Origin of the sequence: Pseudomonas sp. 13B_2.1_Bac1 (assembly GCF_025466155.1) — a bacterium.
Classification (GTDB): Bacteria; Pseudomonadota; Gammaproteobacteria; order Pseudomonadales; family Pseudomonadaceae; genus Aquipseudomonas; species Aquipseudomonas aylmerensis.
In genome coordinates this window covers 1-57,194 of the sequence record NZ_JANLOH010000058.1, presented here as the reverse complement: position 1 = coordinate 57,194, position 57,194 = coordinate 1, and the positions used below count along the sequence as shown (strand labels likewise).

The 57,194-nt window shown below is 61.6% G+C and carries 50 protein-coding genes and 1 pseudogene (1 of these 51 running past the window's edge); 25 read left to right on the top strand and 26 right to left on the bottom strand.

Annotation, left to right across the window (positions count from 1 at the left end; all coding sequences use genetic code 11):
- A protein-coding gene (locus tag NTD80_RS15715; protein WP_262134235.1) for a cation:proton antiporter crosses the window boundary here: on the top strand, positions 1-114 show its final stretch. 1,650 nt of this gene lie to the left of the window's left edge; the window shows 114 of its 1,764 coding nt (coding positions 1,651-1,764); its start codon lies beyond the left edge, outside the window; it ends in the stop codon at positions 112-114.
- A 78-nt stretch (positions 115-192) separates the two neighbouring features.
- Here the strand turns inward: NTD80_RS15715 and NTD80_RS15710 are convergent, their stop codons facing one another.
- The 3 genes from NTD80_RS15710 to uvrD all read right to left on the bottom strand — a co-directional run bounded on the left by NTD80_RS15710 (position 193) and on the right by uvrD (position 4,063).
- Positions 193-600, bottom strand: a complete 408-nt coding sequence (locus tag NTD80_RS15710) for an SMI1/KNR4 family protein (RefSeq protein WP_017739032.1) — start codon at positions 598-600, stop codon at positions 193-195.
- 136 nt (positions 601-736) lie between these two features.
- Positions 737-1,609 (bottom strand): Tim44 domain-containing protein, encoded by an 873-nt coding sequence (locus NTD80_RS15705; RefSeq protein ID WP_262134234.1) that lies wholly within the window; start codon positions 1,607-1,609, stop codon positions 737-739.
- Between the two features lie 270 nt (positions 1,610-1,879).
- Positions 1,880-4,063, bottom strand: a complete 2,184-nt coding sequence (gene uvrD / locus NTD80_RS15700; RefSeq protein ID WP_106802256.1) for a DNA helicase II — start codon at positions 4,061-4,063, stop codon at positions 1,880-1,882.
- A 279-nt stretch (positions 4,064-4,342) separates the two neighbouring features.
- On the opposite strand from uvrD, the gene NTD80_RS15695 reads away from it, so the two are divergent.
- The 3 genes from NTD80_RS15695 to NTD80_RS15685 all read left to right on the top strand — a co-directional run bounded on the left by NTD80_RS15695 (position 4,343) and on the right by NTD80_RS15685 (position 8,638).
- Positions 4,343-7,216: an EAL domain-containing protein gene (locus NTD80_RS15695; protein WP_065902596.1), complete on the top strand. Its 2,874-nt coding sequence runs from the start codon at positions 4,343-4,345 to the stop codon at positions 7,214-7,216.
- A gap of 162 nt (positions 7,217-7,378) precedes the next feature.
- Positions 7,379-8,245 carry a transcriptional regulator HexR gene (gene hexR, locus NTD80_RS15690; protein WP_010168370.1) on the top strand — a complete coding sequence of 289 codons (867 nt, stop codon included), beginning with the start codon at positions 7,379-7,381 and terminating at the stop codon, positions 8,243-8,245.
- Positions 8,246-8,440: 195 nt separating this feature from the next.
- Positions 8,441-8,638, top strand: coding sequence for a PA3496 family putative envelope integrity protein (locus NTD80_RS15685; protein WP_106802257.1), 198 nt, complete (start codon positions 8,441-8,443; stop codon positions 8,636-8,638).
- On the opposite strand, the gene NTD80_RS15680 is transcribed toward NTD80_RS15685, so the two are convergent.
- Entirely contained in the window at positions 8,568-9,542 is a 975-nt protein-coding gene (locus tag NTD80_RS15680; protein WP_262134233.1) for a LysR family transcriptional regulator, read from the bottom strand. The genes NTD80_RS15685 and NTD80_RS15680 overlap by 71 nt on opposite strands.
- A gap of 195 nt (positions 9,543-9,737) precedes the next feature.
- On the opposite strand from NTD80_RS15680, the gene NTD80_RS15675 reads away from it, so the two are divergent.
- Positions 9,738-11,153, top strand: coding sequence for an acetyl-CoA carboxylase biotin carboxylase subunit (locus NTD80_RS15675; protein ID WP_003195732.1), 1,416 nt, complete (start codon positions 9,738-9,740; stop codon positions 11,151-11,153).
- Positions 11,154-11,255: 102 nt separating this feature from the next.
- Positions 11,256-13,064: a sodium-extruding oxaloacetate decarboxylase subunit alpha gene (gene oadA / locus NTD80_RS15670; RefSeq protein WP_065902592.1), complete on the top strand. Its 1,809-nt coding sequence runs from the start codon at positions 11,256-11,258 to the stop codon at positions 13,062-13,064.
- Positions 13,065-13,147: 83 nt separating this feature from the next.
- On the opposite strand, the gene NTD80_RS15665 is transcribed toward oadA, so the two are convergent.
- The 4 genes from NTD80_RS15665 to NTD80_RS15650 all read right to left on the bottom strand — a co-directional run bounded on the left by NTD80_RS15665 (position 13,148) and on the right by NTD80_RS15650 (position 16,401).
- On the bottom strand, positions 13,148-14,449 hold the full coding sequence (locus NTD80_RS15665) for an autotransporter domain-containing protein (RefSeq protein WP_262134232.1): 1,302 nt from the start codon (positions 14,447-14,449) through the stop codon (positions 13,148-13,150).
- A 179-nt stretch (positions 14,450-14,628) separates the two neighbouring features.
- Positions 14,629-15,309 carry a GNAT family N-acetyltransferase gene (locus tag NTD80_RS15660; protein ID WP_262134231.1) on the bottom strand — a complete coding sequence of 227 codons (681 nt, stop codon included), beginning with the start codon at positions 15,307-15,309 and terminating at the stop codon, positions 14,629-14,631.
- Positions 15,310-15,319: 10 nt separating this feature from the next.
- The gene (locus NTD80_RS15655; protein WP_065902585.1) at positions 15,320-15,766 is read right to left on the bottom strand and encodes a GNAT family N-acetyltransferase; all 447 of its coding nucleotides are present in this window, start codon (positions 15,764-15,766) and stop codon (positions 15,320-15,322) included.
- Positions 15,763-16,401: an FMN-binding negative transcriptional regulator gene (locus tag NTD80_RS15650; RefSeq protein ID WP_262134230.1), complete on the bottom strand. Its 639-nt coding sequence runs from the start codon at positions 16,399-16,401 to the stop codon at positions 15,763-15,765. The genes NTD80_RS15655 and NTD80_RS15650 overlap by 4 nt, the downstream gene beginning before the upstream one ends.
- Positions 16,402-16,488: 87 nt before the next feature.
- Here NTD80_RS15650 and NTD80_RS15645 point away from each other — a divergent pair, with 87 nt between their 5' ends.
- Complete coding sequence (locus NTD80_RS15645; protein ID WP_262134229.1) at positions 16,489-18,030, top strand: PLP-dependent aminotransferase family protein; 1,542 nt, start codon at positions 16,489-16,491, stop codon at positions 18,028-18,030.
- Between the two features lie 2 nt (positions 18,031-18,032).
- On the opposite strand, the gene NTD80_RS15640 is transcribed toward NTD80_RS15645, so the two are convergent.
- The 7 genes from NTD80_RS15640 to aspA form a co-directional block, all read right to left on the bottom strand.
- Positions 18,033-22,652: a dermonecrotic toxin domain-containing protein gene (locus NTD80_RS15640; RefSeq protein WP_262134228.1), complete on the bottom strand. Its 4,620-nt coding sequence runs from the start codon at positions 22,650-22,652 to the stop codon at positions 18,033-18,035.
- 116 nt (positions 22,653-22,768) lie between these two features.
- Positions 22,769-23,860 (bottom strand): polyamine ABC transporter substrate-binding protein, encoded by a 1,092-nt coding sequence (locus NTD80_RS15635; RefSeq protein WP_106802264.1) that lies wholly within the window; start codon positions 23,858-23,860, stop codon positions 22,769-22,771.
- Positions 23,857-24,891 carry a histone deacetylase family protein gene (locus tag NTD80_RS15630; RefSeq protein ID WP_262134227.1) on the bottom strand — a complete coding sequence of 345 codons (1,035 nt, stop codon included), beginning with the start codon at positions 24,889-24,891 and terminating at the stop codon, positions 23,857-23,859. Before NTD80_RS15630 ends, NTD80_RS15635 begins: the two co-directional genes overlap by 4 nt.
- A 133-nt stretch (positions 24,892-25,024) precedes the next feature.
- Positions 25,025-26,017 carry an AraC family transcriptional regulator gene (locus NTD80_RS15625; protein ID WP_065902572.1) on the bottom strand — a complete coding sequence of 331 codons (993 nt, stop codon included), beginning with the start codon at positions 26,015-26,017 and terminating at the stop codon, positions 25,025-25,027.
- 50 nt (positions 26,018-26,067) lie between these two features.
- The gene (locus tag NTD80_RS15620) at positions 26,068-27,045 is read right to left on the bottom strand and encodes an asparaginase (protein WP_262134226.1); all 978 of its coding nucleotides are present in this window, start codon (positions 27,043-27,045) and stop codon (positions 26,068-26,070) included.
- 86 nt (positions 27,046-27,131) lie between these two features.
- Positions 27,132-28,583: an alanine/glycine:cation symporter family protein gene (locus NTD80_RS15615; protein WP_262134225.1), complete on the bottom strand. Its 1,452-nt coding sequence runs from the start codon at positions 28,581-28,583 to the stop codon at positions 27,132-27,134.
- A gap of 391 nt (positions 28,584-28,974) precedes the next feature.
- Positions 28,975-30,399, bottom strand: a complete 1,425-nt coding sequence (aspA, locus tag NTD80_RS15610) for an aspartate ammonia-lyase (RefSeq protein WP_017135792.1) — start codon at positions 30,397-30,399, stop codon at positions 28,975-28,977.
- Positions 30,400-30,581: 182 nt separating this feature from the next.
- Between aspA and NTD80_RS15605 the strand changes: the two genes are divergently transcribed.
- From NTD80_RS15605 to NTD80_RS15585, 5 genes are all read left to right on the top strand, one after another.
- Positions 30,582-31,490, top strand: a complete 909-nt coding sequence (locus NTD80_RS15605) for a LysR substrate-binding domain-containing protein (protein WP_010566930.1) — start codon at positions 30,582-30,584, stop codon at positions 31,488-31,490.
- Positions 31,491-31,821: 331 nt separating this feature from the next.
- Complete coding sequence (gene purE, locus NTD80_RS15600) at positions 31,822-32,313, top strand: 5-(carboxyamino)imidazole ribonucleotide mutase (protein WP_003195648.1); 492 nt, start codon at positions 31,822-31,824, stop codon at positions 32,311-32,313.
- Between the two features lie 11 nt (positions 32,314-32,324).
- Positions 32,325-33,410 carry a 5-(carboxyamino)imidazole ribonucleotide synthase gene (locus NTD80_RS15595; RefSeq protein ID WP_017476761.1) on the top strand — a complete coding sequence of 362 codons (1,086 nt, stop codon included), beginning with the start codon at positions 32,325-32,327 and terminating at the stop codon, positions 33,408-33,410.
- 106 nt (positions 33,411-33,516) lie between these two features.
- Positions 33,517-33,762, top strand: a complete 246-nt coding sequence (locus NTD80_RS15590; protein ID WP_010168336.1) for a GlsB/YeaQ/YmgE family stress response membrane protein — start codon at positions 33,517-33,519, stop codon at positions 33,760-33,762.
- 78 nt (positions 33,763-33,840) lie between these two features.
- Positions 33,841-34,377, top strand: a complete 537-nt coding sequence (locus NTD80_RS15585) for a DUF3299 domain-containing protein (protein ID WP_017135795.1) — start codon at positions 33,841-33,843, stop codon at positions 34,375-34,377.
- 53 nt (positions 34,378-34,430) lie between these two features.
- Here the strand turns inward: NTD80_RS15585 and NTD80_RS15580 are convergent, their stop codons facing one another.
- Both NTD80_RS15580 and NTD80_RS15575 read right to left on the bottom strand, forming a co-directional pair.
- Complete coding sequence (locus NTD80_RS15580; RefSeq protein WP_262134224.1) at positions 34,431-35,330, bottom strand: D-hexose-6-phosphate mutarotase; 900 nt, start codon at positions 35,328-35,330, stop codon at positions 34,431-34,433.
- 57 nt (positions 35,331-35,387) lie between these two features.
- Positions 35,388-35,792, bottom strand: a complete 405-nt coding sequence (locus NTD80_RS15575) for an acyl-CoA thioesterase (RefSeq protein WP_003176975.1) — start codon at positions 35,790-35,792, stop codon at positions 35,388-35,390.
- Between the two features lie 466 nt (positions 35,793-36,258).
- Here NTD80_RS15575 and NTD80_RS15570 point away from each other — a divergent pair, with 466 nt between their 5' ends.
- The 9 genes and pseudogenes from NTD80_RS15570 to NTD80_RS15530 all read left to right on the top strand — a co-directional run bounded on the left by NTD80_RS15570 (position 36,259) and on the right by NTD80_RS15530 (position 46,720).
- Positions 36,259-37,548, top strand: a complete 1,290-nt coding sequence (locus tag NTD80_RS15570; protein ID WP_262134223.1) for an MFS transporter — start codon at positions 36,259-36,261, stop codon at positions 37,546-37,548.
- 243 nt (positions 37,549-37,791) lie between these two features.
- Positions 37,792-38,778 (top strand): phosphate ABC transporter substrate-binding protein PstS, encoded by a 987-nt coding sequence (locus tag NTD80_RS15565; protein WP_065902556.1) that lies wholly within the window; start codon positions 37,792-37,794, stop codon positions 38,776-38,778.
- Between the two features lie 384 nt (positions 38,779-39,162).
- Positions 39,163-41,196, top strand: coding sequence for an ABC transporter permease subunit (locus tag NTD80_RS15560; RefSeq protein ID WP_177343931.1), 2,034 nt, complete (start codon positions 39,163-39,165; stop codon positions 41,194-41,196).
- 15 nt (positions 41,197-41,211) lie between these two features.
- The gene (gene pstA / locus NTD80_RS15555) at positions 41,212-42,882 is read left to right on the top strand and encodes a phosphate ABC transporter permease PstA (protein ID WP_065902554.1); all 1,671 of its coding nucleotides are present in this window, start codon (positions 41,212-41,214) and stop codon (positions 42,880-42,882) included.
- A 93-nt stretch (positions 42,883-42,975) separates the two neighbouring features.
- Positions 42,976-43,809 carry a phosphate ABC transporter ATP-binding protein PstB gene (gene pstB, locus NTD80_RS15550; protein WP_065902553.1) on the top strand — a complete coding sequence of 278 codons (834 nt, stop codon included), beginning with the start codon at positions 42,976-42,978 and terminating at the stop codon, positions 43,807-43,809.
- A gap of 115 nt (positions 43,810-43,924) precedes the next feature.
- Positions 43,925-44,686 carry a phosphate signaling complex protein PhoU gene (gene phoU / locus NTD80_RS15545; protein ID WP_025856390.1) on the top strand — a complete coding sequence of 254 codons (762 nt, stop codon included), beginning with the start codon at positions 43,925-43,927 and terminating at the stop codon, positions 44,684-44,686.
- Between the two features lie 168 nt (positions 44,687-44,854).
- Positions 44,855-45,763 (top strand): response regulator, encoded by a 909-nt coding sequence (locus NTD80_RS15540; protein WP_262134222.1) that lies wholly within the window; start codon positions 44,855-44,857, stop codon positions 45,761-45,763.
- Positions 45,764-45,847: 84 nt separating this feature from the next.
- Positions 45,848-46,015 (top strand): annotated as a pseudogene (locus NTD80_RS15535) (XRE family transcriptional regulator); the annotation flags it as partial.
- 33 nt (positions 46,016-46,048) lie between these two features.
- Positions 46,049-46,720 (top strand): M23 family metallopeptidase, encoded by a 672-nt coding sequence (locus tag NTD80_RS15530; protein ID WP_262134221.1) that lies wholly within the window; start codon positions 46,049-46,051, stop codon positions 46,718-46,720.
- 31 nt (positions 46,721-46,751) lie between these two features.
- On the opposite strand, the gene NTD80_RS15525 is transcribed toward NTD80_RS15530, so the two are convergent.
- The 3 genes from NTD80_RS15525 to phoB all read right to left on the bottom strand — a co-directional run bounded on the left by NTD80_RS15525 (position 46,752) and on the right by phoB (position 50,474).
- Complete coding sequence (locus NTD80_RS15525) at positions 46,752-48,092, bottom strand: hemolysin family protein (RefSeq protein WP_010207573.1); 1,341 nt, start codon at positions 48,090-48,092, stop codon at positions 46,752-46,754.
- A 269-nt stretch (positions 48,093-48,361) separates the two neighbouring features.
- Entirely contained in the window at positions 48,362-49,648 is a 1,287-nt protein-coding gene (gene phoR, locus NTD80_RS15520) for a phosphate regulon sensor histidine kinase PhoR (RefSeq protein ID WP_207200938.1), read from the bottom strand.
- Between the two features lie 136 nt (positions 49,649-49,784).
- Positions 49,785-50,474, bottom strand: coding sequence for a phosphate regulon transcriptional regulator PhoB (gene phoB, locus NTD80_RS15515; protein ID WP_003176964.1), 690 nt, complete (start codon positions 50,472-50,474; stop codon positions 49,785-49,787).
- Between the two features lie 154 nt (positions 50,475-50,628).
- Between phoB and NTD80_RS15510 the strand changes: the two genes are divergently transcribed.
- Positions 50,629-51,006, top strand: a complete 378-nt coding sequence (locus NTD80_RS15510; RefSeq protein ID WP_065902547.1) for a hypothetical protein — start codon at positions 50,629-50,631, stop codon at positions 51,004-51,006.
- A gap of 189 nt (positions 51,007-51,195) precedes the next feature.
- On the opposite strand, the gene ubiA is transcribed toward NTD80_RS15510, so the two are convergent.
- Together ubiA and NTD80_RS15500 are read right to left on the bottom strand one after the other, a co-directional pair.
- The gene (gene ubiA / locus NTD80_RS15505; protein ID WP_262134220.1) at positions 51,196-52,086 is read right to left on the bottom strand and encodes a 4-hydroxybenzoate octaprenyltransferase; all 891 of its coding nucleotides are present in this window, start codon (positions 52,084-52,086) and stop codon (positions 51,196-51,198) included.
- Entirely contained in the window at positions 52,086-52,649 is a 564-nt protein-coding gene (locus tag NTD80_RS15500; protein WP_106802274.1) for a chorismate--pyruvate lyase family protein, read from the bottom strand. The genes ubiA and NTD80_RS15500 overlap by 1 nt, the downstream gene beginning before the upstream one ends.
- A gap of 195 nt (positions 52,650-52,844) precedes the next feature.
- Between NTD80_RS15500 and NTD80_RS15495 the strand changes: the two genes are divergently transcribed.
- The 3 genes from NTD80_RS15495 (at position 52,845) to NTD80_RS15485 (ending at position 54,665) form a co-directional block, all read left to right on the top strand.
- The gene (locus NTD80_RS15495; RefSeq protein WP_015886569.1) at positions 52,845-53,012 is read left to right on the top strand and encodes a rubredoxin; all 168 of its coding nucleotides are present in this window, start codon (positions 52,845-52,847) and stop codon (positions 53,010-53,012) included.
- Positions 53,013-53,049: 37 nt separating this feature from the next.
- Positions 53,050-54,198 carry an NAD(P)/FAD-dependent oxidoreductase gene (locus NTD80_RS15490; RefSeq protein WP_262134219.1) on the top strand — a complete coding sequence of 383 codons (1,149 nt, stop codon included), beginning with the start codon at positions 53,050-53,052 and terminating at the stop codon, positions 54,196-54,198.
- Positions 54,199-54,389: 191 nt separating this feature from the next.
- Complete coding sequence (locus NTD80_RS15485) at positions 54,390-54,665, top strand: HU family DNA-binding protein (protein WP_003213368.1); 276 nt, start codon at positions 54,390-54,392, stop codon at positions 54,663-54,665.
- Between the two features lie 113 nt (positions 54,666-54,778).
- On the opposite strand, the gene NTD80_RS15480 is transcribed toward NTD80_RS15485, so the two are convergent.
- The 4 genes from NTD80_RS15480 to NTD80_RS15465 all read right to left on the bottom strand — a co-directional run.
- The gene (locus tag NTD80_RS15480) at positions 54,779-55,441 is read right to left on the bottom strand and encodes a hypothetical protein (protein ID WP_262134218.1); all 663 of its coding nucleotides are present in this window, start codon (positions 55,439-55,441) and stop codon (positions 54,779-54,781) included.
- Between the two features lie 323 nt (positions 55,442-55,764).
- Positions 55,765-56,076, bottom strand: a complete 312-nt coding sequence (locus tag NTD80_RS15475) for a hypothetical protein (protein ID WP_262134217.1) — start codon at positions 56,074-56,076, stop codon at positions 55,765-55,767.
- Positions 56,077-56,078: 2 nt separating this feature from the next.
- Positions 56,079-56,624 (bottom strand): hypothetical protein, encoded by a 546-nt coding sequence (locus NTD80_RS15470; protein ID WP_262134216.1) that lies wholly within the window; start codon positions 56,622-56,624, stop codon positions 56,079-56,081.
- Positions 56,618-57,194, bottom strand: a 577-nt coding sequence (locus NTD80_RS15465; RefSeq protein WP_262134215.1) for an RHS repeat-associated core domain-containing protein, incomplete at its 5' end; no start/stop codon positions are given. The genes NTD80_RS15470 and NTD80_RS15465, both read right to left, overlap by 7 nt.

Sequence of the window (57,194 nt, the reverse complement as noted above, 5' to 3'; positions counted from 1 at the left end):
GTCACGGCTGCGGTGGCGGCCGTGCTCTGGCGGTGGTTCATCCGCGTGCATACGCGCATGCAGGTCGCCTTGCTGGAGACCCTGGATAACCACAAGGACACGCCGGAGCATTAAGAGCAACGGTGGCGAGCGAGCTTGCGCTGGGCTGCGCAGCAGCCCTGAACAGTGACCTCGCCACAAAGCCTTGTGGGATCAGCTTTCCAGCCAGACGTCCCGCGCCCAGTGCCACACCGATTCCCAGGTTTCTTCGGTGACGAGTTCTTCTTCGCCGGACCACAGCACCACGGTGCCATCTTCTTCGACGCAGTAGTAGTCGTCACCGTCCTGGCAGATCGGGATCATGCTGCGATCAACGCCGGCATCCCAGGCGTTGGCGGCCACGTCGGGCAGGTAGGTGTGGGATTGCGGATCAGTGACGGTCACCGGCTCCAGGCTGCCGTAGACCACGTCGCTGACGGTCAGCAGGAATTCGCGGAACACAAACGGGATGTCGATGAACAGTTGTTCCTCGATTTCCACCAGTTGGTCTTCGTCAGGCAGTTCCAGAGGAACCGGGACCGGTTCGTTGGCTTCACGCAATTGTTCGATGATTTCTTCCACGGCCGGGATCCTCTTGCTAGATGGCGCGGTTTATAGGGGCGTTTTATACAGTAGCTCGCTATAAGTGCAACCGTGAAATAGAAAACCCCGGACAGGTCCGGGGTTTTTTGTTACGGCTTGCTCAAGCGCGCGGGTATCAGCCGTTCTGGCGGATACCGGCGACCAGCCAAGGCTGGTTGTCGCCTTGGGCGCGTTCCATGTTCCAGCTTTCGCTGAACACTTCGCCCTGGTCGAAACGCGAGGTCTTCGACACACCGCTGAAGGTCAGGGTGGCGATGGTCTTGTCGGCGCGATCATCCACACCTTCCAGCTGTACGCGCAGGTCGTCGATGTAGGTCGACTGGAAGGCGTCGCCCAGGTCGGCGCGTTCGCGCTTGAGGAACTCCAGCAGTTGTGGGGTCACGAACTCGGAGATCTTGTCCATTTCGTTGGCGTCCCAGTGCTGCTGCAGGGACTGGAAGTGGCTGCGGGCCGCTTCGACGAAACGCTCTTCGTTGAACCACGCCGGGGCGTTGATCACCGGACGGGCGGCGGCAGGCGCGGCCGAACCACCGAAGATCGAACCCATGGCTGGCTTCTGCTCGAACACTTCACGCTGCATCGGCGCGCCGGCTGGAGCCAGGTGCTCCTGCTGCTTGCGTCGACGGGCGGCGATGAAGCGGAAGATCACAAAGGCGATGACCGCCAGGATCAGGATGTCGAAGATCTGCATGCCCTGGAAGCCGCCGCCCATGAACATGGAAGCGAGCAGGCCACCGGCCGCGATACCGGCCAGAGGGCCCAACCAGCGCGAAGCACCGCCGGCCTTGGCCGCGGCGCCAGCAGCACCGGCTGCGCCTGCGGTGGCGGCTGCACCGCCCATGCCGCCGGCGGAAGGAGCCATTTGGCTGGTCTGGTGAGTCGGTGCCGAGCCCATGCTTTTGCCGCCACCGAAGCGCTTGGCGTTGGCGTCGATGCTCATCGTCAGGCCGATGCACAACGCCATGGCGATGCTAAGAAAACGTTTCATAAAGGGAATTCCCATTTGTGGATTGCACGCGCGCCATGTTGCACAGGTGTAGTGACAGTGGCTAGCGACATAATGTTTCGGGCTTTTGCGTAAGACCGAATCAGAATGGTCTGTAGGACTTAATACAGATATTGGCCCGTGCAGGTGAAATACAAGGGAGGGTCACAATTCTTCACATTGTAGGAGCCGGCTTGTCGAGTCGTCGCCCGCAGCGATGGCGGTCTTAGGACCGCCATCGCCAGCAAGCCGGCTCCTACAAAGGGGAGGGTGTCAGATGGCCTCGAGCTTCGCGTAGCCCATCATCAGCCATTTGCTGCCTTCAGCGAAGTTCACCTGTACCCGTGCCTGGGCGCCGGCGCCTTCGAAGTTGAGGATCACGCCTTCGCCGAAAATCGCATGCTTGACCTGTTGGCCCAGGCTGAACGGGGTTTCCGGGATTTCGGAACCGGCAAACAGACTGCTGGAGTTCTGCTGCTGGCCACCACCGAACGGGCGGCTGACGCTGTTGGACAGGCGCACTTCCTGGATCAGCCCCTTCGGCACCTCACGGACGAAACGCGACACCTTGTTGTAGGTCTCGCTGCCGTACAGGCGTCGGGTCTCGGCGTAGGTCATCACCAGGTTCTGCATCGCCCGGGTAATGCCCACGTAGGCCAGGCGGCGTTCCTCCTCAAGGCGGCCAGGCTCTTCCAGGCTCATCTTGTGCGGGAACAGGCCTTCTTCCATGCCCACCAGGAACACGTAGGGGAATTCCAGGCCCTTGGCGCTGTGCAGGGTCATCAGCTGGATGCTGTCTTCATGCTCATCGGCCTGGGTATCGCCGGCTTCCAGCGAGGCATGGCCGAGGAAGGCCGCGAGCGGGGTCAGCTCTTCGTCTTCCTCGGTGTTCTCGAACGCACGCGCGGCGCTGACCAGTTCCTCAAGGTTTTCTACCCGGGCCTGGCCTTTCTCGCCTTTTTCCGCTTCGTGGTAGGCGATCAACCCGGATTGCTCGATTACGGTCTGGGTCATCAAGTGCAGGGGCATTTCCGAGCACTTGGCGGCGAGGTTCTCAATCAGTTCGACAAACACGCCCAGTGCCCCGGCAGCGCGGCCGGTCAGGCCTTTATTGGCGATCAGTAAGCGCATGGCTTCCCACATCGAAACATCGGCGTGGCGGGCGTGGTCGCGGATCGCTTCCACGGTTTTTTCGCCGATGCCGCGGGCCGGGATGTTGATCACCCGCTCCAGCGCCGCGTCGTTGCCACGGCCTTCGAGCAGGCGCAGGTAGGCCATGGCGTTCTTGATTTCGGCTCGCTCGAAGAAGCGCTGGCCGCCATAGATGCGGTACGGGATGCGCTCGCGCAGCAAGGCTTCTTCCAGCACCCGCGACTGGGCGTTGGAGCGGTACAGAATCGCGATATCGCTGCGCGCCAGGCCGGTCTTCAACGCGCTTTCGATGGTTTCCACCACGTAGCGCGCTTCATCGTGCTCGTTGAACGCGGCGTACAGGTTGATCGCCTCGCCTTCGCCGCCGTCGGTCCACAGCTCTTTGCCCAGGCGCCCGGTGTTATTAGCGATCAGGGCGTTGGCGGCCTTGAGGATGCCGGCGGTGGAGCGGTAGTTCTGCTCCAGGCGGATGGTGACCGCGTCCGGGAAGTCTTCGGAATACTGGTAAATGTTCTCGATTTTCGCGCCACGCCAGCCATAGATCGACTGGTCGTCATCGCCCACCACCATCAAGCTGTCGCCGCCCTTGGCCAGCAGGCGCAACCAGGCGTACTGCACGGCGTTGGTGTCCTGGAACTCGTCCACCAGGATATGCCGGAAGCGTTTCTGGTAATGGGCCAGCAAGCCTGGGTTGTCGCGCCACAGGTCGAGGGCGCGCAGCAGCAGTTCGGAGAAGTCGATAACGCCGGCCCGCGCGCAGGCGGCCTCGTAGGCTTCATAGATGCTGCGCATGGTGGCCAGGAACAGGTCGCCGCTGGCCTGGATATGTTGCGGGCGCAGGCCTTCGTCTTTCTGGCCGTTGATGAACCATTGCGCTTGCCGCGCTGGCCAACGCTGTTCGTCGAGGCCCAGCTCGCGGATCACGCGCTTGACCAGGCGTTGCTGGTCATCGCTGTCGAGGATCTGGAAGGTCTGGACCAGGCCCGCTTCCTGCCAGTGCGCCCGCAACAGGCGGTGCGCCAGGCCGTGGAAGGTGCCCACCCACATGCCGGCCGGGCTGATGCCCATCAACTGCTCGATGCGATGGCGCATCTCGGCAGCGGCCTTGTTGGTGAACGTCACCGACAGGATGGAGTGCGGCGACGCGTTCTCGACCTGGATCAACCAGGCGATACGGTGCACCAGCACTCGGGTTTTACCGGAGCCAGCACCGGCCAGGACCAACTGACGGCCAACGGGGGCGGCTACGGCCTGGCGTTGGGCATCGTTGAGGGAGTTCAGCAAAAGGGAGAGATCATCGCGCATCGGCGCATTCTAGGGTGCCGGGGGGGCTCGGGCAAATCCCAATGCCGGGCGGGCGACGGAAAACATCCAGGCTGATCCGCGCCGGGCAAACATTCTGCATCGGGTGATGACTGGTCGGTCAATGGCCGCAGCCCCCGCCGTGTCTCGCTCAAGCCGTCTGGCACCTAGGTTTGCGCTGGATAAACGTGAGGTTTTTATGACGTGGAGCAGTTTGGCCCAAGCGCGTGCTTGTGTATGCTCCGTCGACGTTTCGGGCTCACCATTATAAGAACACTGCCTATGACCCTCAGCACCGACCTGTTCGGCCCCACGATGGCGCCCGCGCAGGTCATCCACAAACATTACGCCACCGAGATGGCGGTCGAGCGCACGCGCCTGCTCTACCAGGGCTCGTTGCTGCCTACCTTATTAATGCTGGTCAACGGCCTGGTCTGCGCCTGGCTGCTGTGGAACCCCAAGCAATACCTGCTGGACAGCATCTGGCTGGTCTGGCTGCTGGCGTTGGTGGCGATGCGCGTGATCCAGGTGGCGGCGTTTGACTCGGCCATGCCCAGCCGCCAGGCCCAGCCGATCTGGCGCCGCATGTTCATGCTGGGTTCAGCGGTCAGCGGACTGACCCTGGCCGTCGCCGCCATCGCGCTGGTACCGGTGGACAGCTTTATGCAGCAGGCCTGGGTCTTTGGCCTGATCGGCGCCGCGACGCTGTCGGCCAGCGTGGCCTATGCCGTGAGTCTGCCGGCGTTCCTGTCCTTTTCCCTGCCGTGCCTGGTGCCGGCCATCGCGTACCTGTTCTGGAACGGCGCCCCGCAGCAACAAGGCTGGGGTGTGCTCGGCCTGATCCTGCTGGCCTCCTTGAGTGTGGTGGCGTGGCAGGTCAATCGCTTGATCCAGCGCGGGCTGCTGCGACGCTTCCAGAACCAGGCGCTGATCGAGCATCTGCAACAGGCGCAGCAGCGCAGCGAACAGTTGAATCAGGAACTGGTGCGCGAAGTTGAGCAGCGTCGCCAGGTCGAACAGGAACTGCGTGAAGCGCAGATCGGCCTGCAGGACCGCGTGGCGCAGCGCAGCCAGGAGCTCGACGCCGCCAGCCTGGCCCTGAATAAAAGCGAGGCGCGCCTGGCCATGGCCCTGCAAGCCAGCGAACTGGGTCTGTGGGACTGGAACCTGCAGACCGACGAGGTCCATCACACCCAGCTCAAAGAGTTGTTCGGCCTGGAACCCGAGTACGTCACAGCGATGCTCAGCCACCTCAAGCCGCGCCTGCACCCCGAGGACCTGCCGTTGCTCAAGCGCGCGCTGGTGGAACACCTCAAGGGGCGCAGCGAGGACTACCAGGTCGAATACCGCGTGCGCCATGGCGATGGCCATTGGGTGTGGATCGAAGACCGTGGCCGCGCCGTCGAGCGCACGCCCAGCGGGCGCGTCACGCGCATGCTCGGTACGCGCCGCGACATCAGCGCCGGCAAGGCCCTGGAAGAACAGCAGCGCCTGGCTTCGACGGTATTCGAGGCTGCCAGCGAAGGCATCGTGATCCTTGACCCGGATTACGCGTTGATTGCGGTCAACCAGGCCTTCAGTCGCGTCACCGGCTTCGACATCGACGACATGCTCGGCCGCAATGTGGTGGAGCTGCCCAGCAGCCGCGATGCGCGGCGCCACTTCCCGGTGATCCGCCAGGCGCTGCTCAGCCACGGCACCTGGCAGGGCGAACTGGTGGAGACGCGCAAGAACGGCGAGTTGTACCCGCAGTGGCTGCAACTGAACGTGGTGCGCGATGTTCGCGGAAAAGTCAGCCATATCGTGGGGTTCTTCGCCGATTTGTCCGCGCGGCGCGAATCCGAGGAGCGCATGCGCTACCTCACGCATTACGATGAATTGACCGGCCTGGCCAATCGTTCGCTGTTTCGCGAACGGTTGCGCGAAGCCCACCAGCGCGTGCGCCTGGGCGGGCGGAGCCTGGCGCTGCTGCACATCAACCTCGACCGTTTCAAATTGCTCAATGACAGCCTCGGCCACGAAGTTGCCGACCAGCTGTTGCAGAAAATGGCGCGGCGCTTGATCAACGCCTTGCCGGAAGCCGACACCATTGCGCGGCTGTCCGGTGATGAATTCGCCGTGCTGTTCGATGCCTATGGCAACCTCTCGAGCCTGGCGCGGGTGGCGACGCGGCTGCTGGCCAAGTTGCGGGTGCCGGTGACGGTGGAAGGGCATGAGTTGGTGGTCAGTGCTTCGATGGGGGTCAGCCTGTTGCCGGATAACGCGCGGGAAATTTCCGCGCTGGTCAGCCAGTCGAACATGGCCATGCAACATGCCAAGCATTTGGGCGGCAACAATTTCCAGTTCTACACCGACAGTCTGCAAGCCAGCACCCTGGAGCGCCTGCAGCTGGAAAACCACCTGCGCAAGGCCATCGAGGAGCGCCAACTGACGGTGTTCTACCAGCCGAAACTGTGCCTGGCCACCGGCAAGCTGAATGCCGCCGAAGCGCTGATTCGCTGGGAGCATCCGCAATGGGGCATGGTGCCGCCGGGAGACTTTATCGGCCTCGCCGAAGAGACCGGCCTGATCGTACCGCTGGGCGAATTCGTGCTGCGCCAGGCCTGTTGGCAGGCGTGCGAGTGGCAGCGCCAGGGGCTGGCGCCGATCCGGGTGTCGGTGAACCTGTCGGTGCATCAGTTGCGCCAGGGCAAGCTGGTCAGCCTGGTGCGCCAGGTGTTGGAAGAGACCGGGCTGGACCCGCAATACCTCGAGCTGGAGCTGACCGAGAGCCAACTGCTCGACAGCGTCGAACACATCATCGCGACCTTCCAGCAGCTGCGCGACCTGGGTGTGAAGCTGGCCATCGACGACTTTGGCACCGGTTATTCATCCCTCAGTTACCTCAAGCGCATCCCCGTGGACTACGTGAAGATCGACCAGACCTTCATCCGTGGCCTCGGGCAGGGTCGGGAGGACGCAGCGATCACCCGGGCGATCATCGCCATGGCGCATGGGCTGGCGCTCAAGGTGGTGGCTGAAGGTGTGGAAGATCAGCAGCAGCTGGATTTCCTGCGCGGCGAGCGTTGCGACGAGGTGCAGGGCTACCTGATCAGTCGGCCGATGGCGGCCGAAGGGCTGGCCGATTTGTTACGGAAAAATGCAGTTTTTCCTTAGCCGCACGGCTTCAACCCCAGCGGCTACAACTTGGCCGCCCTTAGATTCAAAGGCGGACAGGGCGATTTAGTGATGCATCGGACGGGCAAAACGACAATTCTTGTAGTATAACTACAAGCTTGCTACATGCCTGGCACCTGCCAATAACAAGAGTCCTGCCCTTTGAACCTGTTGCAACATATCGCCCAGTCGCGCCACCTGTTACGCAAATCGGAACTCAAGGTTGCCGATCACGTGCTGCTTGACCCTGCGGCAGTGATGCACAGTTCCATGGCCGACCTGGCCCACAGCGTGGGCATCAGCGAGCCGACCATCGTGCGCTTCTGCCGCGCCATCGGTTGCTCCGGGTTCCAGGACTTGAAACTCAAGCTGGCGCAAAGCCTGGCCGCCGGTGCGAGCTTCGGCCAGTTTGCGATTCATGAAGACGATTCCGTCGCCGACTACAGCCTGAAAATCTTCGACACCACCCTGCACACGCTGATGGAAGTGCGCGAGAAGCTTGACCCGGTGGAGCTGCAAAAGGCCGTGACCGCCATGTCCCAGGCCCAGCGCGTCGAGTTCTACGGCTTCGGTGCGTCTGGTGCGGTGGCCGCCGATGCCCAGCACAAATTCTTCCGGCTGCTGCTCACCGCTGCGGCCTACAGTGATCCGCACATGCAGGCCATGTCGGCGGTGACCTTGAAGCCTACCGACGTGGCGATCTGCATTTCCCAGTCGGGCCGTTCCAAAGACCTGCTGATTACCGCCAACCTGGTGCGAGAAAGCGGCGCGACCCTGATTACGTTGTGCCCGAGCCAGACGCCGTTGGCAGAGCTGTCCACGGTCAACCTGGCGATCGATGTGCACGAAGACACCGAGATCTACACGCCGCTGACCTCGCGCATCGCCCACCTGGTGGTGATCGACGTGCTGGCGATGGGCGTGGCAATGGCGCGCGGCCCTAGCCTGGTCAACCACCTCAAGAGTGTGAAGCGCAGCTTGCGCAGCCTGCGTCTCTCGCCCAAATCAGTCAAAGCCCTCGACGATTAATCGGGTGTACACAGATCGATGTGGGAGCTGGCTTGCCTGCGATGGCGGTCTGTCAGCTCGCACATTCATTGACTGATCTCCCACACGGGACGTGCACAGCGCCTGAAGATTCATCGTCCTGTAACCCCCGCGCCGCCAAACCGTCATCCCCCAGGGCCATCCTGAACTCCCCGTACTCGCATTGGGAGACTGAAAATGGCCCGGCACTACGAAGACAGCAACAGCTCCGTCAAAACCCGTCGTCAGCAGGAAGACCAGCGCCGCATGGCGTTCCGTCGTGCAATCGAAGACCGCTGCGACGAGCGTCAACTGCAGCAGAGCATCACTGACTACCCGGAACTCCACTGGCAGGCGCCCTTGGCTGCCCAGCGAAACGCTCAGCCAACGCGCTGATCTGCACCCGTTCGCTGCGGATAAAGCCCAGGAACGCATGGGCCACCGGTGACAGGCGCTTGGCCTTGGCCTGCACCAGGCACCAGCTGCGGTACAGCGGCAGTTCTTCCACCGGCAGCTCCTTGAGCCCGCCGGTGGCCAGCTCCAGGTTGACCGCGTGGCGCGTCAGCAAGGCCACGCCCAACCCTGCGTTCACGCATTCACGCTGCGCCTCGGCCGAGGCCACTTCCACCGTCTGGGTGAAGTGCACGCGTTTCTCCTTGAAGTATTCCTCGCACGCCAGCCGCGTACCGGAACCCGGTTCGCGCAGCAGCAGTGTGTAGGGCTCCAGGTCCTGCAGGCGCAGCGGGCCTTGCAGGCTCAACGGATGTTCAGGTGGGGCCACGGCCACGATCGGGTTGTTGAGGAACGGCAGGAATTCCAGGCCCATGTCTTGGGGCACCATGGACATGATCACCAGGTCGTCGCGGTTGTCCGAAAGCCGGCGAATCACCTGGGCGCGGTTGACCACCGTCAGGTGCAGCTGCACCTCCGGGTGCTGGCGCTTGAACGCCGCAAACAGGTGCGGCACGAAGTATTTGGCGCTGGATTCCACCGCCAGTTTCAACTGGCCCTGCAGCGAGCCTTGCATGTCCGACAGCTGCATATCGAGGTTTTCCAGGCGCCCGAAAATGTCCCGGCTGGCACGTTGCAGGGCTTCGGCGGCTTCGGTCATGTAGAGCTTCTTGCCGACGTAATCGAACAGCGGCTGGCCAATCAGCTCTTCCAACTGACGAATCTGTAGGCTAACGGCCGGTTGCGTAAGCGACATTTCCTCGGCTGCACGGCTGTAGGAACGCAAATCGCACACTTCATTGAAGATCTGCAATTGACGCAATGTCATACGCATCAATGACTTACGCATTATTTAGTGATCCCGGCCTACCCCTGATGCATCGACTATAAGTCTTTACTTATACACAGCCCAATAATTATTGATTTTTGTTAATCCCTGTTGGGGCTTAGTGTGTGTCTCGCGACTGTCATGAAACATTTGGTCACGCGCCGACCCGGATCCAGGGGGTTGAAGACGCAGCAATCGGCTCAAGGGAATTTCCAAGTGATAAAAAAGATCCTGATCGCCAACCGTGGTGAAATTGCCGTACGAATCGTGCGTGCCTGCGCCGAGATGGGCATTCGCTCGGTCGCGGTCTATTCCGACGCCGACCGTCACGCGTTGCACGTCAAGCGTGCCGACGAAGCCCACAGCATCGGGGCCGAGCCCCTGGCCGGCTACCTGAACCCGCGCAAGCTGGTGAACCTGGCCGTGGAAACCGGCTGTGATGCGCTGCACCCCGGCTACGGTTTCCTCTCGGAAAACGCCGAACTGGCAGACATTTGCGCTGAACGCGGGATCAAGTTCATCGGCCCGTCGGCTGAAGTGATCCGTCGCATGGGCGACAAGACTGAAGCGCGCCGCAGCATGATCAAGGCGGGCGTGCCGGTCACGCCGGGGACTGAAGGCAACGTTGCCGACATCCATGAAGCCCTGACCGAAGGCGACCGCATCGGCTACCCGGTGATGCTCAAGGCCACGTCCGGTGGTGGTGGTCGTGGTATCCGCCGCTGCAACAGCCGTGAAGAACTCGAACAAGCCTTCCCCCGCGTGATTTCCGAGGCCACCAAGGCCTTCGGTTCGGCGGAAGTGTTCCTGGAAAAATGCATCGTCAATCCCAAGCACATCGAGGCGCAGATCCTCGGTGACAGTTTCGGCAACGTGGTGCACCTGTTCGAGCGTGACTGCTCGATCCAGCGCCGCAACCAGAAGCTGATCGAAATTGCCCCCAGCCCCCAACTGACCCCGGAACAGCGCGCCTACATCGGCGACCTGTCGGTGCGCGCGGCCAAGGCGGTGGGCTACGAGAATGCCGGTACCGTGGAGTTCCTGCTCGCCGAGGGCGAGGTGTACTTCATGGAGATGAACACCCGGGTGCAGGTGGAACACACCATCACCGAAGAAATCACCGGGATCGACATTGTCCGCGAGCAGATCCGCATCGCCTCGGGCCTGCCGCTGTCGGTCAAGCAGGAAGACATCCAGCACCGTGGCTTCGCGTTGCAGTTTCGTATCAACGCCGAAGACCCGAAGAACAACTTCCTCCCCAGCTTCGGCAAGATCACCCGTTACTACGCGCCCGGCGGTCCCGGCGTGCGCACCGACACGGCGATCTATACCGGCTACACCATTCCACCGTTCTACGACTCCATGTGCCTGAAACTGGTGGTCTGGGCGTTGACCTGGGAAGAAGCCATGGACCGCGGCCTGCGTGCCCTGGACGACATGCGCCTGCAAGGTGTGAAGACCACCGCCGCCTACTACCAGGAAATCCTGCGCAACCCGGAATTCCGCAGCGGCCAGTTCAACACCAGTTTTGTCGAAAGCCATCCTGAGCTGACCAACTACTCGATCAAGCGCAAACCCGAAGAGCTGGCCCTGGCCATCGCCGCCGCCATCGCCGCCCACGCAGGCTTATAAATAAGCAGCTGCAAGTTGCAAGCGGCAAGCTACAAGTTAAAGCGGATCAGCGTTTACTTGCAGCTTGTAGCTTGAAACTTGCCGCTATGAGGAGATCCGAATATGACTAAGAAAATCTTCGTAACCGACACCATCCTGCGCGACGCCCACCAATCGTTGCTGGCGACCCGCATGCGCACCGACGACATGCTGCCGATCTGCGACAAGCTCGACAAAGTCGGCTACTGGTCGCTGGAAGTCTGGGGCGGCGCGACCTTCGACGCCTGCGTACGCTTTTTGAAAGAAGACCCATGGGAGCGCCTGCGCAAGCTGCGCGCCGCGTTGCCTAACACGCGCCTGCAAATGCTCCTGCGCGGCCAGAACCTGCTGGGCTACCGCCACTACAGCGACGACGTGGTCAAAGCCTTCGTCGCCAAGGCCGCCGTGAACGGCATCGACGTGTTCCGCATCTTCGACGCCATGAACGATGTGCGTAACCTGCGCGTGGCCATCGAAGCGGTGAAAGCTGCCGGCAAACATGCCCAGGGCACCATCGCCTACACCACCAGCCCGGTGCACACCATCGAAGCGTTTGTGGCCCAGGCTAAGCAAATGGAATCCATGGGCTGCGACTCGGTGGCAATCAAGGACATGGCCGGCCTGCTGACCCCGTACGCCACCGGCGAACTGGTCAAGGCGCTGAAGGCCGAGCAGAGCCTGCCCGTGTTCATCCACTCGCATGACACCGCCGGCCTGGCCGCGATGTGCCAACTCAAGGCCATCGAGAACGGTGCCGACCATATCGACACCGCGATTTCCAGCTTCGCCTGGGGCACCAGCCACCCGGGGACCGAGTCGATGGTTGCCGCGCTCAAAGGCAGCGAATTCGACACCGGCCTGAGCCTGGAGCTGCTGCAGGAAATCGGCCTGTACTTCTACGCAGTGCGCAAGAAGTACCACCAGTTCGAAAGCGAATTCACCGCCGTCGACACCCGCGTGCAAGTCAACCAGGTGCCGGGCGGGATGATTTCCAACCTCGCCAACCAGCTGAAAGAGCAGGGCGCACTCAACCGCATGGGCGAAGTGCTAGCCGAAATCCCGCGGGTGCGTGAAGACCTTGGCTTCCCGCCGCTGGTCACGCCGACCTCGCAGATCGTCGGCACCCAGGCGTTCTTCAACGTGCTGGCCGGTGAGCGCTACAAGACCATCACCAACGAAGTGAAGCTGTACCTGCAAGGCGGCTACGGCAAGGCGCCGGGTACCGTGAACGAGAAACTGCGCCGCCAGGCCATCGGCAGCGAAGAGGTGATCGACGTGCGTCCGGCCGATTTGCTCAAGCCGGAAATGACCAAGCTGCGCGGCGAGATCGGTGCGTTGGCCAAGTCGGAAGAAGACGTGCTGACCTACGCGATGTTCCCGGACATCGGGCGCAAGTTCCTTGAAGAGCGTGACGCCGGCACCCTGGCCCCTGAAGTGCTGCTGCCGATCCCTGAAGCCGGCGGTGTGGCGCGTGCTGGCGGCGAAGGCGTGCCGACCGAGTTCGTCATCGACGTGCACGGCGAAAGCTACCGCGTGGACATCACCGGCGTCGGCGTGAAGGCCGAAGGCAAACGCCATTTCTACCTGTCCATCGACGGCATGCCGGAAGAAGTGGTGTTCGAACCGCTCAACGAATTTGTCAGCAGCGGCGGCAGCAAGCGCAAGCACGCCACTGAGCCGGGCCACGTCAGCACGGCAATGCCGGGCAACATCGTCGACGTGCTGGTCAAGGAAGGGGATGTGGTCAAGGCTGGCCAGGCCGTGCTGATCACCGAGGCCATGAAGATGGAAACCGAAGTGCAGGCGTCGATCGCCGGCAAGGTCACCGCTGTGCATGTGGCCAAGGGCGACCGGGTCAACCCGGGCGAGATCCTGATTGAGATCGAAGGCTGATACAGCCTTCGACATAACCGTTTAATCCTCGGGGGAGCAGGTGCTCCCCTTTTTTTTGCCTGTCGATCGGGCTTCCCGGTGCCTTAGAACGCCACCGCCCATTGGCCCATCAACCCCTGGTTGCGACTGTGGCTGCCAAACTCTGCGCTATAGGCCAGGCCTACGCTGTGCTCGTCCGACAGCGCCAGCTCCACGCCGGTGCGCAGCGCCAGGCTGTCACGGTCCAGGGACGTGCCGCCGACGGTGAACGCGCTGTTGAAGTCCTCACGTTTTTCCCAGGCGAAGGACTGACGTACGCGGCTGCTGGTGTCGCCATAGAGATGCTTCCAGCTTGTGCTCAGGTGCGGCTTGAGGATCATCTGGTTGCCCAGCGTCACGTCATGGGTCACGCGCAGGCCGAAGGTGCTGCTGAGGTTCTGCTGGGTCTGCGTACCCACGTTCAAGGCGCTGTCGCCGCCTTTTTCCTGGAAGCGTTCGCGGTGATAACGCTGGAAACCCACGCCGGCAAAGGGCTCGGCGCGCCAGTCAGCGGTCTGCAGCTGATAGCCCAGCTCGGCAAACGCGTTTTGGCTGCGGGCCTTGTACTTGCCCGAGAGGTGATCGCGGTGATTGACGAAGTCGAAGTCGACCGTGCGTTTGTTTTGTCCGCTATGGCTGCTGTACAGCGCGCCGAGGCGCAGCGCGAGTGGCCCGTCCAGCCGGACGGCGTAGGCGCCGAGGTGCCAGCTATCCACTTCACCCTTGAAGCGCCTGGCGCTCAGGTCAGTGCCGGATTTGCCGCCCACCACACCCACCCGCCATGCGTCGTCGATTGCGCCGTCGGCCCCGAGTAACAGGCCTTGGCTGCTCTGTTTCAATCCGGCACTGCCGTGTTGCGCGTCAAGGCTGCCGCCATTGCCCAGGCCTTGCAGCCATACGCGACCGGTGTCGCCGGTGTCCTTATCCAGCTGGCGTATGGCTGCCAACAGGTTGGCGTTCAAGGCTTTCAGGCTGTTCTGGGTGGCAGTGCCGAGGTTGGCGTTCTGGCTTCCCGCCAGTTGCTCGAGCACGGCACCTATTCGGCTCGGCTCCAGGGTGCTCAAGTACAGGCCGTAACCTTCGAGCCGGCTTTTTTCCCACTCGTTGAACTCGTCCGACGCCAGCAATCCATCCACGGCGGCGTCCAGCACCCGAGCGACGCTCAGGGCGTTTCGGCTGGTAGCCCGGTCGGCGAAGTAGAAGTCTTCAGGCGCCGGCAGCGCCGGCGCGGAATGACCCTTGTTGCCGGGCTGTGCGAACCATTCACTGTCTGGCTCCATATCGCCCCTGGCCTGTGCGTATTGAGCGCCGAGGGCACCCAGCGCCAGGGTGATGGCGAGCGCGAGTTGTTTGTGTATGCGCAGCATGTAATCCCACCTCTTGATGTATGAGGCGGGGAATTTAGCGAGGCTGCGGGGGGATAAATGTCAGGCCGGGCGACCCTTGCTTGCGGGAGATGTCGCTAGTCTGCAGCGATAATTGCGGCTATTGCCAAGGGATTGGGCCGACGCGCATTGCGCCGCCGGCCCAGCGGTTGAACCACGGCTCACAGCGCCTGCTGGCGACACTCCGCGAGGCTCTTCAACTGCCCAGAACCCGACTGGTTGGCCTCTGACAGCCAGGCCTCGAAACCCGCGCCAATCGCGGGCCATTCCGAATCCAGGATCGAGTACCACGCGGTATCGCGGTTCTGCCCCTTTACCACCATGTGCTGGCGGAACACCCCTTCAAAACTGAACCCCAGCCGCTCGGCCGCGTATTTGGAGCGGGCGTTGCCGTTGTTGCACTTCCATTCCAGGCGGCGATAGCCCTGTTCGAACGCATGCTTGGCGAGCAGGTACACCGCTTCGGTGCTTTTCGGCGAGCGTTGCATCGGTGCGCCGAAGGTCACGTGGCCGATTTCGATGCGGCCCTGGGCCGGGACGATGGACATCAGGCTTAGGATGCCTTGCACCTGGCCGCTCGCCCGGTCGACCACGCTGAAGAAATACGGATCGCTGTGTTGCGCATGGTTGTTGAGCCAGTCATTGAAGGCGCCGCGCTCGGGGAATGGGCCGTAAGGCAGGTAATCCCACAGTTTCGGGTCGGCGCCGGGGCCTTGCAGGGCTTGGAACAGGTCGTCGCCATGTCGTGCCGGGTCGAGTTTTTCCAGGCGGATAAAGCGCCCTTCGAGCAGTTGGACCGTAGGCGCCGGGACGCCTTTCCAGTCGGCGGGTGAGATAGGCATGCTGCGCTCCTTAAAGACCTTTGCGAAATTGAATGAAACCCGGACGTTCGGCGATGCGCTCGTACAGTTGGATCGCCGTGGCGTTGGTCTCGTGGGTCAGCCAGTGCACCTTGGCGCAGCCATCAGCCTTGGCGGTGGCATAGACGAACTCGATCAGTTTGCGGCCGACGCCGGTGCCGCGCTGGGCCGGGTCCACCAACAGGTCCTGCAGGTAGCACGAGTTCTCGATGCTCCAGTTGGAACGGTGGTAGATGAAGTTGACCATGCCCACGGCCTTGCCGTCCTGCCAGGCGAGTGCGGAATGGGTCGGCTCCTGTGCATCGAGCAGGCGTTGCCAGGTGCTCTGGGTCACGGCGTCCGGCAGCTCGGTGTTGTAGAACTTCAGGTACGCCTGCCACAACGGCAGCCAGGCGGCGTGGTCGGCAGCAGTGACCGGGCGGATGTCGATCTGGCTCATTCTGAAACTCCTTGGGGAATAAAGCGGGCGAGGGTCTGGTCGCGCACATCGGCGCTGGCGGCCAGCCCTTTACGGACACCGTCGATGTCGGCCTGGCTGCGGTTCTGGCTGAGTTTGCGCTTGCCGATCAGGCGCTCGATCGGCAGGGCGAAGCCGACGATGGCCTTGAGCATGCCGTCGATGTAATCGGCCGGGGCGTCGCTGACCTTCCACGGCTGGGCACGGTTGCCTTCATGGCGATCGGTCAGGGCGCTGACCAGCGCAAGCAGGCGCTCGGCGTCGGTAAACACTTCAGCCTTGCCGTAGGCATGCACCGCCAGGTAGTTCCAGGTCGGGACCACCTTGCCGTGCTCGGCCTTGGCTGGGTAGAACGCCGGGCTGATGTAGGCCTCGGCGCCGGCAAAGATCACCAGGGCCTCGCTGCCGTTTTGCAGGTCGCGCCATTGCGGATTGGCCTTGGCCAGGTGCCCGTAGAGGGTGCCATTGGGGCCTTCATCGGGGTTGAGCAGCAGCGGCAGGTGGCTGGCTTGCAGGCCTTGCTCGCCAACGGTCACCAACTGCGCCAGGCGCGTGTGCTGAATCAGTTGCTGCAATTCGGGCAAGTCTTCGAGGGCAAAGGCGCGAGGTGTGTACATGAATATTTTCCTTGGCGAATGCCTGCATCGTAGGCAGGCTAATGGTCTGTTGTAAGAGCCATCTCAGGCCAATTTCATAGGTCCAATATGCCGCCGCTTTCGCCGCCTCTGTCATTCAACCCTGCCGGCATCGAGCTGGACCGGCGCCAAGGCCTGACGCGCCAGCTGTATGAGGCCCTGCGCCAGCGGGTGCTGGACGGACGCCTGGCCAGCGGCACGCGCTTACCCGCCAGTCGTGACTTGGCGGCGGCCCTGGCGATTTCGCGCAACAGCGTGGTGCGTGCCTACGATCAACTGTACGCCGAAGGGTTTATCGAAGGCCGAGTCGGTGATGGCACCTATGTGGCCCAACTGCCCCAGCCGAAAAAACTATCCACAAAAGTGTCCACAGGGTTACCCACAAGCTTATCCCCAGCCTTATCCACAAAATGGATGGATTTGCCCGAAGATCTGGATAACGAAGTTATCCACAGACCGGGCCTGGCGCGGGTGAAAAACAACCATCTTTCACAGCCGCCTGCGGGCCCGCCCAGGGCGTTTCGCGTGGGTGTGCCGGCCTTCGACCTGTTTCCGTTTGAGGTGTGGGCCAAGCTGAACGGGGCATTCTGGCGCAAGCCGGACCTGGAGCAGCTGTGCTACGGCGACCCGGCGGGCGATGCTCGCCTGCGGGGCCTGATTGCCGCTTACCTGCGCAGCTCGCGGGGCATGCAGTGCGCGGCTGAGCAAATAGTGATCACCTGTGGTGCACAGCAGGCAATCAGCCTTTGTGCACAGTTGCTGGTGGAGCCGGGTGACGGCGTTGCGGTGGAAAACCCGGGTTACCGCGCTGCCGGCCATGCATTCGCCCTGGCCGGTGCAAACCTGCAGGGCGTGCCGGTGGACCACGAAGGCATCGACTGCCACACCCTCAACAGCCTGAAAGATTGCCGCCTGGCCTATGTCACGCCGTCCCACCAATACCCATTGGGCGTGGTCATGAGCCTGGCGCGGCGCCTGGAACTGCTGGCCTGGGCCGAGCGCACCGGCGGCTGGATCATCGAGGACGACTATGACGGCGAGTACCGCTACAGCGGCGCACCGCTGGCGCCCCTGGCCGCGCTGGACCGCAGTGGTCGCGTGCTCTACGTCGGCACCTTCGGCAAAGTCGCGTTCCCGGCCCTGCGCCTGGGGTATCTGGTATTGCCGCCGGGGCTGGTGGATGCGTTCTCGCGGCGCCGTGCGGTGGACATGCGCCACTCGGAAGTCAGCACCCAGGCGGTGATGGCCGAGTTCATGGCGGCCGGGCACTTCCAACGCCATATTCGCCGCATGCGGCGGGCGGCGTTGAGTCGCCGCAATGCGGTGCTGGCCGGTTGGCCGAGCGGCTTGTCGGGCGTCGGCGAATTGCCCAGCGTGGCGGCAGGGCTGCACATGACGGTGCGCGTGGACAGCCTGGCCCGCGAGCAGCAACTGGTTGAGCAGGCCCAGGGCGTGGGGGTCGAGGTCAATGCGCTGAGCAGTTATTGGCTGGCGCACTCCACCACGCCGGCGGACCAGCGCGCCGGCCTGGTGCTGGGCTTTGCCGCCGTGCCCGAAGCGGCCATCGCCGAGGCCCTGGCTAAGCTGCGCAGGGCCTGGCAGGGCGGTTGACCTCAGATCTGGAAGAACAGTGAACGAGCCAGCTGCGGGCTGATTTCGCTGCGATAAATCGCGATCTGATCGCCGTCGCTCAGGCCGGTGCGATGGATCGCGCCGCCGAGTCGCTGCTGATCACGGGTCTTGAGGTGGCCGGCGGTGAACTGGTCGAGCTCGGCGGGCGGCGAATCGTAATGAAAGTGCGCATACCACAGCACTTCCTGGGTGTCGTGATCGCTGATCGCGTACTCATCCAGGTAGTCCTTGCCGGGGCCCTTGAGGCGCCGTCGGGTGATCACCTTGGCAATTTTCACCGCCCCTTGGCTGTGCAGCCATTGCACTCGCGCCGCTGTAGGCCGTTGCTGTTTGGTCATGCTGACGCGGGTACTGGTGCCCAGGGCATAAAGCCGTTGCATGGCGTCGTTGAGTTGGCGGTTGAGGGCGGCGGCAGACGGTCGATCGCTCTCCGTGAGGTTGCGTTGGGTCAGCGCCTCTTCGATGCTGCTCGCTGCCTGCCCCATACGGGCGGCGTGTTGGTGCAGCATCTCTTCGATTTCCACCGGGATTCGCCCGGCTTTTCTTGACTGCGCCAGGAGGCGCTGAGTCGTGGAGGGCTCCTCATCCAGCAGGTTTTGCGCGGTGCTCATGCTGGTGTCGAGGTCCGCAGCCGGTGGCCGTTGCGGCCTTGAGGCCGGGGTTATGCGCTCGACCCATACCCCGGGGCTTTTTTCGTGGAAGGTCGCAATGACCTTGCCCGTGACCGGCGCCTTCACGTCCAGGAGCCCCTCGTCAGAGGGGCGTGGCTCACCCACCACCACTGCGTTGAAGCGGGTCTTGATGACCTTCTTCTTCGGCACCTGCGGCGTTTTTGACGGGCCGGCCTTGGTCTCCCGCGGCTTGCGTTCTTTCAACAGTCTGGCCAGTTCATGCACGGCTTGCCTGTTGAAATCGTCGATGCGTTGGCGAAGGCTCTCCAGCGGTTCCCTCTGCACGTAGTCCGGGTGTTCGGCGTGCAGGTCCAGCAGGCGTTGGTCGACCAGGGAAAATTGTTCGACCAGGCTGTTGAGCACCTCGATCCGTTCGCTGGGGTCGCTGACACTGGCGTCGGGCATGGCCTCGATCCATGTTTGTATGTTGAGGTCGGCGATATTCACGATTTCATTGAGCTGGGTGTGGGCATCGACGAAGGCTTCACCACTGCCTTCCTTGATGCACAGGTAGCGATTCAAGGTGATTTGCAGGGCCTTGAGGTCGTGCAGCTTGAAATCAGGCAAGGCATGGAGGGTGTTCTGGATGACTTTCAAACCGTCGATGCCCAGTTCCTGCAGGTGCAGGTAACGGGTTTGCGCGTATTCGAGGCGGCTGATCATGTCCAGGTTCAGCTGCGACATTTTCTCGGCGAGTGCGGTCTGTCTTACGGTTTGCATCGGCGCGAGGGCCTCCATCTCATCCAGCGTCGACAACAGTTCTGTTCGAAACGTCGGCAGGGTTTCAGAGACGGCGAAACGGGTGAGCAGCAGTTGCTGGTTCAAGTAGTCGATCATGTCGCATTGGTAGTTGGGCACCGTATCGATGACGTTCAGCGCCCGAAGCTGGCGGATGGGTACGTCGTACTCGGCCAGGCGCGTGTCCAGTTTTTCGATGAATGCCCGGCGTTGTAGGTTGGCAGAGGGGCCAGGTTGCGGCTCTATTGCGGCGTGCGCCGTGGCAACCTCGGCCTGCCCGCGTTTCTGGCCTGCATTGAAGGTGGTGAGCTGGTCTCTGAGCTCGACAATTCGCGATGGTTTTTGGGCCCGCGCGGCCTTGCGCCGATTCCTGAACCCGGCGCCACGCAGGCGTAGTCGTGTGTCGACGTACCATTGGCCAGCGAGGTTGCTGATCAGCATGGGGCCGACGTGGGAAGGCCGCTGCGGGTCGATGATCATGACGGTGTCGTTCTCATCGAGCATGACCTCGAACCAGCGCTCCTTGACCGGTGCATACCATTTATCACCCAGGGCATAGAGATGCAGGTGAATGCCGGGCTCGTTGACTGGCTCCCCCAGCCCATCCGGTTTGTCGACCTTGAAGCGATCCAGTGTTGCCGCAAGGCTTGAAGGTAAGCGATTAACTGCGCCGCTGTTGTGCAGCGGGCCCAGATGGCGTGCCGGCAGTTCGGCATCGGGCAGGTTGGGTTGCTTTGTCACCGGGATCTTTTGCGGCAGTGGCGTGGGGTGGGCACTCGCTGGCAGTTGCGCCTGTGTGGGTTCAATCCTCGGAGGCCGTGCCTTGAGCGGGCGGGGCTGTGGCGGATGGCGTAGGGCAACATGCAGCACCAGGGCCATGCCCAGGTTGAGCAACAGGTCGACCTGCGCTGTCCAGGAGGTCTTGCCGTCAGGCCCGGACTCGGCTTGGGTGGCTTCCTGCAGGTCGTCCATGATTTGCCAGATCCAGGCGGCGATCCCGACCGTACGCCCCAGAAAGGGCAACGCCGCGCTGAAAATCAGCCAGCCGGCCTGCCGGTAAGTGGCCCAGCGTTTCTTCACGTTGGACACCGATTGCCGGTTGGCCAGTTCAACCATCGCATTGGCGTTGTCCTTGAACAGGGTCGCCAGGGGGTCGTTGCCCAAGACCTCATCACTCAAGGCAATGGGGCCGCTCATTTGCACCAACACCTGCGGTTCCACTAGCCCGCGCACAACGGTCCATGGCGAGGGCAGGGCAGCAGGGAAGACGTACTGCTCGTAGTTGAAACGGCTGTCATTGGGTAACCAGGCCAACACCGAGTCGCGCAGGCTGTGGTTATGTTTGATGGCATACAGCAGGTTTTGCCGGGACGGGAACTGCAACAGAACCGGCTCCAGCAGTGGGCGATATAGCAGGCATGGGCCTTGGGTGTGGTCGTGGGGGCCAATCACGAACATATTCTCCACCCCATCCTGTTCCTTGCCGGGACGCAAGATTGGGATAAAGGCCAGGCGACGGATGACAATCTCTTGCCCGTCGACCTGCCTGTCGTGCGCTTGTGTCTGCACAGCGGCGGCGACATAACGGTAACCACGTTCATCAATGCCGTGCAGGCCTTGAATTTTCCACTGCAGCGCCAGCAATGGCAGTTGCGTGCGCAGGTGCGAGGTGTAGAGGGTCTGCCGGCTCCTGGACTGTTGCGGATCATCCAGCAAGATTTTTTTGATCAGCTTGGGGTAGCGTCCGCCGATGTCGAGAGTTTCGATCACGCCCTTGAGGTAGTCGTACGTCAGCCACGCGGGACCTTTCCCGCCGTTGTAGTGCACGCTGGGCGTGCCGGTCGGCAGGCCCGTGAGGTTTTCCAGGGCCAGGTCGATCAGACTGCGCCGGGTGATATCGCTGGTACCGGGTAACACGAAGGTGCCCCAGACCACGGGGCTCTCGATGCTGATTTCGACCTTGTCCAGATTCAGGTTCGCGCGATTTCTATGCCAATTGATCTGCTTGTGCAGCTGTTCGCGTGCGTAATCTCGGATCGGTGGAACGTCGTCCTGGAACGTTCGACCAAGGTTGTGGGTATGCACCTCGGCCAGTTCAATCACGTACCGGCTGTAGGTCGATACGTCGAGGTCCGAAGCGTTGGCGAGCCAGTCGGGGAGTTGTTCATGAATCTGGCGGATGCTCGACAGCGAGTGCTCGCTCAGATCCTCGATCACCGGCAGGATCCGTACGACCGCCTGGCTGGTGGTGACCGTCACGGGGGCGACGTCGAGGCCGGTCGGGCCAATCGAACCGATCGCCTGCAGTTGCAGGGCGATCAGGTTGCACGCCAGGCTGTCGAAGAAATCTGCGCCGGGTTCGTACAGTCGCCACTGCACACCCTCACCCGGTTGATATTGCGCCAGGCTTGCAGGTAGCGACTCACCGAGCTTTTCCAGCGACTCGAACTTCTCATAACCCTTGAGCAGCGAATAGGCCAGGATCCGCTCGCTCTGCTCGTGTTTGCCGATCAGCACCGCCATGTCCGACAGGCCAATGTGCGTGGATTGGTTATTGAGGCTCGTGTCCATGTCGATCAGATAAGCGTGGACCTGGTACGTATCGACGGCCTTGCGTTTGGCCTGCTCTGGAAACCGGTACAGCAACCTGGCCATGGCGCAGTCGTGCTCGTCCCAGCCCTCCTGCGTGGTGACGTTCCACACGTTGCGCAAGGAATGTGAGAGCAGCTGCCAGCGCGGGCCAGTCAAGCCGCTGGAGGCATTCCAGTAGTCGAGTTGCTGCTCCTGGTAGGCAGTGAAAATCAAGGCTGCCAGCTCATTGATCAACCGCGCGATGTCATCGATCTTCACCGGCAGGTGTTCGGCGCGGGGTGCCTCTGGCTGCGCCGTGAGGAAATGCTCGCCGTCGATATAAATCACCGGCTCCGGCGACAGGGCCTGGTTGGCCAGGACCGAGGTCAGCGACTCCATGGCGGGGGGCGTTGACTGAATGAGATCGTCGACGATGCGCCAGTGTGGCGTGACGACGGTGGCCAGGTCCGGGTCGATATTCAGTGTCGGGTATTGCTCCTTGAGGGCGGCGCGCAACAGATTGGCGGCGACTTCGCGGATGGACGGGCCGGTACTCAGTTGTGTCAGCAGACTGTAGGTGCTGGGCGGGCGGTTATTGGTGGGGATCGAGTCGGTGGGCATTTGCAGCTCCTTGGCCGGTATCAGGCGTGAAGAGCTGCAAGGTAGAGTCTGGCAAGGCGGGCGAGACGGTAGATAAGTAGTAACGGCCGGGGCCTGCACGCCCCGGCCGTGGCCGATCAGGTCCCGGACTTGATCTTGGTCCAGGCGCGGGTCCTGGCGCGTTCTGCGTCGCGGCCCAGGGGTTTCAAGGTGTAGAGCGTGGCCATTGCCGCTTCGGTGGGGTACAGGTTGGGGTTGTTGCGGATCGCCGGGTCAACCTGTTCAGTCGCATCCTTGTTGGGATTGGGGTAGCCGACGAAGTCACTGATCGGCGCGATCACACCAGGTTGCAGCAGGTAGTTGATGAAGGTGTAGGCGTCCTGCGGGTTCTTCGCGCCTTTGGGGATGGCAAGCATGTCGAACCAGATCGGCGCGCCTTCCTTGGGCAGGCGCATGTCCACTGTCACGCCGTTCTTGGCTTCCTTGGCGCGGTTGGCGGCCTGGGAAAAGCTGCCGGAATAGCCGACGGCGACGCAGATGTCTCCATTGGCAATGTCGGCCATGTACTTGGAAGAGTGAAAGTAGGTGATGTACGGGCGGATCTTCATCAGCAGCGCTTCGGCTTTTTCATAATCCTTGGGGTTGCTGCTGTTGGGGTCCAGGCCCAGGTGCTGCAGGGCCAGTGGCAGGATCTCCGACGGCGAGTCCAGCAGGGCGACGCCGCACTGCTTGAGTTTGCTGATGTTTTCTTCCTTGAAGATCAGGTCCCAGCTGTCCACCGGCGCGTTGTCGCCCAGCGCCGCCTTGACCTTGGCCGGGTTGAAGCCGATCAGGATGGTGCCGTACATGTAGGGCACGGCGAATTTATTGCCGGGATCGTTGGCCTCGATCAGCTTCATCAGCTTGGGATCGAGGTGGTTCCAGTTCGGCAGTTGGCTGCGGTCCAGGGGCTGGAACACGCCGGCCTCGATCTGCTTGGCCAGGAACACATTGGAAGGCACCACCACGTCATAGCCGGAGTTGCCGGTGAGCAACTTGGCCTCCAGGGCTTCGTTGGTGTCGAAGATGTCGTAGACCAGTTTGATCGCCGGGTTCTGCGCCTTGAAGTCATCCAGGGCCTTGGGCGTGATGTAGTCGAACCAGTTGTAGACGCGCAGGGTTTTTTCTTCGGCGTGGGCGGCAGTGCTGAGCACCGCCGCGCAGAGTACAAGCGACTTGAGCATGTTCATTCGGCTGACCCCTCAAAACCTTCGAGAACGTTGACGGCATTGATGCCGATTTCTTCCACGGCGTAGCCGCCTTCCATCACGAACAGCGTGGGCGTGCCGAGCTGCGCGATGCGTTTGCCCATGGCCAGGTAGTCCGGGCTGTCGAGCTTGAACTGCGAAATGGGATCGTCCTTGAACGTGTCCACGCCCAGGGAGACCACAACGATGTCGGCGCCGTAGCGCTCGATTTCACCGCAGGCCTGCTCTAGGGCCGCGCTCCAGGTGTCCCAGCCGGAACCGGCTGGCAGCGGGTAATTGAAGTTGAAGCCTTCCCCGGCGCCCTCGCCCAGCTCATCGGCGTAGCCGAGGAAGAACGGAAACTCCGCTTCCGGATGCCCGTGGATCGAGGTGAACAGCACATCGCTGCGTGCATAGAAGATCGACTGGGTGCCGTTGCCGTGGTGGTAATCCACGTCCAGGATCGCGACTTTCTTATGGCCCTGGTCGAGAAAGGCCTGGGCGGCGATGGCGGCGTTGTTGAGGTAGCAATAGCCGCCCATCAAGTCGCTGGCGGCGTGGTGTCCCGGTGGCCGGCACAGGGCGAAGGCGCTGCGGGCGCCGTGTTGGATCGCCTGTTGCGCGGTGAGCGCGACCTGCGCCGCGCTGTAGGCCGCTTGCCAGGTGCCGGCGGTAATCGGCGCGCCGCCGTCGAAGCTGTAATAACCGAGCTGGCCGTGCAGGCTGGTGGGCAACACGCGGCGCAAGGTGCGCGCGGGCCAGGTGTAGGGCAGCAGGTCGCCGTCCTGGTTGAATTCGGTCCAGCGTGCCCAGGCGCCTTTGAAAAAGTCGAGGTAGTCGTGGCTGTGGATGCGTTGCAGCGGCGCCAGGCCAAAGTCCTGCGGCGCGTGCACAGGGCCCAGTTCGCGGTCCTTGACCCGCTGGAGCACGTGGTCGGCGCGCGAGGGCATTTCGAAGCAGGGCATCAGCTGCCCGTCCATCAGTTCGCAACGGCCATGGTGCAGGTGGTGATCGTCCGAGTAGATCGTCAGCATATTGTTGTTCTCCGCAGGCGGTATCGGTGCATGCAGTCTTGCGGGCGACGGCGATTATGAGAACGGCAGGAGCGGCCAAAAGGGGATAAATGTGGCCAAATTGTCTGTCCGAAATTCGCCCCTCAATGGGGCGTCATGGTCGAAATTGGCTCGGCGCCACGCCGCTCCAGCGCACGAACGCATGGCGAAAGCTGGCGGTCTCGCTGAACCCCAGGGCCTCGGCGATCCGATAGATCGGCCACTGATCTTCAGCCAGTAACTGTTTGGCGCGTTCAAAGCGCAGCTCGTCGAGCAGTTCCTGGTAGCTGCAGCCCAGGTCATGCAGGTGTCGGCGCAGGGTACGCGCCGAGCACTTCATCTGCTCGGCCAGGCCTTCGAGGCCAGGTGCGGCGTGCAGTTGTGCCGCGAGCAACTGGCGGATCCGTCCCAGCCAGGCTTCGCGCCCGGTGAATTCGGTGTTCTGTTTACGGCAGCGCTCGGCCATGGCCTGGTGGGTCACGGTATCGGCGAGGGGCAAAGGCTGGGAGAGCCAGCGTTGGTCGAAGGCGAACGCATTGGCGGTCGCCTGGAACTGCAACGGGCAGTCGAAAGACTCGGTGTAGCGCGCCTGATAATCCGGCGCATCGTGCTCAAAGCGCGCGCCCAGCAAGGGCAGCGGATGGCCGAGCAAGTCGTCGCAGATGACCTTCAGCGATCCCAGGCACAGCTCGACGTTGAAGGCGGTCAGCGCCGGGTTCTCGCGATAATCGCCGGCGGTGAACCAGATACGCTCGCCGTCCTCCTCCAGGCTCAGTTCGAACAGTGTTCCCAATAGCGCCGGATACCGCAGGGCCAGGCGCAAAGCGTCACCGAAAGTGGCACTGGTGAGCAGGGCATAGCCGAGCATGCCGTAGGACGAAACGTGCATGCGCCGCCCCACGATCAGGCCGATATCGCGCTGCAGCGCCACGGCATTGGCACACACCTGCATCTCCTGGTGGGTGGCAATGCGCGTGTCGGCGCGGCTCAAGTCCGCCGCGCAGATGCCGCTGCCGGCCAGCAGCGCTTCGGCGGGCAGGCCTTCGGCCTTGAAGGTGCTGAGCACCAGGGAGACGGCATTGAGGGTAGTGAGGTGGGAGTGCAGCATGCGGACTTCCAGCCAGATGATGGCTGGAAGTGGAGCAAGTTATATGCCGGTCAGCTCAGTTCGCCACACAGGTCGAGTTCCACCAGGCGGCGGACGTCTGCGGTGGCGAGGCCGGCACCGAGCAGCGCTTGCAGCTTGCCGAATGCCGCTTCGCGGGTCATGCCGCCCCCGGACAACACACCGACACCGCGCAAGCGGCTACCGGCTTCATACACGTCCAGTTCTACGCCGCCTTCATGGCATTGGGTGATTGCCACCACCACCACGTCCCGATCCTGCGCGCGCTGGAGGCTAGCCAGGAACGCCGGGTTATCGCTGGGCCCGGTGCCGCTGCCGAAGCATTCGAGCACCAGTGCCTGGATCCCGCTGTCGATCAGTGCATCCACCTGCACGGCGGCAATGCCTGGCACCAGCGGCAATACGCCGACATTGGCCAGGGCCTTGGGCTGGCGGTAGTCCAGGGCGGCGGGGAGCGTCTCGGCCTTGGCCACGCCACCGTTACGCTGCAACGCAGCAAACGGATGGCGACCAAAACTGCGGATTTTCGCGCAGCGGGTCGGGGCCATCAGCGCGCCGTGGAAGTACAGGTGCACACCCGGGGCCAGGCCTTCGCCCAGCGCTGCCAGCGAACCGCTGACGTTTTCCCAGGCGTCGCTGTCAGGCACGCCGGCGGGCAGCATCGAGCCGGTAAATACCACGGGCACCGGCAAACCCAGCAGTTGGAAGCTCATGGCCGCTGCGCTGTAGGCCAGGGTATCGGTGCCGTGCAGGACCAGCACCGCGTCGCAGCCTGCGTCCACGGCTTCAATCACCGCGACGCGCAGGCGCTGCCAGTAGGCGGGAGTCATGTTGGCGCTGTCGATCAGCGGCGCCATTTCCCGGAAGCGCCAGGCGGGCACGGGCTCGTTGGCGAGTTGTTCGCGCATGCGGGCTTCGAAACCGGATGCGGGCGCCAGGCCGTTGGCGCTGGCCTGCATGCCGATGGTGCCGCCGGTGTAGAGCACCATGATGTTGTTAGCTGGGGACATCGAAGAATCTCCTGAACGAAAAACGCCGCCGGGCCCAGAGCATGCCCAAGGCCGGGCGGCGTGTCATCTATCTAGGCTTACGACGCTCAGCGTTGCGCTTGAGCGTTCAGTTCAGCCGATGCTTGAGCCGCTGGCTGCGACTTCACCGGATTCGCCGGCCAGGCCTTGCGATCCAGGTCCAGGTCAGGGAACTGGCTGGAGTCGAACACCGGGGTCTTGATGCCCGCTGCGCGCTGGTTGTCGTAGTCATTCAGGATGCGCATGGCGATCTTGAACAGGAACGCCAGGGCGAACAGGTTGACGAACGCGAGCATGGTCATGGTGATGTCGGCGAAGGCGAACACGGTGCTCAGGTTCTCGATCGAACCCCAGAAAATCAGCACCAGCACCAGCGCGCGGTAGCCCATCAACACTTTGCGGTTGTCGCCCACGATGAAGCGCAGGTTGCTCTCGCCGAGGTAGTAGTTGTACATGATCGAGGTGAACACGAACAACGCCAGGGCCACCGAGATGAACATCCGGCCCCAGTCACCGACCACGGCCGCCAGGGAGTTCTGGGTCAGGGCAATGCCGTCGCCTTCAAAGCCCGGGGTGTAGAAACCGGAGAGCAGGATCAGCAGCGCCGTACAGGTGCAGATCACGAAGGTGTCGAGGAACACGCTGAACGCCTGCACCACGCCTTGGGCGATCGGGTGTTCTACCGACGCCACCGCTGCCACGTTAGGCGCACTGCCCAGGCCGGCTTCGTTGGCGAACACGCCGCGCTTCACACCCATGATGATCGCGCTGCCCACCAGGCCACCGAAGGCCTGGTCCAGGCCGAAGGCGCTCTTGACGATAGTCGCGAGCATGGCCGGCACGTGGTCGAATTGCAGCACGATCACGTACAGGGTCACGGCGATGTAGACGAGGGTCTTGACCGGTACCAGCAGGTCGGCGATCGAGGCAATACGCTTGATCCCGCCGATGAACACCAGGCCCAGCAATACCGCCAGCGCCAGGCCGGTGTAGGTGGTGTCCAGGCCGAAGGCGTTGTTCAGCGAGTGAGTCACGGCGTGGGCTTGCAGGCCGTTGAAGGCAAAGCCGAAGGTCACCAGCAGCAGGAAGGCCATGACCATGCCCAGCCAGCGTTTCTTCAAGCCATGCTGGATGTAGTAGGCCGGGCCGCCACGGTAGGTGCCTTCGGCGTCGGTGCGCTTGTACAGCTGGCCGAGGGAGCATTCGATGAAGCTCGAGGACATGCCCACCAGTGCGGTGACCCACATCCAGAACACGGCGCCCGGACCGCCCAGGGTCACGGCAATGCCGACGCCTGCGATGTTACCGGCGCCGACGCGACCGGCGAGGCTGAGCATCAGCGCCTGGAACGAGCTGAGCTGGCCGGAGCTGCTTTTCAGGCTGTCGCGAAACACCGAAAACATGTGGAAAAAGTGACGCAATTGAACGAAACGCGAGCGGATCGTGAAGTAGCCACCGAGCCCGACAATGAGCACGATCAATACTTTCCCTGAGAGGAAGTCGTTGATGACTTCTAGCATGGAGTGTTCCTCGCTGATTTTTCTAATGGCAAACGCAGGACGGTCCGACACGTCGTATGGCACCAGGCAGTGCACGACGGTTCGACCCCAATCCTTTTGCGGGTGTTGTTATTCATGCGGTTTCGCGCTTCCAGGGTCTCGTTACCGACGACCGCTGACGCGAAGAGGGGCGGCACTATACCTAGGAGTGTGTGATCCGTCTGCACGAGGCGATTAAAGGTTTCAGCAGGCCGGGGTCGGGCAAGGCGGGTTTGCAGGGCGATATTGGAGTTTTTATGGACGTCATTTCACAACCTTGAGGCAAAAAAAAGGGCCTGAAGAACGAGCCTTCAGGCCCTCAAAAGGTGAGAGGTGTCTAGTCCCTCAACCTGGTGAGCGGTGCAACAAACGCTTAGGCCTTCAACGGGACCAAACGTGGGGCAATCATGTTTTCGGGGCGCAGGATGTCGTCGAGCATGGCGTCGTCGAGCAAGCCTTCTTCACGCACCAGTTCCAGCACGCCGCGGCCGCTTTCGAGGGCGATGCGCGCGATGCGGGTGGCGTTTTCATAGCCGATGTACGGGTTCAGCGCGGTGACCAGGCCGATGGAGTGCTCCACCAATTCGCGGCAGCGGGCTTCGTTGGCGGTGATGCCGACGATGCAGTGCTCGCGCAGCATGTCCATAGCGCGTTGCAGCAGGCGGATCGAGTCGAAGATCTTGAAGGCGATCAGCGGCTCCATCACGTTCAACTGCAGTTGGCCGCCTTCGGCTGCCATGGTCAGGGCCAGGTCGTTGCCGATGACCTGGAACGCCACCTGGTTGACGGCTTCCGGGATGACCGGGTTGACCTTGCCGGGCATGATCGAGCTGCCTGGCTGACGCGCCGGCAGGTTGATCTCGTTGATGCCGGTACGTGGGCCGCTGGACAGCAGGCGCAGGTCGTTGCAGATCTTCGAGAGCTTCACCGCGGTGCGCTTGAGCATGCCGGAGAACAGCACGAAGGCGCCCATGTCGGAAGTGGCTTCGATCAAGTCGGCAGCCGGTACCAGCGGCTGGCCGCTGATCAGGGCCAGGCGTTGTACGGCCAGGGCCTGGTAACGCGGGTCGGCGTTGATGCCGGTACCGATCGCGGTGCCGCCCAGGTTCACTTCGGTCAGCAGTTCTGGCGCCAGGGTTTTCAGGCGGGCCAGGTCTTCACCGAGGGTGGTGGCGAAGGCGCGGAATTCCTGGCCGAGGGTCATCGGCACGGCGTCTTGCAATTGGGTGCGGCCCATTTTCAACACATGACCGAACTCGACGCCTTTGGCAGCGAAGGCCTGGATCAGGCTGTCGAGGCTGGCCAGCAGCGCGTCGTGGCCCAGCAGCAGACCCAGGCGGATCGCGGTCGGGTAGGCGTCGTTGGTCGACTGCGCCATGTTCACGTCGTTGTTGGGGTGCAGGTACTGGTACTCGCCCTTGTTGTGGCCCATGGCCTCCAACGCGATGTTGGCGATGACTTCGTTGGCATTCATGTTGGTTGAAGTGCCGGCGCCGCCTTGAATCATGTCCACCACGAACTCTTCGTGGAAATCGCCGCGGATCAGGCGGGCACAGGCTTCGCTGATAGCAGCGTGCTTGGCTTCGCTGAGCTGGCCCAACTCGCGGTTGGCGTCAGCGGCTGCTTGCTTGACCATTGCCAGGCCGACCACCAATTTCGGGTAATGCGAAATCGGAACGCCCGAGAGGCGGAAGTTATTCACCGCTCGCAGGGTCTGGATGCCGTAATACGCTTGGGCAGGTACTTCGAGTACGCCAAGCAGGTCTTTTTCTGTGCGGAATGATGCAGCGGAGGACATGACGGAAATCATCTCGATATGGACCCGGAACAGGCCGGAACGCTGCGAATGCTAGGCTTGTAGAAGTTTTTGGGCCAATGCTGTTAAACACTGGCCTATGCACAAACGGCATAATGTCGGTGTGACCCGGTTATCATGGCGGGCGTGTGTGCCAAAATGGTGCGTACCCGTGGGAGGAAATGATGAACCTTGAGAGCAAATGGCTGGAAGACTTCAGCGCCCTGGCGGCAACCCGCAGCTTTTCCCAGGCGGCGGAGCGGCGCTTTGTCACCCAGCCGGCGTTCAGTCGGCGTATTCGCAGCCTGGAAGCTGCGCTGGGCCTGACCCTGGTCAATCGCTCGCGCACGCCGGTTGAACTGACGGCAGCGGGGCAGTTGTTTCTGGTGACCGCGCGCACGGTGGTCGAGCAGCTCGGTGAAGTGCTGCGCCATTTGCATCACCTGGAAGGCGGGCAGGGCGAGGTTATGCAAGTAGCCGCCGCCCACTCCCTGGCACTGGGATTCTTCCCGCGCTGGATCGCGCAACTGCGCAATGAAGGCCTGAACATCGCCACGCGGCTGGTGGCCACCAACGTCGGCGACGCCGTGCATGCCCTGCGCGAAGGCGGCTGCGACCTGATGCTGGCGTTCTACGACCCGGATGCGGCGATGCAGATGGACGCCGAGATCTTCCCGTCGCTGCACCTGGGCAATACCGAAATGCTCCCGGTGTGCGCCGCCGATGCGGATGGCAAGCCGCTGTTCGACCTGGAAGGCGAGGGCAGTGTGCCGTTGCTGGCGTACAGCGCCGGTGCGTTCCTGGGGCGTTCGGTACATCTGCTGCTGCGCCAGCGCGCATTGCGCTTTACCACCGTGTACGAAACCGCCATGGCCGACAGCCTCAAAAGCATGGCCCTCGAAGGCCTGGGCATTGCCTGGGTGCCGCAGTTGAGCGTGCGCGCTGAACTGGCACGGGGCGAACTGGTGGTGTGCGGCGGGCCGCAATGGCATGTGCCGCTGGAGATTCGACTGTATCGCTGCGCGCTGGTGCGCAAGGCGAACGTGCGGTTGTTGTGGCGCAAGCTGGAAGGCGGCGCAGCACAGAATACTTGAGCCAACACAGATCAAATGTGGGAGCTGGCTTGCCTGCGATAGCGGTGTATCAGCCGACATTTCAGGCACTGACCCTCCGCCATCGCAGGCAAGCCAGCTCCCCCAGTATTTTGTGGTGCTTTCGCTGACCTGGAAGTCAATAAAACCGCCTGTTTGAGGTGTAAGACAGATGGTCATCCAAGGGGCTGTTTATCTGGATTATTACGGTATACTGCGCGGCCTTCGGCCGGTCCAACCGGCCAAATTTCGTACAACAAGCCACGCCGGATTTCCCGCGTGGCTTGTTGTTTTTTGACGCGCCTGCGGGCGCCCAGAGAGAAGAGGCACGACGATGAGTGCATTGGTTGGCGTGATCATGGGCTCCAAGTCCGATTGGTCCACCCTTAGCCACACCGCCGATATGCTGGAAAAACTCGGCATTCCGTATGAAGTGAAAGTGGTCTCTGCCCACCGCACCCCGGATTTGCTGTTCCAGTATGCCGATGAAGCAGAATCCCGTGGCATCGAGGTGATCATCGCCGGTGCCGGCGGGGCGGCGCACCTGCCAGGCATGTGTGCGGCCAAGACTCACCTGCCAGTGCTTGGCGTCCCGGTGCAGTCGTCGATGCTCTCGGGCGTGGATTCGCTGTTGTCCATCGTGCAGATGCCGGCCGGTATCCCGGTGGCGACCCTGGCGATCGGCAAGGCCGGCGCGATCAACGCCGCGTTGTTGTCCGCCAGCATCCTGGGCGCCAAGCACCCGCAGTTTCACGCGGTGCTGAAAAAATTCCGTGCTGAGCAGACAGACAGCGTGCTGGACAATCCAGACCCACGTATCGCCTGAGGTTGTTGACGATGAAAATCGGTGTAATCGGTGGCGGCCAACTGGGCCGCATGCTGGCCCTGGCGGGTACCCCGCTGGGGATGAACTTCGCTTTCCTGGACCCGGCGCCGGACGCGTGCGCGGCTGCACTGGGTGAACACCTGCGTGCTGACTACAGCGACCCGGACCATCTGCGCCAACTGGCCGACGAAGTCGACCTGGTGACCTTCGAGTTCGAAAGCGTCCCGGCCGAAACCGTGGCATTCCTCTCGCAGTTCGTGCCGGTGTACCCGAGCGCCGAAGCCCTGCGCATCGCTCGGGATCGCTGGTTCGAGAAGAGCATGTTCAAGGACCTGGGCATCCCGACCCCGGCCTTCGCCGATATCCAGTCCCAGGCCGACCTCGACGCTGCGGTGGCCAGCATCGGCCTGCCGGCCGTGTTGAAAACCCGCACCCTGGGTTACGACGGCAAGGGCCAGAAAGTCCTGCGCACCGCCGCCGATGTGGTCGGTACCTTCGCCGAGTTGGGCAGCGTTGCCTGCCTGCTGGAAGGCTTCGTGCCGTTCACCGGCGAAGTCTCGTTGATCGCCGTGCGTGCCCGTGATGGCGAAACGCGTTTCTACCCGCTGGTGCACAACACTCACGACAGCGGCATCCTCAAGCTGTCCGTGGCCAGCACCGACCACCCGTTGCAGGCCCTCGCGGAAGACTATTCCAGCCGCGTGCTCAAACAGCTGGATTATGTCGGCGTGATGGCGTTCGAGTTCTTCGAAGTCGACGGTGGCCTCAAGGCCAACGAAATCGCGCCGCGCGTGCACAACTCCGGGCACTGGACCACCGAAGGTGCCGAGTGCAGCCAGTTCGAGAACCACCTGCGGGCAGTGGCCGGCTTGCCGCTGGGCTCCACGGCCAAGGTCGGCGAGAGCGCCATGCTCAACTTCATCGGCGTGGTGCCGCCGGTTGACCGCGTGATCGCCATCGATGACTGCCACCTGCATCACTACGGCAAGGCCTTCAAGGCCGGGCGCAAGGTCGGCCACGCCAACCTGCGCTGCAAGGACCGTGCGACGCTGCAAGCGCAGATCCTCAAGGTCGAAGCGCTGATCGCCGAGCAATAACCCAAGGATCGGCGGGAACCATTGGTTGCCGCCGTCTCTCTGATTGCAGGATGGCGAAGCCTGACTAGGCTTTGACATGACTCACATTCAATCAGAGGGAAATGCCATGGGTATCATCGGAACCATCTTCATCGGCTTGATCGTCGGCCTGCTGGCGCGTTTCCTCAAGCCAGGCGATGACAGCATGGGCTGGATCATGACCATCCTGCTGGGTATCGCAGGTTCGCTGGTCGCCACCTACGGTGGTCAGGCCCTGGGCATCTACCAGGCGGGCCAGGGCGCAGGCTTCATTGGCGCGCTGATCGGTGCCATCGTGTTGCTGGTGATCTACGGCCTGCTGCGAAAAAAATGATTTAGCTTCATGGCCCTCTGCGCTGCGCAGGCGCGGAGGGCTAGAATGCCGACACTGTTAACCTTGTCGAGCCTCTCCATGCGCCGTCTTCTGTTCACTCTTCTATTACTGGGCTCCGGCCTGGCCCACGCCGGCGAACTGCCGGAAACCGACTGGCTCGACCTGATGCCGCTGTCGGACCAGAAAGCCCTCGAAGCGATGCCCGAGATCGATCACAACTCCCCCGAAGCCCAAGGCACGTTCACCGACAAAGGTGGCTTGAAGCAGAGCAAGGGCTTGCCGGCTGTGATGTATTCGACCAAGACCGTGGCCGCCATGAACGGCAAGAACATCCGCATCGGCGGTTACCCGGTGCCGCTGGAGACCGACGCCAAGGGTCGCAGCACGCTGTTTTTCCTGGTGCCCTACCCAGGCGCCTGCATCCACGTGCCGCCACCGCCACCCAACCAATTGGTGCTGGTGCGGTATCCCAAGGGCCTGAAGCTGGATGATATCTACACGCCGCTGTGGGTTACGGGCACGTTGAAGGTGGAGAAGGTCAACAATGACCTGGCCGATGCGGCCTATGCACTGGATGCGGGGAAGGTGCGGGTGGTGAAGGAATCCGACCTCTAGACACCGCGAAACCCGTAGGCGCTGGCAAGCCAGCTCCTGCATCGGGTTCGGGTTTACAGGGCTAGCGCTTTGATGCTCACGCCCAGGGTATGACTTTCGCCCGGCGCCAGGCTCACCACATCATCCAGCACATTCGCCGTCTCGATGCACAGCATGCCTGTCCACCCATCATCGGCCATGTCATCAAACGCCTTGGCGCGTTCGGTCCAGGGGTTCCAGATCACCGTCGACTTCGAGCCCTCGGCAGTGAGTTGGATGCGGCGCTGCCAGTCTTTGTCGACAATAGTCAGCTGGGGCGGCGTGTCGAGGTAGATGCGATCCGTCTCGGCGGTGAAGTGCAGCAGCCCCGATTGCGTCTTCTCGGTCCAGCCGTCGGCGGTATCGATGTACGACAGCCCGTCCAGGCCTTCGACCTGCACGTTGCGCACATCGCTTGCGGCGAAGTAGGTGTGCAGCGCCTGGCTGAGCGTCACGGTATCAGTGCCGCGGTTGTGGCTGGTCAGGTGGATATGCAGTTGGTCGTCCAGCCGCAGGCTCAGTTTCAGGTCGACCTGATGCGGCCAGCCGGGGAAGCCTCCCGCAGGCACCGGCAACACCAGGTCGACCCGCAGCGTTTCGCCTTCGAGTTCCGTCGCGGCCAGTTCCCACAGGGCGGTGCGCACAAAACCGTGGGCGCCGGCGGGCTGGTCACTCTGGCGCATTGCCTTGACGCTTTGCGGATTGCGGTCAAACACGCCAAACCATGGCCAGCACACCGGAACGCCGGTGCGAATGCCTTTGCCTTGCTTGAACACCGCCTCAGGATTCGGCCAGATCAGCGGCTGCTCGCCTGCGCGTTGGTAACTGAAGATGTGCGCGCCTTGTCGGGCGACTTTCAGTTCGGCGCCGTTGTGGCGAATGTGCCAGCAATCCAGCTCGTCGATTTTCACGGTTTCAACGTGGGGCGTAGGCATACACAGCACTCTTTATGGCAGGCAATGGGGCAATTGACCGTCAAAACCCGATGAGGTTTAACGCGCGCGCGACGGGACCGAACGCGTGCGGCCGCTGCCATCGATGGCGACGAACACGAACACCGCCTCGGTGACCTTGCGCCATTCGCTGGACAGCGGATCATCGCTCCACACTTCGACCATCATCTGGATCGAGCTGCGACCGATTTCCAGGGCCTGGGTATAGAAGGAAAGCTGCGCGCCCACCGCCACCGGGACCAGGAACGCCATGCGATCAATCGCCACGGTGGCCACGCGGCCACCCGCGACCTTGCTGGCCATGGCGGTACCCGCCAAGTCCATCTGCGCGACCAGCCAGCCGCCGAAGATGTCGCCGAAACCGTTGGTTTCACGCGGGAGGGCGGTGATTTGCAAGGCGAGATCGCCTTGCGGGATAGGATCTTCTTGTTCGAGTTCGATCATGCCGGGGGTGCCTCTGACCCGTGACGCTTCATGGGTATTTCAAGTGGATAGCCGTCTTCTGGAAAAACGTTTCAGCACCAACATACACCGCGTGATGCGTTTCTCGTAAGGCGTACTAAAAGGGAAACTCTGCCAAATCGGCTGGATGGCACCCAACGACGTTTTGGCACAGCAGCCCCTCAAGACTGGGGTTCTGCGCTTGCAAGGGCCGAGTATATCGAGACACATGCGCCACGACGACCTCTGGGCACTCATTTGGTCGGCAATTCGCGGCTGTATCGCGGCTTTTTCCGGCAACTGTGCTTCTGATTGCGGTTAATGTGCGGTCACCGGGGATAATTTGCACACTGGAACTGTTATCAGCTCACCGCTGTGCTTTTCCAAGCGATTTGCTATCTTGCCGAACCCGCCCTGGCGCAGCCAGCACCCCGGATCTGCCGTCCTGACTAATAAGAGAAGCCTTGCCATGTCCTCCGTGCCCGCAAGCAGTGCGCAACCTTCGCGCCCGCTGACCCGCAACGACTACAAAACCCTGTCGCTGTCTGCCTTGGGCGGGGCGTTGGAATTTTATGATTTCATCATTTTCGTGTTTTTCGCCACCGTGGTCGGAAAACTGTTCTTCCCCGTGGACATGCCCGAATGGCTGCGCATGATGCAGACCTTCGGCATCTTCGCCGCCGGCTACCTGGCGCGTCCGTTGGGCGGCATCATCATGGCGCACTTCGGTGACCTGCTGGGCCGCAAGAAGATGTTCACCCTGAGCATCTTCATGATGGCCGTGCCGACCCTGATCATGGGCCTGCTGCCGACGTACGCGCAGATCGGCCTGTGGGCGCCGATCCTGTTGCTGCTGATGCGCGTCATCCAGGGCGCGGCGATTGGCGGCGAAGTACCGGGTGCCTGGGTGTTCGTTTCCGAGCACGTGCCACCGCGCCATATCGGCTACGCCTGCGGCACCCTGACCAGCGGCCTGACCGCCGGGATCCTGCTGGGCTCGCTGGTGGCCACCGCAATCAACACTATCTATAGCCCGGAGCAGGTCTCGGATTACGCCTGGCGCATCCCGTTCCTGCTCGGCGGTGTGTTCGGCCTGCTGTCGGTGTACCTGCGCCGCTGGCTGCATGAAACGCCGATCTTCGCCGAGATGCAGCAACGCAAGACCCTGGCCGCCGAGCTGCCGTTGCGCGCCGTGCTGCGTGATCACCGCAGTGCCATCGTGTTGTCGATGCTGCTGACCTGGCTGCTCTCGGCCGGCATCGTCGTGGTTATCCTGATGACCCCGACCGTGTTGCAGACCGTCTACCACTTCAGCGCGACCGTGGCGCTGCAGGCCAACAGCCTGGCAATCGTCACATTGAGCCTGGGCTGCATCGCCTCCGGCGCGCTGGCCGACCGTTTCGGCGCCGGGCGTGTGTTGATCTTCGGTTGTGCCCTGTTGCTGGCGACCTCCTGGACGCTGTACCACAGCCTCATCGCCCACCCCGACTGGCTGTTCCCGCTGTACGCCTTGACCGGTTTGTTCGTCGGCACCATCGGCGTGGTGCCGTACGTCATGGTCAAAGCCTTCCCGCCGGTGGTGCGTTTCAGTGGGTTGTCGTTCTCCTATAACGTCGCCTACGCCATATTCGGCGGCCTGACGCCGCTGGCGGTGTCGCTGCTGATGAAGGAAAGCCCGATGGGCCCGGCCTACTACGTTGCTGTCCTGTGCGTGATGGGGATAGTCGTGGGTGGGTTCCTGTGGAAACGCGGGCGCTAAGACCCGCCCGATCATCGAGTGTGGCGAGGAAGCTGGCTCGCGCAGCGGCCCTGAAAAAGGCACTGTTGCGCAGTCCCGCGGGCGCAGGCTGCCTCGTCACAATTCAATGTTTCTGCCCTCGTAGCCTGCGCTCCTCTCGATAGTGGCCTTTCATCTAATTGTCACATTGCAGACATAGAGTGTTCACACGGCCTCTCGATACTTGGCCCCGATCCAACTATCCCTATCTGCTAGGAGCAAGGCATGAAACTGAAGCGTTTGATGGCGGCAATGACTTTTGTCGCTGCTGGCGTTGCGACCGCCCACGCGGTGGCCGCTGGTGTTGACCCGGCAATTCCGGCTTACGCCAAGACCACTGGCGTATCGGGCAACTTGTCCAGCGTTGGTTCCGACACTCTGGCGAACCTGATGACTTTGTGGGCTGAGTCCTACAAAAAGGAATACCCGAACGTCAACATCCAGATTCAAGCTGCCGGCTCCGCCACTGCGCCACCTGCACTGACTGAAGGCACCTCCAACCTGGGCCCGATGAGCCGCAAGATGAAGGACACCGAACTGGCGGCCTTCGAGCAGAAGTACGGCTACAAGCCAACCGCAATCCCGGTTGCCGTGGATGCCCTGGCGGTATTCGTGCACAAGGACAACCCGATCCAGCACCTGACCATGGAACAGGTCGACGCGATTTTCTCCTCGACGCGTCTGTGCGGTGGCAAAGCCGACGTGAAAACCTGGGGTGACCTGGGTGTGACCGGCGACCTGGCCAACAAGCCAGTGCAATTGTTCGGTCGTAACTCGGTATCCGGCACCTACGGCTACTTCAAGGAAGAAGCCCTGTGCAAAGGCGACTACAAGCCAAACGTGAACGAACAGCCTGGCTCGGCTTCGGTCGTGCAGTCGATCAGCTCATCGCTGAACGGCATCGGTTACTCGGGCATCGGCTACAAGACCGCCAGCGTGAAGACCGTGGCCCTGGCCAAGAAAGGCAGCACTGACTACATCGAAGACAGCGAAGAAAACGCCCTGAACGGCAAATACCCGCTGTCGCGTTTCCTCTACGTTTACGTCAACAAAGCCCCGAACAAGCCTCTGGCCCCGCTGGAAGCCGAGTTCGTGAAGCTGGTTCTGTCCAAACAGGGCCAGGAAGTTGTAGTGAAAGACGGCTACATCCCACTGCCAGCCAAAGTTGCCGCCAAGGCCCTGGCTGACCTGGGTCTGAAAGAAGGCAACTGATTGCCTCTGCGGGGCCGGCCTGCCGGCTCCGCATCCGAATTTTCTAGTCCGCTGCCAGCTTTGCTTCGCGGCGGATTTGTTGCGTCACTGCACTGTCATCTTTCTGTCATACAGGATCGCTAGGGTGTGCGCATGAATGATCTGGCCAATTCCACCATGACGACGACTTCCCCTCCCAAGCGCATTGATTTCAATACGCCTGAGCTGCAACGCAAGCGCCGCATCCGCGCCCTCAAGGATCGCCTGACCCGTTGGTACGTGCTGGTAGGCGGCCTCGCCGTCCTCGGCGCCATTACCCTGATCTTCTTCTTTCTGGCCTATGTCGTCGCGCCACTGTTCCAGGGCGCCTCGCTGACCAAGGAAGACGCCCTGACCCCGGCCTGGATCCAGGACGCCGGCAAGCCGCTGATGATCTCCCTGGAAGAACAGAACCAAGTCGCCATGCGGGTTTCCGACAAGGGCCAGGCGCTGTTCTTCAACGTCGAGACCGGTGCCGAGCTCAAGCGTGTCGACCTGCCACTGCCCGCCGGCACCCGTGTTGCCTCCATCGGTGAAGACCAGCCCGGCAGCCCGCTGGTGATCCTCGGTTTGTCCAATGGCCAGTCCCTGGTGTTCCGCCACACTTATAAGGTGTCCTACCCGGACGGCAAGAAAACCATCACCCCGGCGATTGAATACCCTTACGGCGAAAACCCGATCGTGCTGGACGACGCCGGTCGCGCGCTGGAGCATGTGGCCCTCAACGCCACCGACTCCTCCCTGGTCGTTGCAGGCTCCGCCGGTTCGCACTTGAACGTGCTGACCCTGAGCCGTGAAGAAAACATGATGACTGGCGAAGTCACCAGCGAGCAGAAGCGCATCGAGCTGCCGCAGATGACCGAGCCGGTGAAGGCGATTTTCATCGATCCGCGCCAGCAGTGGCTGTACGTGATCAACGGTCGCGCGCTTGCGGATGTCTTCAGCCTGCGCGACAACAGCCTCAACGGGCGCTACAAATTGTCGGAAGATGGCACTGCCGAAATTACCGCCAGCACCCAGTTGGTGGGCGGCATCTCGCTGATCATCGGTAACTCCAAGGGCGGCCTGGCTCAGTGGTTCATGGCCCGTGACCCGGATGGCGAGCAGCGCTTCAAGCAGATCCGCACGTTCCAGATGGGCACGGCGCCTATCGTCGAGATTACCGCCGAACAACGTCGCAAAGGCTTCACCGCCCTGGATGCGTCCGGAAAATTCGGCGTGTTCCACAGCACCGCGCACCGCACCTTGCTGGTCGACCCGGTGGTCGACGGCCAGGGCGTGTTCGGCATGTCGCCACGTGCCAACCGCGTGATCGTCGAAGCCGGCGGCAAGTTGCAGCCGCTGGTGCTGGACAACCCGCACCCGGAAGTGTCCTGGAGCGCGTTGTGGAGCAAGGTCTGGTACGAAAACTACGACGAGCCTAAATACGTCTGGCAATCGACCGCCGCCAACACCGATTTCGAACCCAAGATGAGCCTTGCGCCGCTGACCTTCGGCACCCTGAAGGCGGCGTTCTACGCGATGCTCCTGGCCGCGCCACTGGCGGTTGCCGCCGCGATCTACACCGCCTACTTCATGGCCCCGAGCCTGCGCCGCAAGGTCAAGCCGGTGATCGAGCTGATGGAAGCGATGCCGACGGTGATCCTCGGCTTCTTCGCCGGCCTGTTCCTGGCGCCGTATGTGGAAGGCCACCTGCCGGGGATTTTCAGCCTGCTGATGCTGCTGCCGATTGGCATCCTGGTGGCCGGTTTTGTCTTCAGCCGCCTGCCTGAGTCGCTGCGCCTGCGGGTGCCGGACGGCTGGGAAAGCGCGATCCTGATCCCGGTGATCCTGTTTGTGGGCTGGCTCTCGCTGTACATGAGCCCGTACCTGGAGACCTGGTTCTTCGGCGGCGACATGCGCATGTGGATCTCCCACGACCTGGGCATCACCTACGACCAGCGCAACGCCTTGGTGGTCGGCCTGGCCATGGGCTTTGCGGTGATCCCGAACATCTACTCGATCGCCGAAGACGCCGTGTTCAGCGTGCCACGCGGCCTGACCCTGGGCTCGCTGGCCCTGGGTGCCACGCCGTGGCAGACCATGACCCGCGTGGTGATCCTGACCGCCAGCCCGGGCATCTTCTCGGCCCTGATGATCGGCATGGGCCGCGCCGTCGGCGAGACCATGATCGTGCTGATGGCCACCGGTAACACGCCGGTGATGGAGATGAACCTGTTCGAAGGCCTGCGCACACTCGCGGCCAACGTCGCGGTGGAGATGCCCGAGTCGGAAGTCGGCGGCAGTCACTACCGCGTGCTGTTCCTCTCGGCGCTGGTGCTGCTGTTGTTCACGTTCGTCATGAACACCCTCGCCGAGCTGATTCGTCAGCGTCTGCGCAAGAAATACTCGTCGCTTTAAGAAAGGTAGAAGTCTGTGAAACAGAACTCCCTGAATGGATGGTTCAAGAGCGGCGCCCCCGGCGTCTGGATCAGCGGTGGCGCAGTGTCCATCGCGGTCATCATGACCATTGGTTTGCTGGCCGTGATTGCAGTGCGTGGCTTGGGCCACTTCTGGCCGGCCGACCTGATCCAGGCCAACTACGACGTGCCGGGCCAGGCCAACCATATCGTCATCGGCGAAGTGGTGCAGAAAGAAGAAGTGCCGCGCGAGCGCCTGAAAAGCGCGGGCCTGCCGGTGCCGGATGCGGGTCCGGAATTCATGACCCGCGAGCTGATCAAGGTCGGCAACCGCGACCTGAACGGCAATGACTTCACCTGGATTGTCGGCGAGTGGCTCAAGGACCAGACCACGCCGGCGAACTTGATGACCATCGAGCGTCGTGAGTGGGGCAACTTCTACGGCACCCTGGTCAACGTCAAGCAGGATGGCAAGGTCATCGCCGAAGGCGACGCCGCTTGGCCGGAGCTGCAGGCGCGGGTCGACCGCGTCAACAAGCTCGCTGCCCAGCTCAAGACACTCGAAAAATCTGACATCGGCGCGATCAACGCCGGGCTTGAACGCATCCGCCTGCATGGCCGCAAACTGGAACTGGAAGGCAAGCTCGACGCCGCCGCCCAGGCCGACATGGACTCCGGTCGCGCCGAGCTGAATGCCCGTTACCAGGACATCGAAGCACGCCTGGCCGACCTGCACGCCCAGTTCAATCGCGATGCCCTGACGGCGCGTGATGCGAACGGCAAGGAAGTCGAAATCGGCATCGGCAAAGTCGTTCACGCCTACCAGCCGAACGCCATGGGCACACTGACCAAGATCGGCTTCTACTTCAGCAAGGTCTGGGAATTCCTCAGCGATGACCCACGGGAAGCCAACACCGAGGGCGGGATTTTCCCGGCTATCTTCGGCACCGTGATGATGACCCTGATCATGGCGATGATCGTTACCCCGTTCGGCGTGCTGGCAGCCGTGTACCTGCGTGAATACGCCAAGCAGAACACCCTGACCCGCGTTATCCGGATCGCCGTGAACAACCTGGCCGGCGTGCCGGCCATCGTCTACGGCGTGTTCGGCCTGGGTTTCTTCGTGTATGTACTGGGTGGCTCGGTTGACCGCCTGTTCTTCGCCGAAGCCCTGCCGGCCCCGACCTTCGGTACACCGGGCCTGCTGTGGGCCTCGCTGACCCTGGCGCTGCTGGCGGTGCCGGTGGTGATCGTGGCCACCGAAGAAGGCCTGGCGCGGATTCCTCGCACCGTGCGCGAAGGGTCCCTGGCACTCGGCGCGACCAAGGCGGAAACGCTGTGGAAGATCGTACTGCCGATGGCCAGCCCGGCGATGATGACCGGCATGATCCTCGCCGTGGCCCGTGCCGCCGGTGAAGTGGCGCCGCTGATGCTGGTGGGCGTGGTGAAACTGGCGCCGTCGCTGCCGCTGGATGGCAACTACCCCTACCTGCACCTGGACCAGAAGATCATGCACTTGGGCTTCCATATTTATGACGTCGGCTTCCAGAGCCCCAACGTCGAAGCCGCGCGGCCGCTGGTGTACGCCACCGCCTTGCTGCTGGTGCTGGTGATTGCCACGCTCAACTTGTCGGCGGTGTGGATTCGCAACCACCTGCGCGAAAAATACAAAGCGTTGGACAGCTAAAGCTATTAGCCACAAGCGGCAAGCTACGAGCCGCTTTTGCCCAAATCTTGCAGCTTGCAGCTAGAAGCTGGCAGCTACGAACGGAGTGAGACCATGCAACACGACACCCATTCCCACGGCATCAACATGTCTGCCCTGGGTCGCGACAAGCAGGGCCTGAACCTGGCCCAGGAGACCGTGGCCATTGAAGTGCCGGGCCTGAGCCTGTACTACGGTGAAAAGCAGGCGCTGTTCGACGTCAGCATGAACATCCCCAAGCAGCGCGTGACGGCCTTCATCGGCCCCTCGGGCTGCGGCAAGTCGACGTTGCTGCGCACCTTCAACCGCATGAACGACCTGGTCGACGGTTGCCGCGTGGACGGCGCCATCAACCTCTACGGCACCAACATCTACCGCAAGGGCGAAGACGTCGCCGAGCTGCGTCGCCGGGTGGGCATGGTGTTCCAGAAGCCCAACCCGTTCCCCAAGACCATCTACGAAAACGTGGTCTACGGCCTGCGCATCCAGGGCATCAACAAGAAGCGCATCCTCGACGAAGCGGTTGAGTGGGCCCTCAAGGGCGCGGCGTTGTGGGACGAGGTCAAGGACCGCCTGCACGACTCGGCACTCGGCTTGTCCGGTGGTCAGCAGCAGCGCCTGGTGATCGCCCGTACCATCGCGGTGGAGCCGGAAGTGCTGCTGCTCGACGAACCGTGCTCGGCACTCGACCCGATTTCGACGCTGAAAGTCGAAGAGCTGATCTACGAGCTCAAGTCCAAGTTCACCATCGTCATCGTGACCCACAACATGCAACAGGCGGCGCGCGTTTCCGACTACACCGCGTTCATGTACATGGGCAAGCTGGTGGAATTCGGCGACACCGATACGCTGTTCACCAATCCGGCGAAGAAGCAGACCGAAGACTACATTACCGGTCGTTATGGCTAGTAGCGGCAGTTGCGAGCCGCAGGTTTCAAGCGGCAAGTAAAAGCAGCTCAATGGAACGACACACATCAGCTTGCAGCTTGTAGCTTGCGGCTTACAGCTTTTGCGGAGCAAACGCATGATTAGCAAAGAAGGCCTTACCCACCACATCTCCGCGCAGTTCAACGCCGAGCTTGAGGAAGTGCGCAGCCACCTCCTGGCGATGGGCGGGCTGGTGGAGAAGCAAGTCAACGACGCAGTCACCGCGCTGATCGAGGCTGACTCGGGCCTGGCCCAGCAAGTGCGCGAGATCGACGACCAGATCAACCAGATGGAACGCAACATCGACGAAGAATGCCTGCGCATTCTGGCCCGTCGCCAACCTGCGGCGTCTGACCTGCGTTTGATCATCAGCATTTCCAAGTCGGTGATCGACCTGGAGCGCATCGGCGACGAAGCCACCAAGATCGCCCGTCGCGCTATCCAGCTGTGCGAAGAAGGCGAAGCGCCACGCGGTTACGTGGAAGTGCGCCACATTGGCGACCAGGTGCGCAACATGGTGCGCGATGCCCTCGACGCATTCGCCCGCTTCGACGCCGAGCTGGCGTTGTCGGTGGCCCAGTACGACAAGATCATCGACCGCGAATACAAGACCGCGCTGCGCGAGCTGGCCACCTACATGATGGAAGACCCGCGCTCTATCTCGCGGGTGTTGAGCATCATCTGGGTCCTGCGTTCGCTGGAGCGCATCGGCGACCACGCGCGCAATATCTCCGAGCTGGTGATTTACCTGGTTCGCGGGACCGATGTGCGGCACATGGGCCTCAAGCGCATGAAGGCTGAAGTTGAAGGGTCAGCCGATCTAATCCCTAATGTTCCGGGCGAAACTGACGATAAGTAAGGTTGCCCGAGAAATTAACGCCCGGCCCTTGGCCGGGCGTTTTTGTTTGTGGCAGCTGGATTTTTTGCGCGTCGGGTCAAAGAAAGTCCCGCCGTGACTACAGAGTTTTGGCAAAATGCCATCAGTCAGGCGTTCTGCGTGCCGCGGTTTTTATAGGAAATAGGGTCGATGAGTAAAGTCAGTGTATTGGTGGTGGATGACGCCTCGTTTATTCGCGACCTGGTGAAGAAGTGCCTGCGCAACTACTTCCCCGGGATCAAGATCGAAGATGCGGTGAACGGCAAAAAGGCCCAGGCCATCCTGATGCGCGAGACCTTCGACCTGGTGCTGTGCGACTGGGAAATGCCCGAGATGTCCGGGCTTGAGCTACTGACCTGGTGCCGCGAGCAAGCGCACCTCAAGGCCATGCCGTTCGTGATGGTGACCAGCCGTGGCGACAAGGAAAACGTGGTCCAGGCCATCCAGGCCGGGGTTTCCGGCTATGTCAGCAAACCGTTCACCAACGAGCAGTTGCTGAACAAGGTCAAGCAGTCCCTGCACAAGATCGGGCGTCTCGACGCACTGATCGCCAGTGCGCCGACCAAGATGAACTCGGCCTTTGGCAACGACTCCCTCAGCGCCCTGACCGGCGGCAAGCCCGAAGCCGTGCGCGCGGCCCCGGTTGCAGCGGCTGCCCCGGCGCCCAGCAAAGGCCTGCTCAACAGCCCACCGGTGCAAGCGCCTGCCGCCTCGCCGGCGGGTGGTCGTGGCCAGGGCCAATTGCGCCTGTCCAGTGGCAACCAGCAATGTGTGATCAAGGCGCTGAGCATCAAGGAAGCGCTGCTGGTGGTGCGTCGCGGTGAAGTGCTGCCGCAGGTATTGGAAAGTGCCGTGCTCGACCTTGAGCAAGGCGATAACGCTGAAATCGCCCGCCTCAATGGCTACCTGCACGCCGTCGTCGCCTTCGAACCCAAGCCTGATAGCGACTGGCTGCAACTGACCTTCCGGTTTATCGACCAGGACGCGCAGAAGCTCGATTACATCTCCCGCCTGATCGCCCGCGGCACTGCGCAGAAGCACTTCGTGCCGGGCGCGTGACCCCCTGAATACCGGAGTCGACCGGTTGTCTGATTCGCGCTCGATGCCCGACGGACAGCCGGTTTTCAGTTGGAGCTCTTGCAGGCTGCACTAAGACTCTGGATCAGCCAGCCCCGTCTTAACCACGTCCTCACTGGCAAGATCGACAAACTGTCTCTGGATGCGCGGGTCAATTTGTCGGCGGCGGCCCGGATAAACGTGGATATCGGTTTCAACGGACTGCCGCCTAAAGCTGTCATCAAGCCTTGCTAGCCTGCCGTTCAGTCATCCTGGCAGGTTCGCGTCATGCTCCTTCGCCTATTGCTGTTCTGCATGCTGGCCACGGTCGCCACCTCGACCCTGGCCATGACCCTCTATCAATCCACCGATGCCAATGGCGCGGTGTTTTTCAGCGATCGACATACCCCGGGGTCCCAGGCGTTCGTGATTCAGGAACGCAGGGTCGAGCCTGTGCGAAGGCCGCTGTTGCAAAGGCCACGCGCAGTTTACCCACGACCAGCCTACCGCTACCCCTTGCCCTGGCGTGGCGGTCCGTTCCGCCTGACCCAAGGCCCCAACGGCAGCTTCAGCCACACCGACGCCAAGAGCCGCTACGCCATGGACATCGCCATGCCCGAAGGCACGCCAATCATTGCGGCGCGCAGCGGTACGGTAGTGAAGACCGAGAACAACCAGATCGGGCGCGGTAACGATGCGTCCGGCAATTTCGTGCGCGTGCAGCACGATGACGGCACCCAGGGCGTGTACCTGCACCTCAAGCAAGGGTCGGTCAGCGTGCGGGTGGGGCAGCGTGTCGCGGTGGGAAGCCTGCTGGCGCTGTCGGGCAATACCGGCAACAGCAGCGGCCCGCATCTGCACTTCGTGGTGCAGCAGAGCACCGAGGCCGGGCTGGTGTCGATCCCGTATGAGTTCAACCAGCCCGTCGGTACATTGCCCAACTTCGCCGCGGGACTGTAGGAGCCGGGCTCCTACAGGGGTTTGGGGTGGCTCAGTCCAGCAGCAGGACTTTGGCCAAGACGATCTTCGGCCCTTTCATCTTCTTGATGATGATCCGCAGGCCTTCGACCTCCAGCACTTCTTCCTCTTCCGGCACCCGCTTGAGGGTGTCGTAGATCAGCCCGGCGAGGGTTTCGGCTTCGATGTGGTCGAGGTCGACACCCAGCAGGCGCTCCACCTTGAACAACGGCGTGTCGCCACGCACCAGCAGTTTGCCGGGCTGGTAGGCGAGGATGCCGCGCTCGGCCTTGCGGTGTTCGTCCTGGATATCGCCGACCAGCACTTCAAGCACGTCCTCCATGGTCAGGTAGCCGATGATCTTGCCATCGGCTTCTTCGACCAGGGCGAAGTGCGCGCCGCCTTTGCGGAACTGCTCCAGCAGTTGCGACAGCGGCATGTGCCGCGACACACGCTCCAGCGGACGAGTCAACTCGGCCAGGTTGAACGATTCGGGAATGTGGTCCAGGGCGGCCAGCTCGAGCAGCAGGTCCTTGATGTGCAGCAGGCCCACGAACTCGTTGCGCACCGCGTCATACACCGGGTAGCGGCTGAATTTGTGGCGGCGGAACAGTGCGAGGATTTCCTTCAACGGCGCGTTGAAGTCCAGGGTGACCAGGTCTTCCCGGGAGTTGGCCCAGTCGACCACTTCCAGTTCGCCCATTTCCACGGCCGAGGCCAGCACGCGCATGCCTTGGTCGCTCGGGTCCTGGCCACGGCTGGAGTGCAGGATCAGCTTGAGTTCTTCGCGGCTGTAATGGTGTTCGTGATGCGGGCCGGGCTCGCCTTGGCCGGCGATGCGCAGGATGGCGTTGGCGCTGGCGTTGAGCAGGTAGATCGCCGGGTACATGGCCCAGTAGAACAGGTACAGCGGCACTGCCGTCCACAGCGACAGCAGCTCGGGCTTGCGAATCGCCCAGGACTTGGGCGCCAGCTCACCGACCACAATGTGCAGGTAGGAAATCACGAAGAAGGCGGCAAAGAACGACACGCCCTTGATCACTTCCGGCGACTCGACGCCTACGGCGCCCAGCAGCGGCTCGAGGATGTGTGCAAAGGCCGGCTCACCGACCCAGCCCAGGCCCAGGGAGGCGAGGGTGATACCCAGCTGGCAGGCCGACAGGTAGGCGTCGAGCTGGCTGTGCACGGTGCGCAGGATCTGCCCGCGCCAGCCGTTCTTGTGGGCGATGGCCTCGACCCGGGTGGCGCGCAGTTTGACCATGGCAAACTCCGCCGCAACGAAGAAACCGTTGAGCAGTACCAGGATCAGTGCAAAAAGAATCATGCCGAAGTCGGCGAAGAGTGTAGCGAGGGTGATGCCAGGGGAAGGGTCCATGATGGGGTTTTGCAGGTTCCGTGTGTTCAATTAGGGGTGGCAGGTGGGCCTGAAAGACAGGCGCAAGTCGGCCAATGTAGCGGCTGACGGGGCGCTTGCCTAGTGCCCACTGCCCGGCGGGACTTGGAATGCCCTCTACACAACAACACAAATCCAACGTGGGAGCGGGCTTGCTCGCGAATGCAGTGGGTTAGTCAACCCATGTGTAGCTGGCCGACCGCATTCGCGAGCAAGCCCGCTCCCACATTTAGGGCTGTGTCGTTTTCAAGTTACTCATCTGTTCCAACCCCCCGCGAACGGGTTACCTGCGCCGGCGGAAAATGGCAGGTGAACGTGCTGCCATGGCCCAGCACGCTGCTGATTTCCAGGCGCGCGCGGTGGCGCAGCAGTACGTGCTTGACGATCGCCAGGCCAAGCCCGGTGCCGCCGGTGTTGGAGTTGCGGCTAGAGTCGACGCGGTAGAAACGTTCGGTCAGGCGCGGCAGGTGCTTGGCGTCGATGCCGATGCCGGAGTCCTGCACGCTCAAGTGCGCGCCGTGCTCGTCGGCCCACCAGCGGATGCGGATATTGCCCTTGTCCTGGGTGTACTTCACGGCGTTGAACACCAGGTTGGAAAACGCGCTGCGCAACTCGCCTTCGCTGCCCTTGAGCAGCACGGCCGGATCGGCTTCCAGGGTGATCTGCTGCCCGCGTTGGCCGGAGAGCGCCTGGGCGTCATTCTTGATGGTCTGCAACAGGCTCTGCACGGCCACCGGATGGTTATCCGAGGGGTAGTCGGTGGCTTCGAGCTTGGCCAGCAACAGCAGGTCGTTGAGCAGCGTCTGCATGCGTGAACCCTGCTGCTGCATCTGCTGCAGGGCGCGGCTCCAGCGCGGGTTGATCTCGTCGACATTGTCCAGCAGCGTCTCCAGGTACCCGCAGATCACCGTCAAGGGCGTGCGCAGTTCGTGGGAGACGTTGGCGACGAAGTCTTTGCGCATCTGTTCCAACTGGTGGATACGCGTCACGTCGCGCACCAGCATCAAGTGCTCGTTGTTGCCGTAGCGCGTCAGGTACAGCTGGATGCGTACGCGGTCATTGGTGGGCGAGGGGATTTCCAGGGCTTCTTCGTAGTTCTCCTGCTCGAAGTACTCCTTGAAGCGCGGGTGACGCACCAGGTTGGTCACCGGCTGGCCGCTGTCCTGGGGCGTCTTGAGGCCCAGCAGGGTTTCGGCGGCGCGGTTCCACCATTCCAGGTTGCCGTCGCTGTCGAGCATGATCACCGCGTCTTTGAGCGCGGCGGTGGACTCCTGCACCCGGTCGATCACCGCTTGCAGGCGTCCGCGCACCCGTTGGTCGCGGCGTTGCAGGTGGTAGATGCTGTCGAACACCTCGCCCCACAAGCCGTAGCCGTCGGGTGGCGCTTCGTCGGGTTTGTGCTGGCGCAGCCATTCATGCAGGCGCAGCAATTGCTTGAGGGTCCAGCCCAGGTACAAGGCAATGCCGACTGCCAGGCTCCAGCCGTAATAACCACTCACCAGGCCCACCAACAGGCAGCCGGTGATCAGCAAAAGCATGTGGCGGATCAGGGTGCCATGCCAGTTTTGGTTCACAATCGGTCCTTCGGACAGTGAAAAGTTTCAAGCTGCAAGCTTCAAGTCAGAGCAGATCAGCTTCTACTTGCCGCTTGTAGCTGAGAGCTTGCAGCTGCTTTCAACCCTTGGTGGAAAACCGATAACCGGTGCCGCGCACGGTTTGTACCAGATTCTCGTAGGCATCGCCCAAGGCTTTGCGCAGGCGGCGGATATGCACGTCCACAGTGCGCTCTTCGACATACACGTTGCCGCCCCACACCTGGTCGAGCAACTGGCCACGGGTGTAGGCACGCTCCTGGTGGGTCATGAAGAATTGCAGCAGGCGGTATTCAGTCGGGCCCATCTCGGCTGGCTTGCCGTCGATGGTCACGCGGTGGCTGATCGGGTCCAGCAGCAGGCCGCCGACTTCGATTGGCGCTTCACCATCGGTAGGGCCGGCGCGCCGCAGTACGGCTTTGAGGCGAGCGACCAGTTCGCGGGGGGAAAACGGCTTGGTGATGTAGTCGTCGGCGCCGACTTCCAGGCCCTGGATCTTGTTGTCCTCCTCGCCCTTGGCCGTGAGCATGATGATCGGGATGTCCCCGGTCAGCTCATCGCGCTTGAGGCGGCGGGCCAATTCGATACCGGAGGTGCCGGGCAGCATCCAGTCCAGCAGGATCAGGTCCGGCTTGCGGTCGACGATAATGGCATGGGCCTGCTGGGAGTTCTCCGCCTCCAGGCAGTCATAGCCGGCCATTTCCAACGCAACGGCGATCATCTCGCGAATGGGCGCTTCGTCGTCAACGATCAGAATGCTCCTGCCAACCATGCCTAAAATCCTCTTGTCATTTAACTGTCTTGCGCCGCATTAGATAACGGAATTATTGCAGTCGTGTGACAGTAATTTAGTCGCTTGGGCAATTCGCGCCTCTCTGGACTACGCTTTGGGTCCGAATCCTTACAACCAAAAAAGGAAGGTTCCGATGACTTACAGCACAATTTCCTGGAAAGCCCTGCTGGTCACGGCGGCGTTGACGCTGCCGACCCTGGCATTCGCGGCGGAGCCGGCGATGACTAAAGACGGGATGCTTGTCGACCACAAGGGCTTGACCCTCTACACCTTCGACAAGGATGCCGACGGCAAATCCGTGTGCAAGGATCAATGCGCGACCAACTGGCCGCCGCTGAAGGCGGATTCCACCGACAAGTCGACCGGTGATTGGACGGTCATCACCCGTGACGATCAGACCAGCCAATGGGCCTACAAAGGCAAGCCGGTGTACACCTACAAGGATGACAAAAAGGCTGGTGACAAGACCGGTGATGGCAAGGGCGGTGCGTGGCACATCATCAAGCCGTAAGGTAATCCTGTCGCGGGGGGGCCTGTTGTGGTGAGCGGGCTTGCCCCGCGTTGGGCTGCGCAGCAGCCCCTGTAGAAACTACTGCGGTATTTCAGGAATAACGCGTCGCCAGGTTTTGGGGCCGCTTCGCGCCCCAACGCGGGGCAAGCCCGCTCGCCACATCAAGCCCTATTGCCCTGGCAGCCAGGCTCACCGCAATGCGTAATCCGCCACAATCCCGACAAATATCGCCAACCCGGCCCAGTGGTTGTGCAAGAACGCCTTGAAGCATTTGAGGCGGTCCCTGTCGCGGGTGTACCAGAACTCCCAGGCAAAACAGCCCGCTGCCGCCAACAATCCCAAGTGGAACCAGCCACCCAGCTCAAACCTTGCGCCGGCGAGCAACAGGCACACCAGTGCCAGGCCCTGCAGGGACAGGATGATCACGCGGTCCGCATCGCCAAACAGAATGGCGGTGGATTTCACGCCGATCTTCAAGTCGTCGTCACGGTCCGTCATTGCGTAATAGGTGTCGTAACCCACCGTCCACAGCAGGTTGGCGATATACAGCAGCCACGCCGTGGCCGGCAGGTGGCCGGTCTCGGCGGTGAACGCCATCGGCATGCCCCACGAAAACGCCGCGCCCAGCACCACCTGCGGGTAATAGGTGTAGCGCTTCATGAACGGGTAGCTCGCCGCCAAGGCCAGGCCGCCCAGGGACAGCAGGATGGTGGTGGCGTTGGTCAGCAGTACCAGCAGGAAACTGATGCCCATCAGCACCGCGAAAAACACCAGCGCCTCTTTCGAGCTGATCTTGCCGCTGACCAGCGGGCGTTGCTCGGTGCGCTTCACATGGCCGTCGACCTTGCGGTCGGCCCAGTCATTGATCACGCAGCCGCCGGCCCGGGTCAGCACCACGCCCAGCACGAAAATCACGATATTGCCCAAGGACGGCGAGCCCTTGCCGGCGATCCACAGCGCCCACAGCGTCGGCCACAGCAGCAGGTAGATGCCGATGGGCTTGTCCATGCGCGTCAACTGAATGAAATCCCAGGCCCTGGGGTTCAGGCGGTTCAGGGACTTGAGCAGACGTTGGTACATCAGCAGTTCTCCGGATGATCATGCAGCGCCTGCCAGAAGCTCGGCAGGAAGATTTCCGCCACCAACACGCTCAGCGGCCCGCGATCAAAGCGCGAGCGGCGTGCCCACAGCCCGTCGACCTGGTCCGCGGTGGGCAGCCATGGGCGAGGGTAGCGGCATACTTCGATGGCCTGGCGGGTGAACGCATGGTCGCAGAACAACAGTTCGCCCAGCGAACGGCTGCCGAGTTCGTCCATGTGCAGCCCGTCGCCCTGCAGTGCACTGCGGGCCGCGACGCTGCGGGCGAACACCCACGGCTGGCCGTGCCCGCGCAAATACACTTCGCGTACCCAGCCGATCGTGGCCGGGGCCAGGCCCAATGCGGCACATTCATCGTCGCGCAGCGGCTGCCAGCCTTCGAACAGCGGCGTCACGCTGAAGCCGTCGTCGGACAGCCACGTCAGCCGGCGCGTGAGCGAGCCTTCGTCGAACAGCCAATCGAGGGTCAAGGGTGCAGGCGCTGGGACCAGAAGGCTCTGGGTCAGCCATTGGCAAGCATCGGGAAGGGCAGTTGAGTGCGGCACAGTGAGTCAGTATTGGCAGCAAAAGAGGCGGCGAGCTTACCATGGCATCCTGAGCTTTTGCCGGGCGGAACCCGCCGTTTGCGTCGATCATGCTTGCATCTGCCGGCCCCGATCAGTACAAAACGCCCTGAGCCGCACGGCAACGTTGGTCTATCGACCGTCGGCCAAGATGCCTGGACCCTGAGGAAGCAAGTAATGAAGAAGTGGCAATGTGTAGTCTGCGGCCTGATCTATGACGAGAAAGACGGCTGGCCGGATGACGGAATTCTGCCTGGCACCCGTTGGGAAGACGTCCCGGAAGATTGGCTGTGCCCGGACTGCGGCGTGGGCAAGATGGATTTCGAAATGATCGAAATCGGCTGATCTGAACATTTAAGAAACGTACTACAAGGAGAAAGGAATGAACGCACCTGTCGTGATCATCGGCACAGGATTGGCCGGTTACAACGTGGCCCGGGAGTTTCGCAAGCTCGACAGCGAGACCCCGTTGCTGCTGATCACTGCGGATGACGGCCGCTCCTACTCCAAGCCCATGCTCTCCACCGGCTTTGGCAAGAACAAGGAAGCCGATGGCCTGAGCATGGCCGAACCGGGTGCCATGGCCGAGCAACTCAAGGCCGAGGTGCGCACTCACACCCGCGTCAGCGGCATCGACCCCGGCCACAAGCGCCTGTGGATCGGCGAGGAAGCCGTGGCCTATCGCGACCTGATCCTGGCCTGGGGCGCCGAAACCGTGCGCGTGCCGGTCGAAGGCGATGCGGGCGAGCTGGTGTTCCCGATCAACGACCTCGAGGACTACGCGCGCTTTCGAGCTGCCGCTGCCGGCAAGCGCCGCGTGCTGCTGCTTGGCGCCGGGTTGATCGGCTGCGAATTCGCCAACGACCTGATCCTTGGCGGCTATGAAATCGACCTGGTGGCGCCGTGCGAGCAAGTCATGCCGACCCTGCTGCACCCGGCGGCAGCCGCGGCCGTGCAGGCCGGGCTCGAGAGCCTGGGCGCACGCTTCCATCTCGGCCCGGTGCTCAATCGCCTGCAGCGCAGCGCGGACGGCCTGGAAGCGCACCTGTCCGACGGTGAAGTGATCCACTGCGACCTGGTGGTCTCGGCCATCGGCCTGCGCCCGCGCGTCGACCTGGCGGCGGCTGCCGGCTTGCAGATCAATCGCGGGATCATGGTCGACCGCCACCTCAAGACCTCCCACGCCAATATCTACGCCTTGGGCGACTGCGCCGAAGTCGACGGTCTCAACCTGCTGTACGTGATGCCGCTGATGAGCTGCGCCCGTGCCCTGGCCCAGACCTTGGCCGGCAACGCCACGGCGGTCAGCTACGGCCCGATGCCGGTCACCGTCAAGACGCCGGTCTGCCCGCTGGTGGTGTCGCCACCGCCACGCGGCACCGAAGGCGTGTGGAACGTTGAAGGGCAGGGGGCCGACATCAAGGCCTTGTGCCGCGACGCCAGTGGCCGCCTGCTGGGTTATGCCCTGACCGGCAGCGCCGTGATGGACAAACTGGCCCTCAACAAAGAGCTTCCGCCTTTGCTGGCGTAAATACCGGTCGTTCTGTCGGAATAAGCACGTTTTTGTGCCCAGAAAGGTCGCCGCGAGACTGGCGGAGCGTGCGAGGGCATGCCATCCTCACTCCCGTCTGCCGCAGAGTAGAGCCTGCGGCGCCTTGGGCGCTGCTCCAGAAGAGAGCAGCACGGACATAACAACAAAAAACCGTCAAAGAGGCTTCACTTATGCGTAAACCAGAACTCGCAGCCGCTATTGCAGAAAAAGCAGACCTGACCAAAGAACAGGCCAACCGCGTACTCAACGCCGTACTCGAAGAAATCACCGGCGCGCTGCATCGCAAGGACAGCGTCACCCTGGTTGGCTTCGGCACCTTCCTGCAACGCCACCGCGGCGCCCGCACCGGCAAGAACCCGCAAACCGGTGAGCCGGTGAAGATCAAGGCGAGCAACACCGTTGCGTTCAAGCCGGGCAAGTCGCTCAAAGACAGCGTCAACCCGTAATAGCGATACCGTCTCGTAGGGAGGCGGGGCGGTAAAAAAGATGGGCACGCCGACTGGGTCGGGTGCCCATTTTTTGTGGGGTGTTATTAAGCTTTTTTAGTGACTTGCTCGTCTCAAGTGAACTGAGTCAGGAAATAGCCACCCAGATCTCCTTCTTTCATCTTCTTCGCCCGATTATCAGCAAAAATATAGCCGATACCCCCACCGAATAACCCTTCGTGGCCAGGGCTTATTTTTGTGATGTCGGTTTCGGTTAGCTGTGCCAAAAAATAGTAGCGAGGGCTTTCATATAACGGGTCTTGCAACCAAGCGGGTCGTCCTAGAACTTTGCTGATCCCCGCGCCACTGTCCAAGTCTTCCAGCTCTTCTTGCATTTGGTCGGGTGTCAGTGGTTGCTGGGCAATATAGGTTCGTGGGATTGGATCAACCAACATCGCGGGTTTGAGTTCAGAAGACGCAAGCGTATGAAGCAGAACGCAGCTATGGCCAAGTTGAAGTTTTTCCATCTCCGTTTGTTGATGGACAGCCAATTTGCGTGCCGATGGCCGTGTGCAGGTGTCATCATTTCGCTCAACGCAAACAAAAACGGTCAGCGCCATCCCTGGAGGTAAAAATGGTACACGTAAAAAAGTAGAGGTCATCGTTATCACAGGCAGCATGAACTGACCGGTTTGAGGCGCTTTAGGCCATAGGTCGAGGCTTGTAAGCCAAGCTCCGCCACCTATTTGTCCAAGGTCATGGTCCTCCTCTGAGAGCACGATTTGATTGATAGCCATAAGCCGTAATCCTTTTTCTCTTTGTCGACTTTGGACAGTCTGTAGGTTTCCCAGACCAGTGGAGCGATCCAACCAATAGAGTTCGGTGAGCTGTAGTAGAGATTCAGCCCGCCCGATAGTCCTATCGGTTCCTGGATCATACTAAGCCGGGTTAGATCGCTGGTGCAGGAAACATTAAGCTGCTTCCAACCAGCACGGACCAATTAGCTGAGTCAGGCGCTCCCAAGTCTTCGTTCGTTACGGCAAAGTCGGAACGCTCAAGAGCTGGTGACTGAATCTGAATCGCCTCTTTTGTCCCAGTCATTTTTGACGATGTAGATCCTTTACCAATCACCTCTCCATTCCTCTGCGAACTCCGATGCCGGGTCAACGCCCACAATTTCCCCTAAGGTATAAATAATCTCAAGTATGGACTCGCGCTCTACGGTTTCAATCTCATCGTGAAAGTTGTTAATGCTCAGTATGCATTTTTTAAAAAGATTTAAGATAGTTGGCTTAGATGCTTTTTCGGGCAGAGCAAGTAAGTGCTTAACTAGTTTCTCGATTATTGGAGTTACATTGTTAATAAGATTTTCTTCGCCATCTAAAGAGACGCCGCCTTGTGTTTGGAAGTGCGCTAGCTCTTTTCTTTTCATGGCTACTGGTTTCTAATTTTTGCGGAGGGAGGAGAAATGCCTTTGAATAAAAATTCCTTGGATTTATCCCAGTTTATCCCGTCCTCAAAATATTTAATCAAGCGATTTCGCAGTTTTTCCGGATCGCCGATCATGCCTGATAATTCATATTTGTAAATTGTATCTAGATCGTCGGGCACGGTTAAATTGCTTTTTAGTGTGATTGCGTCAAGTGTTTCGAAAGAGTCAGTCAGCTCGATAAGATCTGCGCCATAATTACCGCCAATAATAGCGCTCAACATCTTTTTCTCGGGAGAATGCCCATCTATGGAGATGTTGTCCAATGACGGTTCGCTGATGGCCAAGCCCTTTAAAGCCTTCGTAGACGTGAAAATAAAAAATAGCGTATCGACTGTTTCTAGGTCTATGCCTTCCCAAATATCCTGAGTGCGCGTCAAATCAAAAAACTGCAGGTAGTAGTTTTCGCGCATCTGAACAAGCGTGTACAGGTCATCTCTCAGTTTCAAACTGAGAACCTTTCCTTCTTGCCATGTGATTTTCTTCAGCATCTTCCAGGGCCTTTAAGTTTTCGAGTTGGGTTTTGAGGCTTAACACCTCTGTGTTTGTCAGCAGCCGCGAGATAAATATCCCGTCTTTTGTTATTTGGGCCAACGGGCCTTTGTTTGTTCGCGACAGCGCCCTCTTTCAATTTGTCCTCATAGATCCTTTGCTCTAGGCCCCTTGCAATGTCTTTTCCTTTTTGCCCATCTCCTTTGAATACCGCCTTTGGCTCAACGTCAAAAATTTGCTTGTTAGGATAGCGGTAGTCCAACACAGCTTGCGAGGAGTGTCCGAGGCCAGGCTTGCTGGCATAGCCCACATAAGGCTTGCCATCCTTCACGCCGACATAGGTGATATGAGTGGCATTGGCCGGGTTACCTGCCCAGCCCCAAGGGTCAATCCAGCCGATGGGGTTTGGCGCGTACTGGTACAGATTGAATCCACCCAACAACCCAATCGGATCCGGCGTCGTAAACCGCCCCACATCCGGATCATAAAACCGAAACGTGTTGTAGTGCAGCCCAATCTCCCGATCCAGATACTGCCCCTGGAACCGTAAATTCTGCTCCTCGATAAAC

Coding starts and splice junctions, on each gene's coding strand:
- NTD80_RS15705 (WP_262134234.1), bottom strand. CDS start 1,609: ATGAAACGTTTTCTTAGCATCGCCATGGCGTTGTGCATCGGCCTGACG.
- uvrD (WP_106802256.1), bottom strand. CDS start 4,063: ATGCGCGATGATCTCTCCCTTTTGCTGAACTCCCTCAACGATGCCCAA.
- NTD80_RS15695 (WP_065902596.1), top strand. CDS start 4,343: ATGACCCTCAGCACCGACCTGTTCGGCCCCACGATGGCGCCCGCGCAG.
- NTD80_RS15685 (WP_106802257.1), top strand. CDS start 8,441: ATGGCCCGGCACTACGAAGACAGCAACAGCTCCGTCAAAACCCGTCGT.
- NTD80_RS15680 (WP_262134233.1), bottom strand. CDS start 9,542: ATGCGTAAGTCATTGATGCGTATGACATTGCGTCAATTGCAGATCTTC.
- oadA (WP_065902592.1), top strand. CDS start 11,256: ATGACTAAGAAAATCTTCGTAACCGACACCATCCTGCGCGACGCCCAC.
- NTD80_RS15665 (WP_262134232.1), bottom strand. CDS start 14,449: ATGCTGCGCATACACAAACAACTCGCGCTCGCCATCACCCTGGCGCTG.
- NTD80_RS15660 (WP_262134231.1), bottom strand. CDS start 15,309: ATGCCTATCTCACCCGCCGACTGGAAAGGCGTCCCGGCGCCTACGGTC.
- NTD80_RS15655 (WP_065902585.1), bottom strand. CDS start 15,766: ATGAGCCAGATCGACATCCGCCCGGTCACTGCTGCCGACCACGCCGCC.
- NTD80_RS15650 (WP_262134230.1), bottom strand. CDS start 16,401: ATGTACACACCTCGCGCCTTTGCCCTCGAAGACTTGCCCGAATTGCAG.
- NTD80_RS15645 (WP_262134229.1), top strand. CDS start 16,489: ATGCCGCCGCTTTCGCCGCCTCTGTCATTCAACCCTGCCGGCATCGAG.
- NTD80_RS15640 (WP_262134228.1), bottom strand. CDS start 22,652: ATGCCCACCGACTCGATCCCCACCAATAACCGCCCGCCCAGCACCTAC.
- NTD80_RS15635 (WP_106802264.1), bottom strand. CDS start 23,860: ATGAACATGCTCAAGTCGCTTGTACTCTGCGCGGCGGTGCTCAGCACT.
- NTD80_RS15630 (WP_262134227.1), bottom strand. CDS start 24,891: ATGCTGACGATCTACTCGGACGATCACCACCTGCACCATGGCCGTTGC.
- NTD80_RS15625 (WP_065902572.1), bottom strand. CDS start 26,017: ATGCTGCACTCCCACCTCACTACCCTCAATGCCGTCTCCCTGGTGCTC.
- NTD80_RS15620 (WP_262134226.1), bottom strand. CDS start 27,045: ATGTCCCCAGCTAACAACATCATGGTGCTCTACACCGGCGGCACCATC.
- NTD80_RS15615 (WP_262134225.1), bottom strand. CDS start 28,583: ATGCTAGAAGTCATCAACGACTTCCTCTCAGGGAAAGTATTGATCGTG.
- aspA (WP_017135792.1), bottom strand. CDS start 30,399: ATGTCCTCCGCTGCATCATTCCGCACAGAAAAAGACCTGCTTGGCGTA.
- NTD80_RS15605 (WP_010566930.1), top strand. CDS start 30,582: ATGAACCTTGAGAGCAAATGGCTGGAAGACTTCAGCGCCCTGGCGGCA.
- purE (WP_003195648.1), top strand. CDS start 31,822: ATGAGTGCATTGGTTGGCGTGATCATGGGCTCCAAGTCCGATTGGTCC.
- NTD80_RS15595 (WP_017476761.1), top strand. CDS start 32,325: ATGAAAATCGGTGTAATCGGTGGCGGCCAACTGGGCCGCATGCTGGCC.
- NTD80_RS15590 (WP_010168336.1), top strand. CDS start 33,517: ATGGGTATCATCGGAACCATCTTCATCGGCTTGATCGTCGGCCTGCTG.
- NTD80_RS15585 (WP_017135795.1), top strand. CDS start 33,841: ATGCGCCGTCTTCTGTTCACTCTTCTATTACTGGGCTCCGGCCTGGCC.
- NTD80_RS15580 (WP_262134224.1), bottom strand. CDS start 35,330: ATGCCTACGCCCCACGTTGAAACCGTGAAAATCGACGAGCTGGATTGC.
- NTD80_RS15575 (WP_003176975.1), bottom strand. CDS start 35,792: ATGATCGAACTCGAACAAGAAGATCCTATCCCGCAAGGCGATCTCGCC.
- NTD80_RS15570 (WP_262134223.1), top strand. CDS start 36,259: ATGTCCTCCGTGCCCGCAAGCAGTGCGCAACCTTCGCGCCCGCTGACC.
- NTD80_RS15565 (WP_065902556.1), top strand. CDS start 37,792: ATGAAACTGAAGCGTTTGATGGCGGCAATGACTTTTGTCGCTGCTGGC.
- pstB (WP_065902553.1), top strand. CDS start 42,976: ATGCAACACGACACCCATTCCCACGGCATCAACATGTCTGCCCTGGGT.
- phoU (WP_025856390.1), top strand. CDS start 43,925: ATGATTAGCAAAGAAGGCCTTACCCACCACATCTCCGCGCAGTTCAAC.
- NTD80_RS15540 (WP_262134222.1), top strand. CDS start 44,855: ATGAGTAAAGTCAGTGTATTGGTGGTGGATGACGCCTCGTTTATTCGC.
- NTD80_RS15530 (WP_262134221.1), top strand. CDS start 46,049: ATGCTCCTTCGCCTATTGCTGTTCTGCATGCTGGCCACGGTCGCCACC.
- NTD80_RS15525 (WP_010207573.1), bottom strand. CDS start 48,092: ATGGACCCTTCCCCTGGCATCACCCTCGCTACACTCTTCGCCGACTTC.
- phoR (WP_207200938.1), bottom strand. CDS start 49,648: ATGCTTTTGCTGATCACCGGCTGCCTGTTGGTGGGCCTGGTGAGTGGT.
- phoB (WP_003176964.1), bottom strand. CDS start 50,474: ATGGTTGGCAGGAGCATTCTGATCGTTGACGACGAAGCGCCCATTCGC.
- NTD80_RS15510 (WP_065902547.1), top strand. CDS start 50,629: ATGACTTACAGCACAATTTCCTGGAAAGCCCTGCTGGTCACGGCGGCG.
- ubiA (WP_262134220.1), bottom strand. CDS start 52,086: ATGTACCAACGTCTGCTCAAGTCCCTGAACCGCCTGAACCCCAGGGCC.
- NTD80_RS15495 (WP_015886569.1), top strand. CDS start 52,845: ATGAAGAAGTGGCAATGTGTAGTCTGCGGCCTGATCTATGACGAGAAA.
- NTD80_RS15490 (WP_262134219.1), top strand. CDS start 53,050: ATGAACGCACCTGTCGTGATCATCGGCACAGGATTGGCCGGTTACAAC.
- NTD80_RS15485 (WP_003213368.1), top strand. CDS start 54,390: ATGCGTAAACCAGAACTCGCAGCCGCTATTGCAGAAAAAGCAGACCTG.
- NTD80_RS15480 (WP_262134218.1), bottom strand. CDS start 55,441: ATGGCTATCAATCAAATCGTGCTCTCAGAGGAGGACCATGACCTTGGA.
- NTD80_RS15475 (WP_262134217.1), bottom strand. CDS start 56,076: ATGAAAAGAAAAGAGCTAGCGCACTTCCAAACACAAGGCGGCGTCTCT.
- NTD80_RS15470 (WP_262134216.1), bottom strand. CDS start 56,624: ATGCTGAAGAAAATCACATGGCAAGAAGGAAAGGTTCTCAGTTTGAAA.